At 59.0% G+C, this 57671-nt stretch carries 43 protein-coding genes, 5 pseudogenes and 1 other annotated feature (1 of these 49 cut by a window edge); of the genes and pseudogenes, 24 read left to right on the forward strand and 24 right to left on the reverse strand.

Translation table 11 applies throughout. From position 1 onward, the window contains the following. Both AB8Z38_RS34245 and AB8Z38_RS34250 read right to left on the reverse strand, forming a co-directional pair. On the reverse strand, positions 1 to 2843 hold the 5' portion of the coding sequence (locus AB8Z38_RS34245) for a heparin lyase I family protein (RefSeq protein WP_369721955.1). The gene continues 1006 nt to the left of window position 1, outside the view; 2843 of the gene's 3849 nt are visible here — the first part of the coding sequence; its start codon is at positions 2841 to 2843; its stop codon lies beyond the left edge, outside the window. 562 nt (positions 2844 to 3405) lie between these two features. Next, positions 3406 to 4604, reverse strand: a pseudogene (locus AB8Z38_RS34250) (IS256 family transposase). Between the two features lie 548 nt (positions 4605 to 5152). Between AB8Z38_RS34250 and ltrA the strand changes: the two are divergent. After that, the gene (gene ltrA / locus AB8Z38_RS34255) at positions 5153 to 6562 is read left to right on the forward strand and encodes a group II intron reverse transcriptase/maturase (RefSeq protein ID WP_369721956.1); all 1410 of its coding nucleotides are present in this window, start codon (positions 5153 to 5155) and stop codon (positions 6560 to 6562) included. Between the two features lie 634 nt (positions 6563 to 7196). Here ltrA and AB8Z38_RS34260 read toward each other — a convergent pair. The 9 genes from AB8Z38_RS34260 to AB8Z38_RS34300 all read right to left on the reverse strand — a co-directional run bounded on the left by AB8Z38_RS34260 (position 7197) and on the right by AB8Z38_RS34300 (position 16999). Further along, on the reverse strand, positions 7197 to 8351 hold the full coding sequence (locus tag AB8Z38_RS34260; RefSeq protein WP_369721957.1) for a glycosyltransferase: 1155 nt from the start codon (positions 8349 to 8351) through the stop codon (positions 7197 to 7199). A 63-nt stretch (positions 8352 to 8414) separates the two neighbouring features. After that, a complete protein-coding gene (locus tag AB8Z38_RS34265; RefSeq protein ID WP_369721958.1) occupies positions 8415 to 9452 on the reverse strand; it encodes a polysaccharide deacetylase family protein in 1038 nt (345 codons plus the stop codon). A gap of 79 nt (positions 9453 to 9531) precedes the next feature. After that, the gene (locus AB8Z38_RS34270) at positions 9532 to 10449 is read right to left on the reverse strand and encodes a glycosyltransferase (RefSeq protein ID WP_369721959.1); all 918 of its coding nucleotides are present in this window, start codon (positions 10447 to 10449) and stop codon (positions 9532 to 9534) included. A gap of 104 nt (positions 10450 to 10553) precedes the next feature. Beyond that, a complete protein-coding gene (locus tag AB8Z38_RS34275) occupies positions 10554 to 11249 on the reverse strand; it encodes a hypothetical protein (RefSeq protein ID WP_369721960.1) in 696 nt (231 codons plus the stop codon). Between the two features lie 50 nt (positions 11250 to 11299). Beyond that, on the reverse strand, positions 11300 to 12481 hold the full coding sequence (locus AB8Z38_RS34280; protein WP_369721961.1) for a DegT/DnrJ/EryC1/StrS family aminotransferase: 1182 nt from the start codon (positions 12479 to 12481) through the stop codon (positions 11300 to 11302). Between the two features lie 41 nt (positions 12482 to 12522). Next, the gene (locus tag AB8Z38_RS34285) at positions 12523 to 13182 is read right to left on the reverse strand and encodes a sugar transferase (protein WP_369721962.1); all 660 of its coding nucleotides are present in this window, start codon (positions 13180 to 13182) and stop codon (positions 12523 to 12525) included. Further along, complete coding sequence (locus AB8Z38_RS34290) at positions 13169 to 14293, reverse strand: Gfo/Idh/MocA family protein (protein WP_369721963.1); 1125 nt, start codon at positions 14291 to 14293, stop codon at positions 13169 to 13171. Before AB8Z38_RS34290 ends, AB8Z38_RS34285 begins: the two co-directional genes overlap by 14 nt. Positions 14294 to 14583: 290 nt before the next feature. Further along, positions 14584 to 14796, reverse strand: coding sequence for a hypothetical protein (locus tag AB8Z38_RS34295; protein WP_369721964.1), 213 nt, complete (start codon positions 14794 to 14796; stop codon positions 14584 to 14586). 937 nt (positions 14797 to 15733) lie between these two features. Continuing rightward, positions 15734 to 16999, reverse strand: a complete 1266-nt coding sequence (locus AB8Z38_RS34300) for a glycosyltransferase family 4 protein (RefSeq protein WP_369721965.1) — start codon at positions 16997 to 16999, stop codon at positions 15734 to 15736. Between the two features lie 103 nt (positions 17000 to 17102). On the opposite strand from AB8Z38_RS34300, the gene AB8Z38_RS34305 reads away from it, so the two are divergent. Next, on the forward strand, positions 17103 to 18884 hold the full coding sequence (locus tag AB8Z38_RS34305) for a hypothetical protein (protein WP_369721966.1): 1782 nt from the start codon (positions 17103 to 17105) through the stop codon (positions 18882 to 18884). A gap of 398 nt (positions 18885 to 19282) precedes the next feature. Continuing rightward, entirely contained in the window at positions 19283 to 19441 is a 159-nt protein-coding gene (locus AB8Z38_RS34310) for a hypothetical protein (RefSeq protein ID WP_369721967.1), read from the forward strand. Between the two features lie 644 nt (positions 19442 to 20085). On the opposite strand, the gene AB8Z38_RS34315 is transcribed toward AB8Z38_RS34310, so the two are convergent. The 3 genes and pseudogenes from AB8Z38_RS34315 to AB8Z38_RS34325 all read right to left on the reverse strand — a co-directional run. Next, the gene (locus AB8Z38_RS34315; RefSeq protein WP_369721968.1) at positions 20086 to 20346 is read right to left on the reverse strand and encodes a hypothetical protein; all 261 of its coding nucleotides are present in this window, start codon (positions 20344 to 20346) and stop codon (positions 20086 to 20088) included. A gap of 408 nt (positions 20347 to 20754) precedes the next feature. Continuing rightward, positions 20755 to 21741, reverse strand: coding sequence for a heparin lyase I family protein (locus AB8Z38_RS34320; protein ID WP_369721969.1), 987 nt, complete (start codon positions 21739 to 21741; stop codon positions 20755 to 20757). 276 nt (positions 21742 to 22017) lie between these two features. Then, positions 22018 to 22174: pseudogene (locus AB8Z38_RS34325) on the reverse strand (transposase); the annotation flags it as partial. 420 nt (positions 22175 to 22594) lie between these two features. On the opposite strand from AB8Z38_RS34325, the gene AB8Z38_RS34330 reads away from it, so the two are divergent. The 10 genes from AB8Z38_RS34330 (at position 22595) to AB8Z38_RS34375 (ending at position 33733) form a co-directional block, all read left to right on the forward strand. Then, positions 22595 to 22960, forward strand: coding sequence for a hypothetical protein (locus AB8Z38_RS34330; RefSeq protein ID WP_369721970.1), 366 nt, complete (start codon positions 22595 to 22597; stop codon positions 22958 to 22960). 12 nt (positions 22961 to 22972) lie between these two features. Further along, positions 22973 to 24592: a murein biosynthesis integral membrane protein MurJ gene (gene murJ / locus AB8Z38_RS34335; RefSeq protein WP_369721971.1), complete on the forward strand. Its 1620-nt coding sequence runs from the start codon at positions 22973 to 22975 to the stop codon at positions 24590 to 24592. Positions 24593 to 24718: 126 nt separating this feature from the next. Next, entirely contained in the window at positions 24719 to 25501 is a 783-nt protein-coding gene (locus tag AB8Z38_RS34340; RefSeq protein WP_369721972.1) for an FkbM family methyltransferase, read from the forward strand. A 408-nt stretch (positions 25502 to 25909) separates the two neighbouring features. After that, positions 25910 to 27322, forward strand: a complete 1413-nt coding sequence (gene asnB, locus AB8Z38_RS34345; protein WP_369721973.1) for an asparagine synthase (glutamine-hydrolyzing) — start codon at positions 25910 to 25912, stop codon at positions 27320 to 27322. A 101-nt stretch (positions 27323 to 27423) separates the two neighbouring features. Next, positions 27424 to 27894, forward strand: a complete 471-nt coding sequence (locus tag AB8Z38_RS34350) for an asparagine synthase-related protein (RefSeq protein ID WP_369721974.1) — start codon at positions 27424 to 27426, stop codon at positions 27892 to 27894. Positions 27895 to 27933: 39 nt separating this feature from the next. Continuing rightward, a complete protein-coding gene (locus AB8Z38_RS34355; protein WP_369721975.1) occupies positions 27934 to 29112 on the forward strand; it encodes a glycosyltransferase family 4 protein in 1179 nt (392 codons plus the stop codon). Positions 29113 to 29296: 184 nt separating this feature from the next. Then, a complete protein-coding gene (locus AB8Z38_RS34360; protein ID WP_369721976.1) occupies positions 29297 to 30706 on the forward strand; it encodes an O-antigen ligase family protein in 1410 nt (469 codons plus the stop codon). A 387-nt stretch (positions 30707 to 31093) separates the two neighbouring features. Continuing rightward, complete coding sequence (locus AB8Z38_RS34365; RefSeq protein ID WP_369721977.1) at positions 31094 to 31762, forward strand: hypothetical protein; 669 nt, start codon at positions 31094 to 31096, stop codon at positions 31760 to 31762. Between the two features lie 8 nt (positions 31763 to 31770). Beyond that, positions 31771 to 32679, forward strand: a complete 909-nt coding sequence (locus AB8Z38_RS34370; RefSeq protein WP_369721978.1) for a hypothetical protein — start codon at positions 31771 to 31773, stop codon at positions 32677 to 32679. 235 nt (positions 32680 to 32914) lie between these two features. Beyond that, on the forward strand, positions 32915 to 33733 hold the full coding sequence (locus AB8Z38_RS34375) for a class I SAM-dependent methyltransferase (protein WP_369721979.1): 819 nt from the start codon (positions 32915 to 32917) through the stop codon (positions 33731 to 33733). Between the two features lie 337 nt (positions 33734 to 34070). Here AB8Z38_RS34375 and AB8Z38_RS34380 read toward each other — a convergent pair whose 3' ends face one another. Next, positions 34071 to 34988, reverse strand: a complete 918-nt coding sequence (locus AB8Z38_RS34380) for a glycosyltransferase family 2 protein (protein ID WP_369721980.1) — start codon at positions 34986 to 34988, stop codon at positions 34071 to 34073. A 441-nt stretch (positions 34989 to 35429) separates the two neighbouring features. Here AB8Z38_RS34380 and AB8Z38_RS34385 point away from each other — a divergent pair, with 441 nt between their 5' ends. From AB8Z38_RS34385 to AB8Z38_RS34395, 3 genes and pseudogenes are all read left to right on the forward strand, one after another. Then, positions 35430 to 36029 carry a hypothetical protein gene (locus tag AB8Z38_RS34385; protein WP_369721981.1) on the forward strand — a complete coding sequence of 200 codons (600 nt, stop codon included), beginning with the start codon at positions 35430 to 35432 and terminating at the stop codon, positions 36027 to 36029. A gap of 95 nt (positions 36030 to 36124) precedes the next feature. After that, a pseudogene (locus tag AB8Z38_RS34390) lies at positions 36125 to 37342 on the forward strand (IS3 family transposase). After that, positions 36395 to 36511, forward strand: a sequence feature (AL1L pseudoknot). (Overlaps the previous pseudogene by 117 nt.) A gap of 99 nt (positions 37343 to 37441) precedes the next feature. Beyond that, positions 37442 to 37937 (forward strand): annotated as a pseudogene (locus tag AB8Z38_RS34395) (hypothetical protein); the annotation flags it as partial. A gap of 64 nt (positions 37938 to 38001) precedes the next feature. Here the strand turns inward: AB8Z38_RS34395 and AB8Z38_RS34400 are convergent. Both AB8Z38_RS34400 and AB8Z38_RS34405 read right to left on the reverse strand, forming a co-directional pair. Then, positions 38002 to 39108 (reverse strand): hypothetical protein, encoded by a 1107-nt coding sequence (locus AB8Z38_RS34400; RefSeq protein WP_369721982.1) that lies wholly within the window; start codon positions 39106 to 39108, stop codon positions 38002 to 38004. A 1066-nt stretch (positions 39109 to 40174) separates the two neighbouring features. Then, positions 40175 to 41068, reverse strand: coding sequence for a LuxR C-terminal-related transcriptional regulator (locus AB8Z38_RS34405; protein ID WP_369721983.1), 894 nt, complete (start codon positions 41066 to 41068; stop codon positions 40175 to 40177). A gap of 742 nt (positions 41069 to 41810) precedes the next feature. Between AB8Z38_RS34405 and AB8Z38_RS34410 the strand changes: the two genes are divergently transcribed. Next, entirely contained in the window at positions 41811 to 42389 is a 579-nt protein-coding gene (locus tag AB8Z38_RS34410) for a LuxR C-terminal-related transcriptional regulator (RefSeq protein ID WP_369721984.1), read from the forward strand. An 833-nt stretch (positions 42390 to 43222) separates the two neighbouring features. On the opposite strand, the gene AB8Z38_RS34415 is transcribed toward AB8Z38_RS34410, so the two are convergent. The 5 genes from AB8Z38_RS34415 to AB8Z38_RS34435 all read right to left on the reverse strand — a co-directional run bounded on the left by AB8Z38_RS34415 (position 43223) and on the right by AB8Z38_RS34435 (position 47818). Continuing rightward, positions 43223 to 43948, reverse strand: a complete 726-nt coding sequence (locus AB8Z38_RS34415) for an SDR family NAD(P)-dependent oxidoreductase (protein ID WP_369721985.1) — start codon at positions 43946 to 43948, stop codon at positions 43223 to 43225. After that, positions 43941 to 45326 (reverse strand): class I adenylate-forming enzyme family protein, encoded by a 1386-nt coding sequence (locus AB8Z38_RS34420; protein ID WP_369721986.1) that lies wholly within the window; start codon positions 45324 to 45326, stop codon positions 43941 to 43943. Before AB8Z38_RS34420 ends, AB8Z38_RS34415 begins: the two co-directional genes overlap by 8 nt. Further along, positions 45313 to 45558, reverse strand: a complete 246-nt coding sequence (locus AB8Z38_RS34425) for an acyl carrier protein (protein WP_369721987.1) — start codon at positions 45556 to 45558, stop codon at positions 45313 to 45315. Before AB8Z38_RS34425 ends, AB8Z38_RS34420 begins: the two co-directional genes overlap by 14 nt. Before the next feature lie 34 nt (positions 45559 to 45592). After that, positions 45593 to 47410, reverse strand: a complete 1818-nt coding sequence (locus AB8Z38_RS34430) for a long-chain-acyl-CoA synthetase (protein ID WP_369726677.1) — start codon at positions 47408 to 47410, stop codon at positions 45593 to 45595. 138 nt (positions 47411 to 47548) lie between these two features. Then, positions 47549 to 47818 carry an acyl carrier protein gene (locus AB8Z38_RS34435; RefSeq protein ID WP_369721988.1) on the reverse strand — a complete coding sequence of 90 codons (270 nt, stop codon included), beginning with the start codon at positions 47816 to 47818 and terminating at the stop codon, positions 47549 to 47551. Positions 47819 to 48052: 234 nt separating this feature from the next. On the opposite strand from AB8Z38_RS34435, the gene AB8Z38_RS34440 reads away from it, so the two are divergent. The 7 genes and pseudogenes from AB8Z38_RS34440 to AB8Z38_RS34470 all read left to right on the forward strand — a co-directional run bounded on the left by AB8Z38_RS34440 (position 48053) and on the right by AB8Z38_RS34470 (position 55513). Continuing rightward, positions 48053 to 49270 (forward strand): acyl-CoA dehydrogenase family protein, encoded by a 1218-nt coding sequence (locus AB8Z38_RS34440; RefSeq protein WP_369721989.1) that lies wholly within the window; start codon positions 48053 to 48055, stop codon positions 49268 to 49270. Between the two features lie 25 nt (positions 49271 to 49295). Beyond that, positions 49296 to 50300: an amino acid--[acyl-carrier-protein] ligase gene (locus AB8Z38_RS34445; RefSeq protein WP_369721990.1), complete on the forward strand. Its 1005-nt coding sequence runs from the start codon at positions 49296 to 49298 to the stop codon at positions 50298 to 50300. A gap of 39 nt (positions 50301 to 50339) precedes the next feature. After that, positions 50340 to 51605, forward strand: a pseudogene (locus AB8Z38_RS34450) (O-acetylhomoserine aminocarboxypropyltransferase/cysteine synthase family protein); the annotation flags it as partial. Positions 51606 to 51632: 27 nt separating this feature from the next. After that, a complete protein-coding gene (locus AB8Z38_RS34455) occupies positions 51633 to 52739 on the forward strand; it encodes a homoserine O-succinyltransferase (RefSeq protein WP_369721991.1) in 1107 nt (368 codons plus the stop codon). Between the two features lie 43 nt (positions 52740 to 52782). Continuing rightward, positions 52783 to 53637: an acyl-CoA acyltransferase gene (locus AB8Z38_RS34460; protein ID WP_369721992.1), complete on the forward strand. Its 855-nt coding sequence runs from the start codon at positions 52783 to 52785 to the stop codon at positions 53635 to 53637. Between the two features lie 28 nt (positions 53638 to 53665). Then, positions 53666 to 54553 (forward strand): branched-chain amino acid aminotransferase, encoded by an 888-nt coding sequence (locus tag AB8Z38_RS34465; protein WP_369721993.1) that lies wholly within the window; start codon positions 53666 to 53668, stop codon positions 54551 to 54553. Between the two features lie 702 nt (positions 54554 to 55255). Continuing rightward, positions 55256 to 55513, forward strand: coding sequence for a hypothetical protein (locus AB8Z38_RS34470; protein ID WP_369721994.1), 258 nt, complete (start codon positions 55256 to 55258; stop codon positions 55511 to 55513). Between the two features lie 735 nt (positions 55514 to 56248). Here AB8Z38_RS34470 and AB8Z38_RS34475 read toward each other — a convergent pair. Beyond that, on the reverse strand, positions 56249 to 56425 hold the full coding sequence (locus AB8Z38_RS34475; protein WP_369721995.1) for a hypothetical protein: 177 nt from the start codon (positions 56423 to 56425) through the stop codon (positions 56249 to 56251). A gap of 192 nt (positions 56426 to 56617) precedes the next feature. Next, positions 56618 to 57037, reverse strand: coding sequence for a hypothetical protein (locus AB8Z38_RS34480; RefSeq protein ID WP_369721996.1), 420 nt, complete (start codon positions 57035 to 57037; stop codon positions 56618 to 56620). Between the last annotated feature and the right edge of the window lie 634 nt (positions 57038 to 57671).

Genomic DNA, 57671 nt, shown 5'->3' on the forward strand with positions numbered 1-57671 from the left:
CTCGGGAGACCTGTGATGTTTACCGTCACCCGATCGTTGTGGTCGGTCGTTGTCACCCTGGTTCCCAAGCCGACCTTGCCGCCTCCGCCGGTCACCGAGAGCGTGTGATCCGCGACAGTGAGGACAGGCGTGGTCACGTACGATGCCGGATCAGTCACGGTGATGGTCTGTGGCGCGGCTTTCTTTACGGCGCCGGTGACCGGGTCCTTCGCGTTTGCGGTCAGCGTGAGTTTTGCGCCCGGATGACCCTTGCCACTGTAGTGCGAGTGCAGGATCAGTCCGCTGTCGACCTGCGCAGCCGTCAAGGTGATGTTCTGCCCCCTGAACGTGTGACCATCGCGCTTGTCGGTGATCGTCTCGTAGCTCGGGAGACCTGTGATGTTTACCGTCACCCGATCGTTGTGGTCGGTCGTTGTCACCCTGGTTCCCAAGCCGACCTTGCCGCCTCCGCCGGTCACCGAGAGCGTGTGATCCGCGACAGTGAGGACAGGCGTGGTCACGTACGATGCCGGATCAGTCACGGTGATGGTCTGTGGCGCGGCTTTCTTTACGGCGCCGGTGACCGGGTCCTTCGCGTTTGCGGTCAGCGTGAGTTTTGCGCCCGGATGACCCTTGCCACTGTAGTGCGAGTGCAGTTCCAGTCCGCTGTCGACCTGCGCAGCCGTCAACGTGATGTTCTGCCCCCTGAACGTGTGACCATCGCGCTTGTCGGTGATCGTCTCGTAGCTCGGGAGACCTGTGATGTTTACCGTCACCCGATCGTTGTGGTCGGTCGTTGTCACCTTGGTCCCCAGGTCGACAGTACCGCCTTTCCCGGCTACCGAGAGCGAGTGATCCGCGATGTTCAGTACAGGCTTGGTCGCGGTCGGCGTCGACGGCGTCGTTGTGGTCGTGGCCGGTCGAGGATCCGTCACGGCGATGGTCTGCGGCGAGGCCGTCGAAACCGCACCAGAGGTCGGGTCCTTCGCACTTGCAGTCAGCGTGAGCGTTGCGACCGGATGACTGTTGCCCTTGTAGTTCGATTGCAACGTCAATCCGCTGTCGACCTGTGCAGCCGTCAGGGTAATGTTCTTTCCACTGAAAGTACGACCATCGAGCTTGTCGGTGATCCTCTCATAGTTTGGCAGCCCAGCGATGTTCACGGTCACGACGTCGTTGGTGTCGGTTGTCGTCACCGTGGTCCCCAAGTCGACAGTACCGCCTTTCCCGGCCACCGAGAGCGAGTTATCCGCGATCGTCAGGACAGGCTTGGTCGCCGTCGATCCAGGCGGAGTCGAGGTCGCAGTCGAACCAGTCGAGGTCGAGCCAGTCGAGGTCGAGCCAGTCGATGTCGATCCGCTCGAGGTAGGGTCGATCTGGAGACCGGAGAACGTCTTCACCGCGCCTGATAGGTTCGCGGCGACGCCGCCCGCGTCCCTGATGCTCGCACCGCTCGGAAGGTTCACTCCCGTGATGGCGAGCGCCGAGGTGCTGGTGTTGGTCGACGCGACGGTCGTTTTGAAGGTGAGCGTGCCCGTGCCCGAGCCGCCCACATAGCTAGCCGTTCCGCCGTCATTGAGTGATAGCGTCGGCGTACCCGACACCGTCACCGCTTCATTGAAGCCTAGTGTCAGCGTGATCGCATCAGCGACGTGCTCGGTGCCAGTGCCCGGAGAGGCTGAGGCCCGCGTCACCGCCGGCAAGACTGGATCGATCTGAAATCCGGTGAACGTCTTCACCGCGCCCGACAGGTTCGCCGAGACACCGGAAGCATCCTTGATGCTCGAACCGCTGGGAAGATTGACGCCGGTGATGGCGAGTGCCGAGGTGTTGGTGTCGGTCGCCGCGACAGTCGTTTTGAAGGTGAGCGTGCTCGTGCCTGAACCGCCCACATAGGTGGCCTTGCCGCCGTCGTTGAGCGTGAGCGTGGGCGTGCCCGTCACCGTCACGGCCTCGTTGAAGGCGAGCGACAGGGTGATGGTATCGCCGGCATGCTCGATGCCGGTTCCCGGAGAAGCGGAGGCCTGCGTCACTGCCGGCGTGACCGTTGGGCTGGTGGGCGTGGTGGGTTGTGTCGGTGCCGTGGCGCCCGCACCCGTCCAACCGGCCGCCTGCGACCCGGTGACCAGCGTCATGTTGCGATAATCGACGGCGGCTGTCTCGGTCGCCCTCGAGCGATAGACGCCGTATTCCCAATAGGTGCCCTGCCCATAGCCCAACGGACCCTGGTAGTTCACAACCTGCTTGCCGTTGATCGAGACCTGCAGGTACCCGCCGCCGCTGTTGGAAAAATTGGCTTGGACCTTGATGTCGTTGTAGACACCGGTCTGGATCGGATTCGGGTCGGTCCAGAGCGTGAGCATATGGAGAGCGGATGAGGAATTGCTGGGATTCCCACCGGGCTGAACATAGCGGGCGACAATTTGCAGATGGTCGCCGTCCATCTGGAACGCGAACGGCGGTGAGGTCCCCACACCGCTCGCAATGTCGTCATTGTGCATTTGACCGACGACAAAAAAACCGTTGTTGTGGTTTTGAGTGTTTACAAATGACCCATTGGGCCCATTGGCCTCCACCATGAACTGATAGTCCATGCCAATCGGAGTACCGGCCGGAATCACTGCACCCCAGCTGGTCTTGACACTCGTCGTGTCATTTTGCATTTCGGAGCGATCAACGCCAGAGCCGTCACCACCTCCTGCCCAATTGTCGCCCTGCTGGACCTGGAACCGGAGCGTCTGCGAGTCTGGGTTGGTGATATTGTAGCTCTTACCCGCCGTCTCGACCTCGTAAACGTCGCTTCCGACGTCAAGCAGGCTTCCGGGCGTGGTTTTGAAATTCGTGATTGTGCCAGTCGTACTCAATTTCGAGCCTCCATTGACAAGGAAATTCCACTGCCGCGCACGCGATGGCGCGCGACATACCGCGTGCTCGCAAGCGCTTCGCATTGCGAGCCGACATAACAGCAGTGGGATTTGAAGCGCCCCCCGACTGCTCGGCCGGTGGGTTAATGAGCGAGTATGGCGAAAAAATAAACGAGTAAGGCGAAAACGCGAAACTTCAAATGCGGCTCGCTTGTGGCACTTACCACATGTCCCTGCAACTACAGCCGAATTCGGTAACGCCGCCTCGGGGGCAGCAACCTAAGTATCCACTAATATACCGACGTATGACGTATCCGCTCGCCGTCGATCTGGTGTTCTCGGTCTGAGCATCTCGCCGGCGATGCTGGTAAAACTTACGGATTGTACTCGTCGCGGGCCGCCGGGCGAGGCTTTTCGTGCTCGCCAGGGCAATCCGCAAGCGATCGTCAAGCCGGTGAGGCGCCGATCGCGGGCCTGGTCTCGATGAGCGTGTAGGATCGTGTCCCGTGGCGTGGTGTAGCTGGCGGTGGATCACCGCGTTCGCCGGCGAGAGCCGGGCTGGTCAGCTGGCGATAGCCGTGAGGCTGACACTCGGATCATCGCTCAACGGCGCGATTGTTTCCAGCGTCATGTAACGGGCGCGCTGGACGGCCCATTCATCGTTCTGTTCGAGCAGGATCGCGCCGATGAGGCGAACGATGGCGTCCTCGTTGGGAAGATGCCGACCACCTCGGTGCGCCGCTTGATCTCGCCGTTGAGGCGCTCGATCGGGTTGGTCGAGTGCAGCTTGGTCCGGTGCTGCGGCGGGAACGTCATGTAGGCCAGCACGTCGGTCTCGGCTTCGTCCAGGAAGCCGGCAAGCTTCGGCAGCTTTGGCCGGAGCTGGTCGGCGACCTTGCGCCACTGGGTTCGCGCGGGCTCGGCATCGTCCTGTGCGAATGCTGTGGCAATGAAGGCAGAGACGACGCGCCGGCCGCTCTTACCGGCATGCGCCAACGCGTTGCGCATGAAGTGGACGCGGCAGCGCTGCCAGCTGGCGTTGAGCACCTTGGCGACGGTGGCCTTGATGCCTTCGTGGGCATCGGAGACGACCAGCTTGACGCCGCGCAGGCCGCGGCGGGCGAGCTTGCGCAAGAACGCCGTCCAGAACGTCTCGGCCTCGGAGGGGCCAATATCCATGCCCAGAACCTCGCGCCGGCCGTCACTGTTGACGCCGACCGCAACAATCACCGCGACCGAGACGATGCGGCCATCCTGGCGCACCTTCACGTAGGTGGCGTCGATCCACAGATACGGCCAGTCGCCCTCGATCGGACGGGCGAGGAACGCCTTCACCTTGTCGTCGATCTCGCCGCACAGCCGGCTGACCTGGCTCTTGGAGATGCCGGTCATGCCCATCGCCTGCACCAGATCGTCCACCGAGCGGGTCGAGACGCCCTGCACGTAGGCTTCCTGCACCACGGCCGTGAGCGCCTTCTCGGCCATCCGGCGCGGCTCCAAAAAGCCCGGGAAGTAGGAGCCCTTGCGCAGCTTGGGAATGCGTAGTTCGACCGCGCCGGCACGGGTCTCCCAGGTCCGGTCGCGGTAGCCGTTGCGCTGGGCCAGACGCTCGGGGCTCTTCTCGCCGTAGGCTGCCCCGGTCTGGCCTTCGACTTCCAGCTCCATCAGCCTTTGGGCGGCAAAGCCGATCATCTCGCGCAACAGATCGGCGTCAGGGGTCTTCTCCACGAGCGTGCGCAGGTCCATCATATCATCGGTCATCGGTGGTTCCTCGGTTGCGTTGGCGTGTCGCAACCCGATCCTACCGGAGAACTGCCGGTGACCACCGCAAAGCCGCCCGCCCGCTACGGCGCTATTTGGAGGCGCGCGTCCGGGCGGCTTTGCTCTACCGAGCTACACCACTACCGGGGAGTACGTCATGCCAAGCTGATGAATGCTTGTGGGTGCAAGTCCCATCCGGCCAAAGCCGAAGCAGGCAGACCGGGACCGAGTCTTGCGGGCGTCGCGGCAACGCGGGGTTCGAAGTGTAGACAGGAGCCATGCGGGGTGCGGGAATGAGCCTCGAAAGGTGGATGTTCGCGGAGGCCGAGTGTGTTCCCTAAACACGAAGGCAGCATGAGCATCGTCGTTATGCGAGACGATGCCGCTCCGTCGGGGTCGATGGCCGGATCACGCATGGAAGGTAATCATCGGAACATGAGAGGCCCGACCGGGTCCGTTGGATTGGTCTCCAACGGGGGGCAGCGGCAAGGCAGTGCCAGAGCCGCGGTCCGAGCTGAGGTCGGGAGTCGGACTGGTCCATAGTACCTGTGAAGTCGTCGAAGGAAACGAGACGCATGGAGGGAAGGGGTCAGCCCGAGGGGAGCCCGCGCGAGAAGGCCAGGGTCCGGACACAGAGCCGGGTTGCCTTGCCGCCGAACCTCGAACGGGTGAACACGGCAGCCAAGCAGGCTGCTCAAACCCGGTTCACGGCCTTGCTGCACCACGTCAACGAGGACGCTCTGCGTCGGGCGTTTCGACGACAAAAGCGGCAGGCCAGCGCGGGGGTCGACGGGATAACGGTGGCGAAGTACGAAGAGAGGCTCACGGATAACCTCCGGGAGCTCTGCGGACGCGTCCACACGGGTCGCTACCGGCCACAGCCGGTGCGACGAGTCTACATCCCCAAAGCCGATGGCGGTAAGCGGCCTCTCGGTGTGCCGGCGCTAGAGGACAAGATTGTCCAAAGCGCGGTAGCCGAGGTGCTGAGCTCCGTCTACGAGGTCGACTTCCTCGGGTTCTCCTACGGCTTCCGGCCGGGGCGGAATCCTCATATGGCGCTTGACGCCTTGCACACGGCGATCATGAGCCAGCGCGTCAACTGGGTGCTCGATGCCGACATACGCAACTTCTTCGACTCGGTCGACCACGAGTGGCTGCTGCGGATGGTGGCGCACAGGATCGCCGATCCTCGCATATTGCGGCTCATAGAGCTGTGGCTGCGGGCCGGCATTCTTGAGAGCGGCGAGAAGCAAGAAACGGACAGGGGTACCCCGCAGGGGGCGGGCATCAGTCCGCTCCTCGCCAACATCTTTCTGCACTACATCCTCGATCTCTGGGTCCACCAATGGCGCCGTCGCCGCGCACGCGGTCGCGTTGTGGCCGTTCGCTATGCGGACGACTTCGTCATGGGCTTCGAGAGCAAGGTGGATGCGCAGGAGATGCTCTTGGCCCTCAAGGCGCGGCTGGCCAGCTTTGGCCTGATGCTTCATGAGGGCAAGACGCGGTTGATCGAGTTCGGTCGATTTGCGGCCCTCTCGCGTCAGCGGCGCGGCGAGCGGCGACCCGAGACCTTCGCCTTCCTCGGCTTCACCCACTACTGCGGGCGGACCCGGGACGGCCGGTTTATCGTGAAGCACAAGACGGAAGGGAAACGCCTGACGCGTAAGCTGACGGCGTTGCGCCAGGAAGCCTGGCGGTTCATGCACGCGCCACTGGCCATGCAACACGAATGGCTCACCGCCGTTCTGCGTGGACACTACGGCTACTATGGCAGACCGCACAACTATCCGGCGCTCAACGGCTTCTACCGGGAGGTGCGTCGGACCTGGCGGCGCTGTCTGAGACGGCGTAGTCAGAAAAGCCGGCGCATGGGCTGGCCGGAGTTCGAGACCCTGACGGCTCGCTTCCGTCTGCCCGTTCCACGCATCACTCGCACTTGGGCGCAGGCGCGGATATGACGCGGGTTACCCTCGGGAAGAGCCGGGTGCGGGAAAGCCGCCTGCCCGGATCTGTGAGGGCGAAAGCCAAATGGCTGAGCTACTCGACCACGACCAGCGTGTAGCGCCGTCCTGTTAGGAAAGGTTTGTCACGCGACGGGGAGGCGAGCCGATCTCTCAACGGCTGCGGCATGCCATGGTCTGCATGGAGCGACCGGCGCCCCGGACCGTTCTCACAATCTGAACCTTGGCATAGAGGTTCCCATCAAATCGCGGAGTTGGTCGCGCCCGGCCCGAGCCACGACGTTGACCGTCCTATTTCGGCATGCTTCCGCTTCGCCGGTCTTCGCCGGTGCGTACGTATTTCGCTCCACGACGCGACGAAACGGTGCAGATGCAGGTCAGGCGATGGACACCAGCAGCATGATCGCGACTGTCGATCTGGAAAACTGTGATGCGGTATCGGCTCGATCGAAGCGATTTGGCGAGCGCTATGGCGGGCACGCTCGCTCACCATTTGGCAGCGCACTTGCGCTTGGGTTGGAATCGATCGATGCGCTTCTATTCTCAACTCACTTGCGTACACTTGCACGACACTTGCGTCGAAATGAGAGGTTGCTCCTACCGCAAGCTTTGGATCTTCGATATCACCAAATTAATCATCGGGCGTTTCTCTAGCAATAGCTGCTTCCCATGTCGAGCGCGCAGTCCCATACGCCACCCTCCGATAGAGGCAGAGATATGCGTTGCACATCGCATCGAGGGAGAAGGCCGTTTCAACACGACGACGCCCCGCGATACCGAACTGACTAGCAAGCGCTCCGTCATTGAGGAGTCTGAGCACACGATCAGTCAAGACCGCCGCGTCGTTACTCGGCACAAGAAATCCCGTCTGGCCCTCCAGGACCAATTCAGGAGTGCCCCCATCGTTTGTTGCTACGATTGGCTTACCCAATGCCATGCATTCGGTGATTGCGTTAGAGATGCCTTCCCCGTGTAGACGGCTGTTGGTGGCAAGAACTCCCACAGTGAAGAGGTTTGCGATGCTTTCTATATCTTTTCGCTGCCCCAGAAACTTTATGCGCGGCGAATGTTCTGGTAGAACGCTATCGCGCACCCGCGGCAACAGTTCACCGGTGCCGACAGCCAGAAAAGTTACATCATCTCTAAGACGACAAATGCGGCACGCCATTTCAACAAAGCTTGCATAATCTTTTCCGGGCCTGAAGTTAGCAACCATCCCCACAATGTGGGGGGTCGTGATGCCGACCATCCTACGAAGCTCCGACTCATCTCTTAAATTAAGGACTCTCGCGGGATTAAAGCCATTGTAGATCGACAGACCTTTGCGCTCGGGAATATGGTAGGCAGCGAGGCCCGCTCGCGAATTGGCGACGATAACGTCTGAAAATGGGATAGTCAGCTTGCTCATCAGATAGTTTTTATTCCACGGCGTCATATGCGACGGCGCATCTCGTACAAAGCCATTGACGAAAGCCGCGCCGCACAATTTCGCAACCGGAGCTGCATAAATAGAGCATATCGAGCCCCAGGAGTGGACGATATCAATTTTCAAACTAGAGGTTAGATCGTACAAGCTCTTGAAAAGGCGCAAATCCCCCCTGCCTTTCCGAATGAGCGGAATATATTGCGCATGTTCACTGTCAATTTCGAATTGATCATCCTCCTCGTAGGTAACCGCGACGAATGACTCTATGTCGCGGTGAGGGGAAAGCCCGCCCAAAAGTTCGACGAGTTGCCGTTCTTTTCCTCCCCGGCCTATGCATTCGGTGAAGTGTAGTATACGCATCTCAGCGATCTCCCACGTGGACTGATTCAGTCCACGTTACAACGAACCGGTTCAGCACGAATTTCAACGCTCAACCCCGCTCGATGTAATGCTTCTCATTTGCAGCATGTGCGCTGCCGCCGATTGGATGCCGCTCATGCGAACCTCGAACCTGGTCCTCGAATCGAAAGGCCCCCCAACCCCAACACGAGGAAGTGCAAAATGATTTGATTTGCCGTCGGATACCTGCCCACTTCGCGTCGTTACTGCGGTCGAAAAGCCAATTTCCTTCGCGAGATGTTCTTCGCGCTGACCGCATGCTTTGGAGTCGCCGTAAGGATAAGCGAAGTGCCGAACCGAAAGCTGCAGCAATTGCTCCAAATAGCGGCGGTTGTCCGCCATTTCGGCCCGTGCGGAAGGAACATCCAGGGCCGACAGGGCCGCATGCGAAACGGTGTGCCCGCCAATCGACGCGAGAGGATGCCGCGCCAGTTTTTGAAGCTCGCGTTCATTCAGGAAATATGCCTCATTCAAGGCCGTTAGCGATATGCCAGCTTTTTCGAACGTGGAGGTGAGTGTTGCAGCCCGGTGATAGTCTTGGTGAACCCACTCAATGACCCTGTATAGGCCCAAAACCTTTTCTTGAAACTCGGGACAGTGGAACCGCATGCCCATTGCGTCGATCGTAACCGCGTCTCTAATGCGGAACATTTCGCGCAAACCCAGCCACCACGATTGTAGCGTTCGTGTTAGGGCGCCGGTGGGGACGTACATCATGAATGGGGCCTGGTTTCGCTCGAGGATTGGAAGCGCGGTCGTGACATTGTCTCGGTAGCCGTCATCAAAGGTAAGCACCGCATAGCGGCACGGCCCGGGATCCGTGGCCAATCGCTTGAGACATGTTTCGAAACTGACGATCTCCCATCCTTCTTGCCGTAGCCACTTGAGTGAGTATTCGAAAAGGGCAGCTGACGTCCCGGTCGTCAATTCCGAGCGATGATCTTGTTGAATTTCATGGAACATCAGGATGGCTGCTCGGCCCGCAAAAACCCTGCGGAAGGTTGGCATTAGTCCAGATCGATGAGCCAAGTGGATGATGCTGTCCTTGAGAACCTTCTTCACGGCTAACCCTCCATTGGTCTGCGCTATATGCTTCTTCGAGGCTACGCTGGTTGGTGAAGGTCCAGCCGTTGCATTGTCGTCATCCACTCCGCAGCAAACGCCTGCCTTCCGCCTTTGCCCTGAAGTTGGAGAGAACGTCCTCATATACGCCGACGATCTTTTCAACTGTGAGCGACTGATCGTATCTGGCCATTGCCGCCCGACCCCGGAACGCGCTGCTGCGCGAACATTCAAACGTCTCTCGAAGGCTGCGGGCAATCGTGCCGGCGTCCTGCGGACAGATCCGCGTCCCCGCGATGCCGTTTAACAGCTCGCCAACGTCGCCGACCTCCGTCGACACGACCGGACGATTGCACGCGAGAGCTTCCTTGATAGAGGTCGGCGACCCCTCATAATCCGAGCAGAGAAGCAGGGCGTCGGCTGCGCTGTAGCACCACGGCATTTCGCCGTTTGGCACATTGACGACCGTCATCAGCTCCGTGTCGACGCCCTCCTGCACGAGTCGCTCGACCGACGCTCTTGCCAGATCGTATCTCTTCTCAGGCCGCGTCGGATCAAAGGGAAACAGAACGATATGCTTGTCTTTCGGCCACCCCAGCCGCGCTCGCGCTTGGTCGCGATCGTACGGCTTGAATACGCCGAGGTCGACCCCGCAGGGAATCACGATTCCCGGAATCCGTCTCCGCATCCCCTCCGAAACGACTATGACGGCATCGGCGAAATGCGACACAGCGCGGGTGCACAGCCTTTCAAAGATGCTTTTTCCAAGCACGTCGGTCCCGTGCAGCGTGATGACGAGCGGAGCCTGCGACCGAAACATCGCAGGATACGCCGAATAACCGTAATGCGCATGAACGATGTCGTATGCCACCGCACTCGTCATTCGCATGACATCTATAATGCACTTCAGATAGTTCATCTTGGACTGGAATCCGAGAATATTGATGACGTCGACCGTGTGGCCGAACCGGCGCAGTTGCTCGACCTGCTGGAACACAAAGGCTCCGGAGCCCGGTCTCTGCGGACTCGGGTACATGTTGGTGACACAGAGAATCCTCACGATTAGTATTCCCTCGAATCTTGGCACGAACTACCAGCGAGTTACTCGTCTGCGCCGTCAGTCCCTTTGAGCCGTCGTCGGATCCGCGCTGGGACGCCCATCACGAGCGCGCCGTCGGGCACGTCCTTCGTCACCACGGCGCCGGCGCCGACGACGGCGCCAACGCCGATTTTGACACCTGGCAGTAGGTTGGCTCCCAGGCCGATCGCCGCGCCGCGCGCGATATGGGGCCCGAGCATGGGCGAACCGTCGTAGCCGTTGCGACCGATCGCATTGTCGTTCGACGTGCCGACGCAGCCCGAGATGAATACGTCGTCTTCGATCGTCATATTGCCCGCCAGCCAGGTGTGATCCTGTACCCGGACGCGATCGCCGATTTGCGTGTTGTAATTGACCGTGACGTAACGTCCGACGACGGTCTTCGAGCCGATCCGCGATTGTTCACGGATCGAGGCGCCGTCACCGATCAGGGTTCCTGCGCCGACCGAGACGTCGTAGAAAATTACCGCGTGCGGTCCGATAGAACAGTTGGCGCCGATATCGACCCACGCCTCGAAATGTGGCGCGCGCGACAACGCGCCTGCCCCCTTGGGCGCCTTGCCGATATAGGCTCCCGGAAAGATTTCGACGTTGTCCCCAATTCTTGCGCCGCTCTCAATCACGACATGCGGGTGAATGACTACCCCGTTGCCAATTGTAACGTTAGGCCGCACTACAGCGAACTCGGCGATCTTCACGGCAGCACCGATCGCTTCGGTCTCAACCACCGTCCATGCACTGATTCGATTCATCGCAACTCTTTCCCCTCATCGGCGCGCAGCGCGGCGGGCGCATACGTTGACTTCCGCCACAGTGTCTTGTGACCGTCGCGTTCAGCCGCGTTGCCTACAATCGCGCCGATATGGCGCACCTGATCGCGCGTGAGTTCGGGGAACATGGGGAGGGACAATGATCGCGCGGCCATTGCTTCGCAGCACGGCAAGTCGCCATGCCTGTAGCCGAGATGGGCGAAGGCAGGCTGTAGATGGAGCGGCAACGGATAGTGGATCCCAGTCGCCACGCCGGCCTGGTCGAGCTTGATCCGCATTGCGTCACGCTCGTTCGTGGTAATCACATACAAATGGTAGACGTGCGTCGACCCCTTTCGAACGAACGGCGTCTTGATTCCCGACTGCCCCAACTCAGTGGCGTACCAGTCTGCAGCGCGCCGCCGATTCGTGTTCCATTCATCCAGACGCCGGAGCTTGACCTGCAAGACTGCCGCCTGGAGCGCGTCTAGCCGACTGTTAAACCCGACCTCGGCATGGCTATAGTGGGTGGTTCGACCATGGTCACGCAGTCGTTCGATCCGCTCGGCGATCGCCGCATTGTTGGTGGTGACCGCTCCGCCGTCGCCATAAGCGCCGAGATTCTTCGCTGGATAAAACGAGAAACACGCGACATCGCCGAGCGCCCCGGTTCGGACCCCATGATATTCCGCCCCATGCGCCTGGGCGGCGTCTTCTACCACATAGAGCGCGCGCCGCCGTGCGATGTCCGTGATTGGAGCCATGTCAGCCGGCTGCCCGAAGAGGTGGACTGCGATGATCGCTCTTGTACGATCCGTGACGGCGCGCTCGATCATCTTGGGATCGATCGTGTAGGTGTCCGGATCGATATCGACGAACACAGGCCGCGCTCCCGTCGCAACGATGGCGGCTGCAGTGGCGATGAAGGTATGGGCGGTTGTAATCACCTCGTCGCCATGACCAATACCCAAGGCCCGCAGTGCCAGATGAAGCGCGTCCGTACCGTTCGCCACACCGCGCGCATAGCGCACCTGGCAATACGCGGCGAAATTTCTTTCGAACGAGGCAAGCGCCTCGCCGCCTACGTACTGCGCGGAGTCGAGAACGCCTCGAATTGCTTCGGCCACTTCATCTTTTAGCGTCTCGTATTGCGCTTTGAGATCGACAAACGGAACGTGCATTTTTCGAACCTCACTAGAATCCAGCTTGTTTCTAGAGAACGTCATCGAGCACCGTGCCCCCGCAGCACCGCGGGAAATGTCAAGGCAATCAACTTCAGATCGGTCCATAAGGTCCAGTTCATTGCATAGTCGACGTCCATCTCGAGCATCACCTCGGGGCTGACACGACCCCGACCGCGCACCTGGCAAATTCCGGTTATTCCGGGCTTCACAACGTGACGCTTATGGTGCCAGTCGCGGAAGTGTTCGAGCTCATAAGGAATCGCCGGCCGTGGACCGACGATGCTCATTTCGCCGCGCAACACATTGAGGAACTGAGGCAGCTCGTCGAGGCTGGTTCTCCGCAGCCACCGTCCCACGCGCGTCACGCGAGGATCGTCTGTCAGCTTGTACGGGGCGGCGGGGTCGTTCGAAAGGGGCTCCTTTGCCCAAGCCCTCCGGATTGCCTCACGATGGATGCTTTCGTCGGCGTTGTAGTGGAGTGTCCGGAATTTGAAGCAGTTGAACGGCTTCTCGTCTCGCCCGATGCGACGTTGGCGAAACACCGCTGGTCCGGGACTGTCGAGATGGATTGCTATCCACACCACCACGAAGACGAGGGCCAGCAACACGATCCCGAGAACGCTGATCGCGACGTCGAGCGCCCGCTTGCCAAACTCCCGCGGGGTCGCCTTCCGTCGCGTGTCTTCATGCGACGGCAATTTCGGGACCTCCCGCCGGCATGTTCCGCCGCCGAAAAATCCGTTCATCCTTGCCATTGCTACGGTGCTTGTGCTTCAGCCGTAGACACGCCGATGCCGCCTCGAGCGCTTCGACAACGCGCAGCCCGTGCAGTCCGTCCGCGCGCGGCCGTTCCCCGGTCACGATCGCATTGACAAAGTCGAGTATCTCGAGCTTGAGCGGTTCGCTGCTGGATATCGCGGGGATATGCACGTCGCCATGATGGTAGGCCGACTGGAAGTCGGCGTAGGAGTCGCCGTTGATCTGCGGCCTGAATCGCTTCTGGTAAACGCGCACCTTTTCGGACGGCTGCACGTCGTCGAACACCAGCATCGCATCGCTTCCGACGATCGTGATCTGGCGCACCTTGACCGGGTCCAACCAGGAAACGTGCACGTGGGCGGTCGGGCCGCTCTTAAAGCCCATCTTGGCGTAAACAACGTCCTCGACATTGGGCAGAACGTGCGCGCACCCCCAGGCCCCGATGGTTTGCGGTACCTCCTCCAGCAAGGAGAAGATGATCGAGAGGTCGTGCGGCGCCAAATCCCAAAGGACATTGGCGTCCTGTCGGTAGAGACCGAGATTAAGACGCCGCGAATCAATGTAGTAAAGCTCGCCGAGAGAGCCGCTCTTGATCATCTGGCGCATGACACCGACCGCCGGATGATACTCGAATGTATGTCCGACCATCAGCACGCTCTTGCGCTGTTCGGCGATCGCATTCAACTCGCGGCATTGCGCGCTCGTCATGGCCATCGGCTTCTCGACGAGCGCGTGCTTTCCGGCCTGGAGCACCGCTCGCGCCAATTCAAAGTGCGTCTCCACAGGGGTGGCGATAATGACACCGTCTATAGAAGGGTTATTCAGTACCGCGCTGATATCACGCGAAACAGCGACAGAAGGATATTGTGAACGGATGTATTCCAACCTGTCGAGACGCGGATCCACGGCCATCGACAACCTTGCACCGCGTATATCGCAGCTGACGCGGATATGTTTCGAGCCCCAGTAGCCGCAACCGATGACCGCGAGCGACGGGCCTCCGGTCGCGATCTGAGCTTTCACGTCCTGACGGTCACGGGTATTCGCCATGTTGGCTCCTTATTCGCGTGCGTTGATTCAAGATAGCCGATCGAGTGTGCGCGCTGCGGAAGAACACGGGTTACGATCTGCGCTCTTTCGGGGTACACAGGTCGGAATACCCCCCCGTGCTTGCGCGGGCTGTGGCCTTGACAAGGCGAGGCCTGGCGACGCAGCCGCGGGCTGCGGGGTAGACCCCAACATGTCTTTTTGCCATCAAATTGCGCCGGGATCGGTCCACGCGCCGCAGCATCGAAATCAGGCTGCTATCCTTGCGGCGGGTCTGACGAACTGGGACCTGCCTAGCCTGCCGCTTCGCGCAAGAATGGGATCAGCGTGCGGCCGTTCGACTGCCATCCGGTCGAGGTCAGAAAAAGGCGCTGAAGACCGACCTTGTTCGTTGCTTCGCGCACAAAATCGTCCGTCTTGGCAATTGCGGCGAGCGAATTGATCTGCAGGTTCGCTGATGCAATGTGATCCCAGGCGCCGAGGGCCGGCAGAAAGACGACAACCATCACGATTTTGCATTATGCAGTACTCCAACCAATTGTCGTGGCAAGCAGCAGCTGCAACTCCGTTCTCTCCACGGTCGCGGCTCGCATTCCTCAGCAGTCGTTCGGCTTCGGCGGACATCGTGGCGCTTCGACAGGCATGGAGCGTCTCGCCGGCGAGAAGCTCCTGGGCCACTTTTTAGCATGATTGGCGTTTTGCCGATTACCCACAAATGGGTACTCAATCAGCCCGGTACGCTATGCGTAGGGTCATGATTGCATTCAGCTACGCCATTCAGACGAAGATCGGATGGAGAGTTGACTGTTCGGGCGATTACGAAACATCGGGATGGAAATCACATGCGGGACTTGTGTGCCGGGAGCATCGCAGATGCACTGAATGCATGGAAGGAGGCACCAGTCATTCTGGAGACATGCGAACCAATGTCGTTCTTGATCACGTCGAATTACCTCTGGCAACAAGCGATCCAGTGCGCCATCGACAACCATGCCTCTCAGTTTAACGACAAGAATGGCGCGGTCCCTGGGGTAATTCACCCCGCCGTGAGGACATGATTACATAGCTCCGCCACCCTTCGTGCTCACTCGCGCGGTTTCCAAAATCGGTAGGCGGTCAGCGCGAGCTTTGAGCTCAATTGAATTGGATGAAAAAGGGAATGCTCCGACGTATTTCGATCGACCAAGTACGGATCGGCACCCGAGCCTTCGAATCCGCAATTTCCATTAAACGCGTTCTTCCCAGACGCGCACGAGGTCACAACGATTGACACGCGAGGTCTGGCTGCTGACGCGCAACCGTGCAGAGCGGTCTCGCCGCGGCCGGGAGCCAAGATCTGGACATTACGTTCGCGCTCCAAGGGGCTGGTTTTTGGCACGCTCCCGGCGACCTCGCGATCAGTGGCAGCAGTTCACGCGCTCCACTGCATGGTTGCTTCCGCTCTCAGCGAGCATCCGTATCAGCCGCTGACCCTGCATTCCGCGCGCGCCTCGGCACCAACGTCGCATAGGCGGCGAGAAGCGAGCGCTTTTCGATCTCCCATTGGAATTCGCCGTAGGCGCGCTCCCTGCCGTAGTTCCGCATACGCTCTCGCCCGGCCTCGTCCTCAAGCAGCGCCACGATTCCTTCGCCAAGGGCCTGCGCCGTCGGTTTCCCCACCACCACGGCGGCGTCGCCTGCATCACGCCTCGCTTGCGGCAAGTCGAACAGGACGAACGGCAGCCCGATGGCCATGTATTCAAAGACCTTGATCATCGACATAACGACGTTGCAGGCATTGGGCGGATCCGGAACGACGCCGATATCGCAAGCCGCCAGCATGGCGGGAAGCGGATCGCCCGAAATGTATCCGGCAAATTCGACATTGTCGGTGATCCCGAGTTCGCCCGTGAGAGTCCTAAGCCGACCTGCCTCCGGCCCGTCGCCGATAATCAGGCAGGCGATATCTGTTCGATGAAGGTGCTTAACGATGTGTTCCATCGCCTTGACCAGGAGGTCTACACCATCCTGCTCGGCAATCATTCCCACATAGCCCACGAGATATCGAAAGGTCCGTCTGACCGACAGCTCGGGCTTTGCCTGCGTGAAGCGCCCAAGATCGGGGACGCTTCTGACGATCCAGACCCTGTCTGGGGGCATTCCGCCTCGCTTCACGGCTTGCTGCTTCAGCGTAAGGTTTGTCGCGAGGCCACCGTCGGCCGATCGAAACGTCCAGCGTTCAAGCAGGAGCAGGAGACTGTAAAAGAAATCCTGGCGGCCGAACTTGACCTCATAAAGCTCGGGCGCGGGATCATGCTGATCAAATAGAAATTTCTTGCCAAAAAAGAACTTGTAAAAAATTCCGATCAAAAAGATAAGGTCCGGCGGATTGCACGCATGAAGAACATCGAATCCATGGCGATACGCCACCTTCAACGAGAGAACGAACTCCCAAAAGAGAGCGACGGCATATTCGAAAAGATAAGTTACGGCGCTCGAGCCTTCCACACCCCGTCGATGGCGGTAGATATGCACGCCGTCGATCTGCTCGTATGCCTTGTCATATCCCTTCCCTTTCGGACAAATGACCGAAACGGTGTAACCAGCCTGGTGCAGCGCTGTGGCCTCCTGCCAAACCCGGCGATCGGCCGGCACCGGCAGGTTTTCAACGATGATAAGGACCGCGCCGGTCGCATCACCTACCGCAGATATGTTGTCCGACAAATCCATTGCGCCTACGTCCGTCAGTTGAAACCCGGCGACCTTTCGTATAGGACCTCAAGGAGGAGCACAATCTCGAGGTCGCGGACGATCCGCAGGATGCCCGGAGGCCTTGCCCGACAACCTGAGGAGGGAACGTCGACGCCATGGACACGGGCTCTTCGATTGCGCTCCTGCTTCGCAGCGGCACTCCATTACCCGACGATTGCAACCTGGGAGAATCCTCGAGTTTTTCGGAATTCCCTGGACGGCGCTGACAGTCAGCGAAGCGAACGAGGGTAATGTAGCCTCGCTGATGGCAACTCATCCGCGGTTCTCCGTCCTGACTTCCGCGCCCTGTCTCGCCGAAACCCTGCGGCCCTGCAAGGCCGGAACTTTTCCGGCCTGGTTGGCGGCAGCCACTTCCGTGTTCGTCTATGGATTTCAACCTGCGGATCGCTGCAGGGCTCTGCTGCGCCAGATCACTGGAGACTCGGAGGCGGACATCCTCGGCATTGATGCGCGGCCGATAACCGTGTCCGTGACTGATGCTTTTCCAGACATGTGCGGCCCAATGTCGGCCCTGCGGATCCAACTCGAGCCAGGCGCCGCGGATGCGGCGCTGGTCATCCGGGATGATGGCGAATTGCAGAGCATCCTTGGGGCACACGAGGGGCACCTGTTCGCCGGATTTGCTTGTTCCGGCGTGCGCTTTTTTGCCGATGCGTCACTGGCGATGGTGGACATTCGCGAACGCACTGCGACCTCTTACGATGTGAAGAAGCGTTTTGCCGGTGCGGTCCCAGTCGTGATGTATCTGAAGTGGTCGTTCCGCGACGTCTGCTGGACCACCCCCGAAACAAACGCGTGCCTGATCATCGACGATCCACCTCTGTGGCCACGGTATGGCTTTCTCGATTTTGGCGAACTATTGCAATTGGCCGACAAGCAGATGTTCGCGACGACTATCGCCTTCATTCCGTGGAACTGGCAACGAACAAATCGCGACACCGTTGCCACCTTTCGGCAAAATAGCGGAAAACTTTCTGTCTGTGTGCACGGCTGTGATCACACCCGCGGCGAATTTGCAGCCCGTTTGGCCGACCTGCTCGACAGAAAGCTGAAGATCGCCAGGAGTCGGATGCAATCCCTTCTCAATAAGTCCGCACTGGATTATGAAAACGTGATGGTTTTCCCGCAAGGGGCATTCTCACCCGAGGCCGCGTCCGCTCTCAAGCGAAATGGCTTCTTAGCGGCAGTAAACACGGAAGTCGCACCAGCCGATGATGCATCGAACGAAACGACACTCGCAGATCTGTGGAGTGTCGCCATCGTCCGGTATGGCGGATTCTCGATTTATACTCGGCGGTACATCGACCACGGCATAGAAAACTTCGCATTTGACGGAATCCTGGGCAAGCCGTGCTTCATTGCCGGGCATCACGATATTTTCCGAAACCACGGTAGCGAACTGGCGAAGTTCCTCCAACGCCTGGCATCCTTGCGATGGAAACTCTGTTGGCGCGCTCTCGGGAGCGCCGTTTGCCGCAGCTACAGCATTAGACCGGACGGTGGAACCATCACCGTAAAGATGTTTGCTGAACAACTTCGCATCGAAAACGTGGAGGCGATTCCGCGACGGATCCGAGTTGTGAAGCAAGAATCGCAGGTCGTCTCCTTGAAAAATGTTACAGTCAACCAAGAGATCGTTGCGCACGAATGCATGGATGGATGTCTTCGAGTGATCGTCGATATCCCGCCCGGCGCAACGGCTGATATATGCTGCGTTTATCACGAACAGCCGGGTGCTTTTTCGGATTCAGAATCGGTCTCATACCGATTTGGAGTAGCGATTCGGCGATATCTGTCCGAACTTCGTGACAATTACGGGCACCTCTTTCGTTTTGGCGCTTAGCCGGGGGGACCGCAACGATTGCGGTCATGTTGTTTCGGCTCAGGCGCGAGGCTCCTAGCAAGGTCAGGCTGGTTCGCTACCACTCGCGGACAAGAGCTTCACGTTCAGCCAAGACGTAGGTCTTTTCCCCGCGCGGAGGGTGTGACTGCTGCCGTGGCGAGCTTCGAACCGGGCATTCGCGCGCAGATCGCTTTGCCGATGATTAAAAAAGTCTCAGGTGTCCCTTCGCCACAACCGGAATAGCTAACTCAGAAAAGAAAGCTCAGGGCGGATGAAAGAATACGCTCGGGTACCGGGCTTCAAGTCCTGATGATTAGGATCCGATCCTGAGAAAAACACGACGCGTTTTTGCGGATGGAGTTGGAGACGGGTGAAAACGTCTTCGGGCGCCGATCGGCATGTTATCCCCCAATAAAGGCGTCGATCTTGCAGTCAAACTCAAGAGTGACCGCCGGCATTATGGCATTTTATGCGGCAAAAGCGGTGCCGTGGATCGGCACTTGCAAAAAGAAGGCAAGATGGTGCTCATCGAAACCAGCGTCGACGTCCAGAACTAGGTCCTGCTTCAACGCCGCGACCGCAAAGCGGCGGTTAATGGCGCGGCCCCCGCCGCGCTTTGAGCGACATCGTTCGCGAAGTGGAAGGCATCGTTCGCGCCGATTGTCGCAAACGACTCTGTGCCGCACGCCGCAGCGGCCACGGGAGAATGGTTCAGACGCCCTTATCGTTATTTCGTTCAGGAAATGCTGGTGATCGAAAGATTAACCGCCTCAGAAGTGGCTGTTCGCTTCGCGCACCCTGTATGCCTTGCGCTCGCCTCTCGAACCAGCGACGGCGATTCCCGGTTGCGAAAGTTGACGCGCGGATGTTAGTTCGTGAGCTCGATTGCACCCGAGATGTCGAACCTGAACTTGCCGGCGATTAGGGAAAATTCGTTGGCGAGAGCGATGTTGACCTCGCGGAAAGAGTTTTCCAGAGCTTAGGCGCACTCCGCGGTCACGGGGTTGTCTTGTGAGTCACCCTTGGTGAACGTCGAATAGAGGAGTTCCGCTCTCTGTGCAGCTTCCGGCGACGTGGCGCCGACGATGCGATCGTTGTGCACGATTTCATGCAAGGTATTGCCGGAATGGCGCGCTCCGGGCAATGCGCGACGTCGATTTTCAGATGTTTCGATTGGAGGATTGGAAGTACTAAGATGTTTTCACAGGTCTTCGGCTTGATCGTAGAGTCGATGATGAGGGAAGCAGGCTATTCGCGGCCGAAAGAACAAAGGACAAATCGCATTTTTGTTTTCGTGCGGAGTCGGTACGGCCATAGCGAAAACGTCCTCTGGGCGCAGGCCCGTCTGAGCCTTGAAACGTCCAGTCTTCAAGGCTGCAGTCAGCAATTCCGCAATGCCTTTTTCTTCAAACGGGCAGTGGCAGCTGTTAATCTCATTTGCTTTTGTTCTCGTTGAGATCAAACCCAGTAACCGTTACGCCCGCGTTCGCAAATAAGAGCGAAGTCGAAAGTCTTAGATAGCCAAAGCCTGCAACGCAAACGGTGTCCTGCATTCGCGGGACGGCTGCACATGTTGGCCCGTGACGATGTCGAGAATTCTTTCGGCCGCCTCCAAATGGATTTGTCCAAGGGGTTATCGGGCGATTGAGAGCCGCGACCATCGCCTCCGCGTCTCGCGTACTAAAGCATTTGCGACGACATCGACGGTTTCGTGCCGTCCGCGCAATCAACGTTCCACTCCGCCGATCGTCCGTTGCTGCACCCGCGCCAGTTGATGAAAGTTCAGTGGCAGGTCATTGTTGTTCTAGCGTGATCGGATCTAGCGCGCGCTAGCGTGGTCGTGTTGCCAGCGAAGCTGCACACCCGTCAGTCAGGGTCGTCGTGACGAGACGGGCGTCGACGAGTCGATTGTTAACATCAAAGTGCGGTAACGGACGGCACTCGTCTCGGCCGCTCTCGAGCGATAGATGCCATATTCCCAATAGGTGCCCTGCCCAAAGCCCAAAGCACCCTGATAATTCGCAACCTGCTTGCCGTTGATCCAGACATTCAGGTACCCGTTGCCACTGTTAGAAAAATTCGCTCGAACGCGAATGTCGTTGTAGACGCCTGTCTGAATCGGATTCGGGTCGGTCCAGAGCGTGAGCATATGGAGAGCGGATGAGGAATTGCGGGGATTGCCACCGGGCAGAACATAGCGGGCAACAATTTGCAGACGTTCGCCGTCCATCTGGACGGCGAACGGCGGTGAGGTCGGTACGCCGCTCGCAATGTCGTCATTGTGCATCTGCCCGACGACAAAAAAGCCGTTCGAATGGTTCTGCGTGTTGACGAAGGTCCCGTTGGAGTTGGCCTCCACCATGAACTGGTAGTCCAAGCCAATCGGGGTACCGGCCGGGATCACAGCACCCCAGCTGGTCGCGACGCCCGTCGAGTCATTTTGAATTTCAGAGCGATCGACCCCAGAACCATCACCCCCTGCTGCCCAATTATCGCCCCTGTGTACCTCGAACCGCAGAGTCTGCGGGTCGGGGCTGGCTATACTATAGCTCTTAGCCGCTGTCTCAATTTGGTAGACGTCGCCACCAATAAGAAGTGTTTGCGACTCAGCCGAAAACGACGCAATCGACGGAGCAGCTGTTCTAGTTCTATCTACAGGCTGCGATGCGGCGCTCGTATTGTCTGCCGTATTGCTGTGGGCACCAGCAGAGCTGTGAGTATCGTCTGACAGGCTCTGGGCCCGCAGGTAGCACGAACCACCTGCGCCCGCTATCTTCGCATCGAGGGATGTCGATCCATCAGAGATGTTCGCGACGCTGCCAGCCAGCGCGAGGATAAGGGGTATCGATATTGTCACTGCTATCCCTTTTGTCTGTTCGACTTGTAGCCTGAGCAAGATTACAGCAGCGCTCTATCGTGAAATCTGATCAGCCTCCTGCCGCATGAATTCTTGGCCCTTGTGACAATAGCTCATTCAAATCCCGATACAATTTTGGACTGATCCAATCGAAGGAAAATAAGAACTACCACCAGGTCACTAGGTCGAGGAATGCATGATGGATTGTATGGTGATGTGCAGAATGCGAGGGAACACGTGCGCACCGGGAGCATCACGCCGTGTGGCCGGACCCGAAAGAGCCGCGCCTGCGTCATCAAGCGCCTTCAGCCGCTTAGCGTCGGAAACCGCCAGCCCGCCTTACTTGGCCTTCCACTTGTAGAACGTCGGGCTCGAAATCCCGTGCTTGCGGCAGACAATCAGCGGTCGCCGCACCCGTCTGCTGCTCCCGCAAGAGACCGCACCTCGTAGGTAACCCCTATTATCCGCCAAAACGGCTTCTTAATCCGCCAAAACGGCTTCTGGAGTGCTGAACACCTGATATGCATTTGGCTATGCTCGCTTTTGATCGGCTACGAGCCTTATGACTTCGCGGGGGAAGAAATGACGTGCGTCGAGCAAATTGCTACGGCCCATATTTACGCGGCTGATTTATCGCCGCTTCTTCAATGTCGGTGATCGGATCCATTACGCAACAAAGCCCATGTGGGAATCCCGCGGTATCAGGCTTGACCTTGGAAGATGCGATCGTCAGCGCGTTCGCGGGCACTCTATTCTTTCGCTTCACTATGCAGGAGGTACAAAAGCTTGCTGGAGGAAGCCGCACGCAGGAGGCGCGCGCGGAGATCGCGGATTCGGCAGCCAGTTGGCCCGCATGCAATTGAAGCAGTCGCCGCCCTTTGCGATGCTCAGCGGGTTTTTCGCCTTGCGCGCGCAGGCTGGTCAATGGGGCGTGGCAGCGAAGTTTCCGAACTCGGCCTTTGCGCTCTTCTCGATTGCATCAGCGGTCATGGCTATCGGTACGTTGACCGGCCAGCCTCTGGGCAATTCGTTTCTGCCCAATATCAGTTCTCTGGTGGGCGAGGGTAACTTTGACGGCGCCCGCAAGCTGATATCGGAAGCGTATCTGCTGTTAGCGCCGTGTTGTGGCCAAAACGGAGCATCTGCCGAAGGGCGCCGATCCACGCTTCAACGTGACCTCGCTCGCACGCGAGGCCATTGCAGCACAGAAGCTTTATGAGACAAATTGAGCATGAGTACATTCACAAACCTTGAGGAAACGGCTCCCCCGCGCGATGGCGCGCTCAAAAGCCGGGGGACCGTGATTCACGTTGGCCGCGCCATCTCGGTGGTCTTCTATGTCACCGTCGCCGCCCGGCTGCTTAGCATCGTCAGCCAGGTGCTGACGGCTTCGGCCTTTGGCGCTGGCCCAATCATGGACGCCTATACGGTGGCGCTGATCGTGCCCACAACCATTTCTGGCATCTTGACCGCGGCGGTAGGCGCGGCATTGATTCCGGTCTTTGTGGACTACCGCGAAAACAAAGGCGAGGCGGAGTCCATTCGCCTGCTCTCGGCAGCGATGACGCTGGGCACGCTGATTACGCTGGTGGTGACGGTGGCGCTGGCCGCGGGCGCGCCGCTGGTGGTGACGGTCTTCGCCCGGCAGATGGATGCCCCGACGCAGACGATGGCGGTCATCCTCGTGCGCTTGCTGATGCCCGTGCTCTTGCTGCAAGTGCTGGTGACGCTCATTGGCTCCGTTCTGAATGCCTATGGGCGGTTTGCTGTGCCATCTCTGGCTCCCGTCACGATCACGCTGAGCACCATAGCGTTTCTGCTGTTTGCGCGTTCCTGGGGCATCTATGCCCTGGGCTTGGCCACGATTGTGGGTTATTCGCTGAATTTCTTGCTGCTCGTCGTTGCCTATCTGCGCATGGGGCTGCGCTTTCATTTTGCGTGTTCCTGGCGGCATCCGGGCATTCAGCGCATTGCCGCGCTTTCCGCGCCCATGCTGATCGGGGCGCTGCTGGTCAACGGCAATAATCTGGTCGATCAGTTTATGGCTTCGCTCTTGCCGCCCGGCAGCATTGCCTCGCTTAGTTACGCGATCAGGCTGGTGGAGACGCCCTCGGGGATCTTTTATACGGCGCTCTCCACGGTGCTTTTGCCGATCTTCGCGCTGCAAGTGGCCCGCCGCGAATTCACACTCCTAACCACCACCTTCCGCCAGGTGGTCATTTTTTCCGCAATCATCCTGATGCCCGCTGGCGCGCTGCTGAGTTCGTTGTCGCGCCCGGTGGTGGAGATTTTCTATCACCATGGCAATTTCAACGCGCAGGCCACGGATGTGGTGGCGTCCGCCGTGATGTTTCTCGCGCCGAATATGTTTATCGTGACCTACGGCTTTATCAACGGACGGACCTACAACGCCCTGCAAGATAATCGCACGCTGCGCAACGTTGCCGTGCTTTCGCTGGTGCTCAACGCCGTCCTTGACTATCTGCTGATGCAAATCTGGGGCGTGGCAGGTATAGCGTTCTCTACCACGCTGACTTATCTCATCGGCGCGCTGACGCTGCTGCTCATTCTTAACAAGCGGCTGCAAGGGCTGCGGCTTCCGCAGCTTGGCCTTTCGCTAGGCAAATCCGCGGTGGCGGCGACGTTCCTGTGGCTGACATGCTCGCTGCTGGTGATGCTGCCCCAGGTGGCCGCGCTGCCGCTGCTGGTACAGATCGCCTCGCTGACTGCCGCGGGCTTGGTGATCTATGCTGCGCTGCTGCTGGCCTTGCGCGTGCCAGAGGTCAGCGAGCTCTGGGCCATATTGTGCAGCCGGCTGCCCTGGGGCCGCGTGCGGCCAAAACCCGCATAGGCCGCAGATGAGCGTGACGATGTTTGGGTCCTTCGCGAGCAAGGAAGAACTTCCATGAGTGTACAAGCGGCTAGCTCCCGGCCCAAAAGCCTTAGCCTGGCAGACCTAGTCAGGCAGGCGCGTGGTATGGTCCATGTCATCAGACGAACACGCTCGTGGACCTGCCTGCGCCTCTTCTGGTTGGGCGAGCGCAAGCCTCGCCGCGTCCCCGGCGCGTTTCGCTTTCCCTTCGGGCCGGTGCGCTATATGGACGCCCGGGTGATGCTGTCGCTCTATCGTGAGATTTTTCTGGACGGTGGCTATGAGGTCGACGGATTAGGCGACGCGCCCGTGATCCTTGATTGCGGGGGGAACATTGGCATGAGTGTGATCTGGTTCAAGCAGCGCTATCCGCGTGCCCGCATCACCGTCTTTGAGGCCGACCCGCAAACCGCCGACCTTCTGGAAGAGAATGTGCTCGCACTGGGCCTCACCTCGGTCACGGTGGTTCGCGCCGCCGTCAGCGATGCCGCTGGCAAGGTATCGTTTGTACCTGAGGGATCCCTGGGCGGTCATGTCGGGGATGGGGCAGGGGTGGTGGTGGACGCGGTGCGTTTAAGTGACCTGATTACCGAGCCGGTGGATTATCTCAAGGTCGACATTGAGGGCAGCGAATTTGGCGTGCTCAAAGATCTGTGTGCCACAGGCAAAATAGGATTGGTCAAATATCTTGCGTGCGAATTGCACGGCACTCCTGCTGTGCAAGACCAGGTTGCGGAACTGTGGACGGCGCTTTCAAAAGCGGGCTTCCGCATCACGGTTAGAGAGGCGAGGGTGTGTGAAGATCTGCCAGGGCCACCCATGCCAACGCCGTTTTTGGCGGCGCCGAGCGCCAAATATCTCGTCTGGCTCTATGCCTGGCCTGTGTAGGGATTCGGACCGCATCTTGCCGTGAGCGAAGAGGACGTCGTTCAGCTTCATCGGGATGGTGACACGTGACTGCAACCCCTCTAGTGAACTCGCCGAACTGCTCAACCGCGCTTCACGTCTTAGGAACTTTGAAAATGCCGACGCTGGACACGAACTCAGCCGCCTGGTCGACACAGATCCGTCCAGGCGGAGAACCAGTTCCCTCGCTCGGCGGATCCAGAGCTCTCCATGCCTTCCCGGCTTAGCGTTTTCCCCACTTTTGCGATCTGCTGGTCTGGGCTTTTCCTGTGATCGAGAATGGGTAATCCGAAAGGGTCGAGCCCGGACCGGTTCAAAATACTAGACTGCTAAGGTCTGACTTTGGATGCCGTGCGTTGACGTCCGCTCATCAGGGAGCCCTTTTCAAGCATGTGCGGAATTTCCGGTATTTGGGAGCGCAGTGGTTGCTCCCTGCAAGATCTGAAAAGGCGGGCGTCTGCAATGACGCAAACCTTGAGTCACCGCGGGCCGGACGACAGCGGAGTGTGGTTGAGTGAGCAAGCCGGAATTGCCTTCGGGCAGCGTCGCCTGGCAATTATCGACTTGTCCTCGATGGGACATCAACCAATGGTCTCGGCCAACGGCCGTTATACAATTACGTTCAACGGTGAAGTATATAATTTCCGAGAACTGAAGGCCGAATTGGAGCGTTGCGGAGTTCAGTTTCGTGGGCATTCAGATACCGAAGTTATTGTCGAAGGATTCGCTCAATGGGGCGTCAAATCGACCATCGCCCGCTTGAACGGGATGTTCGCAATTGCAGCGTGGGACGCCGGAGAGCGTCAACTGTTCCTAGCTCGTGATCGAATGGGCGAAAAGCCGCTTTATTGGGCGGTTTTCGATGGACTAGTTTTGTTCGGATCAGAATTGAAGGCGCTGCGCGCTCATCCCGGTTGGAAACCAAGTCTCAATCGTGGAGCGATCGCCGCCTTTCTTCGGCACGGTTATGTGCCAGGTCCATTCACGATCTATGAGGGTGTCTACAAAGTGCCGCCCGCCGGGCTCGTCAAAATTGCGAGCGGCGGCGGTCCCGATCTGGGCGCGTACTGGGATCTGGCCGGTGTTGTTTCGCAGGGGCAACGCAATACATTGCGAGCCGACGAAGAGGGACTGGTCGATGAGCTTGAGGCGTTGCTGCATGATGCCGTATCGCGCCGCATGATAGCGGACGTTCCGCTTGGCGCCTTTCTGTCGGGCGGCTACGACTCGTCAACTGTCGTCGCACTGATGCAGAAAGCGTCTCCTACACCGGTCAGGACGTTTACCATCAGCTTTGAGAACCCGGAATTTGACGAAGCGAAATACGCCGAGGCTGTCGCGCGACATCTTGGGACCGACCACACAACGTTTCCCGTTAGCGGCGCTGACGCTCTCGATGTGGTGCCGAAGCTGGCCGAGATGTATGATGAGCCATTCGCCGACCCTTCCGAGATCCCGACCCATATTGTATCCGCTTTGACGAGAAAACGCGTCAAAGTGGCTCTGTCGGGAGATGGTGGAGACGAATTGTTTTCCGGGTACAACCGGTATCAATGGACGCAGAACGTTTGGCGACAAAGTGCGAAGATGCCGCTTGCGTTTCGCCGCCTCGCGTCTTCAAGCATTCGCGCAGTGCCGCCTAGCGCCTTCGATAGGATAGCGCGATGTGTACCATACTTTCGGCGCGTGCCACGGGTCGGCCAAAAGGCGCATCGGTTGGCGCAGATCCTTTCATTGCCATCGATCGATTCCTGTACCATCAAGTTATTGCCTCGCACCACCCGACCCCAGACAGTCTTGTAAAGGGGGCACAAGAGGTGCGGACGGCCTGCTGGGGTCAAAACCTCGAGGCCCTCTTGCCAAATCCGGTGGACCGTATGCGCTACCTGGATATGTGCACGTACTTGCCCGATGACATCCTGACCAAGGTTGATCGAGCCTCTATGGCTGTCGCTCTTGAGGTGCGTGTTCCGCTTCTCGACCATCGCGTGGTTGAATGGGTCTGGAAGCTGCCGGCGTCTCAGAACGCGCGTGCCCGGCGCCCCAAACATTTGCTCCGGCGTGTTCTTGCCCGCCATGTGCCCGATCATTTGGTCGAGCGCCCGAAAATGGGGTTTGGGGTTCCGCTCGCGGATTGGTTGCGCGGTCCGTTACGGAATTGGGCGGAAGACCTGATGAGCGAGGCTTGCCTGAGCGCCGGTGATATTTTTGACGTCGAGGGCATTCGCTCGCTCTGGACCGAATTCTTGAGCGGAGACAGCGAGCGGCAGTTCCTCATTTGGAATGTTCTAATGTTTCAGGCGTGGCATCGTCGGTGGGGCGAGGCGCCGGTGGCGGACACCGCAACAAGACGCGTGGCTCCGCTTTTGAATTGAAGATTTGGCGATGCGGTCCCACTAGGCTCGGGGTGTCAGGTGCGTATTCTCTCGATAGATTTTTCCATTCCCTATCTATTGAAGGATGACAGCTATCCAATCGGTGGCTGGGCCGTCCAACTTTCAATATGGCTTCGCGCGCTTGAAAAGGCCGGTCACGAAGCCGCTCTTCTTACCTGGAAGGGTGCTTCGGCTCATGTAGGTTCGAGCCAGCAAATCAAGCTCATTGAAACCTATGATCCCGCGCACGGGGTGCGGGTCGCGAAGTATTTCTACTCATATGTCCCAAAAGTATTGGCGGCCGCCCGCGCCTATCATCCAGATGTTATGATCCAAGGCGCAAGTGCGGTCCATACCGCCATTATGGCTTTCGTCGCCGGCCGATTAGGGATTCCGTTCGTTCACCGCATTGTCAACGACGTAAACGTCGATGAACGATGGAAAACTGGTCTTCGATCTTATGAATGGCTCGCTTATTCCTGGGCTCGGCATCGAACAGCCGCGTTTCTCTGTCAAAACGAGTATCAACGCGCAAAGTTGGCAGCGCTTTTTCCAGGTAAGCCCATACACGTCATTCATAACGCCGTTGTCGTAGCAGAAGACGCGCCCCCTCCTTTGCCGCGCGCAGAACGACGATATGTCGGCTGGCTCGGTGTCTTCCGCAATGGAAAGAACCTGCCATTGTTGTTGCGAATCGCCCAGGAATTTCCGGCCATCAAATTCCGCGTGGCGGGGATGCCGGAGCGAGATGCTGATCAACCCTCGCTGGACGCCGTGAATGGCCTGCGCCATCTGCCAAACGTGGAAATGGTTGGCCATGTCCGGCGGGCAGACGTTCAAAAATTGCTATCAGAAGCGACGATGCTTCTCTGCACATCGGATTTCGAGGGCTTCTCGAACGTGTTCCTGGAGGCTCTCGCCGTGGGCACACCTGTCGTGACGCGTCGGCAAGTCGATCCGGATCTGATCGTCGCGCGTCATTCCCTTGGCGCGTCGGCTGAGGACGAGTCGGCGCTTTCAAAATCCGTGAAGGCATTCTGGGACATGGACGAGAATGAATACGACGTGGTCGCCCGACGATGTCAGATCTATGTTAAGGCCAATCACTCGCCGACGGCAAAGGCTCGCGAGTTAATTGCGGCCTTGACGCCTCTTGTCCCTAAGTCAAAACGCACAGGGCAACCACTTTGTGACCCACTCGAAGTGGACGCCATTTGAACGAAATGTTCCCACGAGCAACGAAGAATGTCCTTCAGCACGCCAACCGACTTCGACAACAGCGTATTGCAGCCGTGATGCTCCAACAACGACATGCAGACGGGAGGACAAGAATGGTGATGGTTCTGCGCCGGCGAGACGAGATGTCGAGAGTTCATTCGACTGTGAGATCCGTAGGCCCACAATGAGCGCATCTTTGACCCATAACGGACGGGCGCCTTATCATCTCACGTTGCCGCGTTCGGTCGCGCAAGCTGGAACATTTTTCTTTCTGTTGTTTGTGTTCATGTGGCCCTTCCAACGCGCACCATTTCTGGCGGACAATTTGTTCGGCATCCAAGGGTTTAAACCCTTCAACTTGTTGTCAGCCGTAGTCTTGGCTTATCTGCTGTTCGACACTGCGCTCCTACACGCGACCGACAAGATCGAACAAACATCCATCAGAATTTTTTTCCTGTACTTCGCAACTCTTGCCATTGCCCTCATTAGATCAATTCCAAACGCTCCACTTTTGCATAGCCGCGGCCCTGAGTCATTTCCAGAGCCCTACGTTGACTATGTACTATCGTGTTGCATTGTGCCGACGTTTTATATTCTATCCTTCCTGTTTATCCTTAAACGTATGTGCTCCTTTCGGGAGCTCGAGAAGATAACGACGGTGATCTGCCTTTCGATACTATTGCTATCAATCGCCTTTGTCGCGCTCGTGCTGACGAATCCGTCAGTTCTGCTTTCAGGTCACGCGAACGGAATAGCTGATAGCGACCGGGACGAAATGGCCCAGTTGTGCATAGTGTATTTTGGAGCCCATTATAATGTGATTGGAAGCTTGTTCATTTGTACCGTGCCCTTGTTGCTCTACCGAGCTCTCGCGCGCGGCGGTCTTTGGATCGCACCCCTGTGTCTGTCGCTCCTGGCGGTTCTTCTCCTCGAGTCACGAACCGCGCTTCTCACAGTAGCAGCTTCGTGTTCCCTATTTCTGATCTTGCGGCGCAGCTTTGTCATCTTAGTTCTTGGTGCTGCGGCGGCTGGGCTCACATCGCTCATCTGGATCGGACCAACCGTTCAAGCTCTTCTTTCGATCGGGTTTGATAGTAGTTCCGGCGTTTCGGCCGATGCCTTGTTCACGGGGCGTGTTGATTCCATTTGGGCTCCGCTGCTGGAGGAATGGACGAGCGATACCCGCCTGTTCCTGTTTGGCGCTGGTCGCTACGGAATACAGACGAGCCAACTTTGGGACTCTGGAGCCATGATAAGAGTCGGCCATGCGCACAATGCAATTATCAACTTCTTTCTCGACTGCGGGGTGATTCTAACCGGTGTGCTTCTAGTTTTTCTTTGCGTTGGAGCAGCTACCGCCTGGCGAGTTGGGCGAAGGTTGAATAGTGACCTTTATTGGGCTCTGTTCGCGAGCATGGTTGGTTGTGGGATTAGTATGGCGACTGGGCGTGACATCCTTCCAACAATTGAAAACATGTATGTATTTCCGATCATTGCGATGATGATCAACGTGGCGCGGCTGCGCTATCGGAACGCCTATTCACACTCGGTCCAGTCCGACAAAATTGTCCGACGTGACGCTTCAAAAGCCTAAAGAAATCGTTGCGAAGCAAGCATGCACTCACGCAGGATAGTGTTCGAGCTGGTCATTTGCCCCAGTGTACCGCTCCAGCGAAAGCGGCGCCACCGCTTACGTTCCAGTGAAGGCCGCCTTGCGGAGTGTGACGTTGAGTGAAGACATGGGCCTATGACTGACCACGCGCCTATGGCGACTCGCCCGCCACGGCTTCAAACCGGCAAATTTGACGGTCGCCAGCGGACACTCGATCCTTGCGGGAAAAAGCGTGGCAGAGACCTTTGTGGAGAGAATCTGAGGTATCTCTGAAGGGCAATGGCGAGCAGCGAAGCGAGAGCCCATACTGGGAGTACTGCCAACGGCTGCCCACCCTACAGCTTTGGTTCGATGTGAGGAGCAGTCTAGATGTTGTCTAGTCGCTTGGCACCCCCTTCAGATCTTGGCAAGCAGTCCATTCTTTGGCTTGCTGGACTAGCTGCTGCGCTCGTTTACTTGAACTTACATCCGGTGTCCCTGCTTATGCCCGACTCGCCGGGTTACATCTATTTTGATGCAAGCCGGCCGGTCGGTTATCCTTTCTTTCTTGCCGTTAATAAACTTTTTGCTGGTAGCTACGAATTCGTCGGCCCAGTACAGATTGTCATGCTGGCCCTGAGTTCGGCTCTGGTCGGTTCGGTCGTTGCTCACACGACCCAGCGTTGGACCATAGCCGTCGTTCTTGAAATCGGATTGCTGGCCTATCCGGCGCTCTTCAAGTCGGCCAGTGCGATCGGTTCCGATCCCCTCTCGATATGTCTCTATCTATGGTTCATCGCTTCGCTGTTCTGGTTCGGTGCTCGCCCGTCGTTACGTCGATATTTGCCACTTTGCCTGATCGTCTTCCTCGGTATCACGGTCCGGCCGGTCAGCATTGCAATGGTTCCGGGCGCGCTCGCAGCGGGACTCTATTTTCTTGGCCTCAAATCAGCAATCCGGTCCTCGGGGCCGATTCTCGCGGCGGCCATCCTGGGCATCTGCATTACCCCAGCAGCGAACTTTTTTTACACGGGAGCACTAGGTCCTCCACGCCGCTAGTGCAGGGCTTGTTTGGCAAAGCAATTTTGGGCACGCCACCGGAGCCATCGGTAGCGGATGATGCCGAATTGACCTTTGTTACACAGTCCGTCTTGCCGCTCTACAATTATATTGAAAATGCGCCGCCAGAATTTCGTGATCTTTTGCGGATGAGTATTGACGCAGTTTTGCGCTTCGGTGTGATCTTCCCTACTCTGGTCGAGCGACATCGGCTTCAGCGTGGCGACGAGCTTGATCCTATTCTACTGAGATATACCCGCGTGCATATTAGACGCCATCCTCTATATTTTCTCAGACAGATCGCTCGGGACTACTTCAATTTAGCGAGGAATTATACGTTTTTAACTCGTTATCAGCGTGATAAATATCAGGAATTCCTGGAACACAACCCTCCGCCGCTTCCAGCGCTGGTTCCCGATCCAACGGACTATAATAAGCGCCTTCTCCCAACGGCTATCGCGGAGATGCGTAGCAACAGCTCATACTTTCCCGGCGACGCTGAGAAGATGAAAATCGAGGCACCCGAGGCTCGACCCATGGTGCTGATTTTGGCGATCGATGCCATCCAGGTCTTGGCGGTAGCTATTTCCTTGGGAAGCTTGCTTTTGCTGCCGATTCTGGCGTTCAAAAAGCGGGTCGAGTCAGTGTGGGCGATTATCGGAATCGCCTCGGTGACGATCCAGATCAACATGTTGGCCGTTGCGCTGTGCCAATTCGCTGAGCCACGATACATGTACCCGATTTGGCCGCTGCTGTGGCTGGTGCTTGTCTTAACTGGTTGGAAGCTTTGGTCGATCGCCACCAGTTCGCGAATCGCCAGTGGTTCGACGTTTGACGAGCTTTTCGTGTTCGGATCCCGAGCGGGACATGCAGTTCCGGAGTTAAGGCATGCTGCGGCGGCCACTGCTATAGATTGAATTAGAGCGGCGAAAGCGATGCACTCTGCGAGGGAAGGGCGCAAGGTCTGAACAGACTTCTGGGTGACTTGCCCCTGGCAGTTACTTCGTCACTCACGGGAGCAACCGCGGTTACAACCTCTCTTGCTTGAGCGCTCGAGCGCTCCGTGGGGGTACGCCTTAATGGCAGTAGCCCGATCTGTCGTTGTTCGCGAGCATGGGCATCATGAGGCGCCGAACGCCGGGAGGCTAGACCATGGCCCATGACCACCTTCTCGGTAACGGCGTGTTTGACGAATTAGCAGACAGGTTGCGTCGGACGCGCCTATTCACGGCTTGCATCAACATTGCGCGCCGGACCTTGCCGGCGCCGATCCTGACCTGGGTGCGTTCGCAGATGGTCCGCAATCTGCGTGGCGGACCGCGCGAGGTCTTTACCGAAATCCACCGGCGCAATATCTGGGGCTATCAGGAGACGGTCTCTGGCGGCTCGTCGACGCTGCACTACACCCACAAGCTGCGCCAGCGCCTGCCTGGACTGATCGGCGATCTCAAGATCCGCACCCTGCTCGATCTGCCCTGCGGCGACTTCCATTGGATGTCCGAGATCGAGCTTCCCGTTGCTCACTACATCGGGGGCGACATCGTTCCGCGCCTGGTGCAGAACACGCGGATCCAGTATGGCCGGCCCGATCGCGAGTTTCGCACGGTCGACCTCTGCAACGATCGACTGCCGGACGCCGACCTGCTGCTGTGCCGCGACTGCTTCATCCACCTCTCCGAGGAGATGATCTTTCTTGCGATCGACAACATCCTCCGCTCGAAGATCAGATATCTCCTGACCACCACCTATCCCGACGGGCGCAACCGCGTCATCCACGTTGGTGACTTCTTCACCGTGAATTTGTGCGCGCCACCCTACAATTTCCCGTCGCCGCTCCGGGTGCTCGACGACTGGGTGCCGCCGTTCGACCGGCGGCAGCTCGGGCTGTGGCAGATCGAAAGCCTGCGCCAGCATCGCCCGAATGCGGCGCTGGTCCGGCAGCCGACGGCCACGGTGAGCGCCGGCGCTTGACTGCTATTGGTCTCTCGGGCTGCTAGTCGGCGAGAGGCAACTACCGAAATGCGGATCGAGTGGATCGAAGCGCGAGTTCTGCCGGATCTCGAGCAGTGCAGCGCAATTCAGCGATGACACTCAGCTGCGTTACGATCATGCCGGTGGCGACACAGAACTCGGCCTCCGGGCCATTCTCTTTCTCGAGCCAATCAAGAGCTCGAGCAGTGCAGCGTCGCTGGAATGCCCGCATCCGCCAGTAACGAATTTGCTTTCGCCCCCATGCCCCCGTCGTGTAGAGGTCAACGACGTACGATGCCGTAGTCACGGCAATGGCCTTAACGCAGCGCCCTTCGGTTCACCGCTTCTTCCAAACCGGAACAAAGCTAAGATAGGCAAGCCGTTTTGCCTCCTGCCGCGCCGTTGCTATGACGTCCAGAATTAGCCCTGCAAACCAACTTAGCAGTCCTACGATGACCATTCCGACCACGAGTACCGCCGTCGGAATACGCGGCACCAAGCCGGTTTCGATGTACGTCTCGACCAGAGGAACCGACAGCAAAACCGCAGAAATGATCAAGCCAAATCCGACAGCGCCGAAAAACTGAAGAGGATGCTCGTTTTTTACCAGTGTGGCGATCAACAGTAAAATTCGAAATCCATCTCGGTAGGTACTTAGTTTGCTTGTAGACCCCGCGGCTCGCTCTCTGTAAGCCGCTACTTCTTCCGCGCATGGCATGCGAAGCTCAAGGGCATGGACCGTTAGCTCGGTTTCGATCTCGAACCCTCGCGACATTGCTGGAAAGGATTTCACAAACCGTCGCGAGAACACTTTGTAGCCGGATAGCATGTCTCGAAACTGGCGACCAAAAATACTCTCGACAAGACCACTCAGTATTCTGTTGCCGAGCCGGTGCCCTCGTCGGTAAGCCTCGATTTCCTCAGATGCTCGCGCGACGTTCAAGAAATCCAGTTCTTCATCAATGAGACGCTTGATCAGTCTCGGAGCGGCTTCCGCATCATAGGTAGCATCTCCATCAACTAGCACGTAGACGTCAGCATCTACGTCTGCGAACATGCGCCGGACGACATTCCCTTTACCCTGGCGGCTCTCCTGCTTAACCACCGCCCCGGCCGCTGCTGCAACCTCTCTCGTATTATCGACTGAGTTGTTATCGTATACATAGATTTTGGCGCTTGGAATCGCACTTCGAAACATTTCTACTGTCGCGCCAACGGATACCTCTTCATTGTAGCACGGGATGAGAACAGCCAACCGGAGTTCATGAAGTTCATCAAGGCTCTGCGAACGGTCCAAGTTCAGGACTGGTCGAACGATATCCGGGCGCTCGCCTCGCAGACTGGGATTACCTTGCCGAAGCGGGAGAGACTGAAGATCCATTCGATTGCTCATCAGGAGACACTCGGTTGCGCTTGCGTCGCAATCGGTAAATTCTAGCGCAATTGACGCGGAATGGCCTCCTTCCAAACGGAGTAATCCCTCCGGCAATTAGATTGGGCTGACTGTTGCAGGTTACGATTGCAACAACTTGGAGTAACTGACAGCTGCATCCGGAAAACGCTTCGCTCCGGCGACGCGGGGCGCCTTGGCTCACTCCAGTTCATTGCCTTTAACGTAATCGCGTGCGAGCATGCCCCGCCTGAAAAACCCTGGGCCGAGGCGCAGAAGATGCGACCTGGATCTGAAGAATGGTGGATGGGCACGGCGTTTGGAGCCAATCTGTTTTTGGCGGCCATCATACTTGCGACTAATGGCTTCGGCGTTCACGGCACTTCAGTGGGGCTCGACGCCACGGCGCGCGTAGCTTTTCTTCTGTTCTGGTCGGCTTATTCCGGAGGGGCGTTGACGACCCTTTTTGGTGCGGCTTTTCTACCGCTGAAGCAACACGGGCGGGAGCTTGGCCTCGCTTTCGCGGCCGCGCTCCTGGTTCATCTCGCTCTAGTCAGCTGGCTTTGCTGGATCGGCTCGGCCCCGTCAATTGGCGTATTCCTCTTTTTCGGACCTGTCGCGGCCCTCACATACAGTCTCGCACTCTTATCGTTTGGAAACCTACACACCGTCCTTGGCCCGAAGCTGTGGCAGGCGTTACGGACGATCGGGATGAATGTCATCCTCTATGCTTTTCTCAAGGATCTCATGCAAAATCCGTTGCATCGCGGGATCTGGCATCTGGTTGAGTATCTGCCCTTTACCACAATGGCTATCGCAGCTCCTTTGCTGAAGCTCGCCGCATGGAGCTTGCGCCGGCGAGAAACAAGATTCAACTTGCATTCAGGGCATTGCGATCCTCGTTAAGCTTAAAACGCAGCACGCAACAAGAACTCGTCTGCCGAAGCATAGTGAACCGCCCCGGGTTTGCCGGAGGCTCCAACTCCTGAGAGGATGGAGCCATGACGAGCAAGACGACGAACAAGTTTTCACCCGAGGTCCGGACCCGAGCGGTTCGGATGGTTCTGGATCACGCCAGCGAGCACCCGTCGCGCTGGGGCAGTGACGTCGATCGCGGCCAAGATCGGCTGCACGCCGCAGACGCTGCATGACTGGGTCAAGAAGGCCGAGGTCGACAGCGGGCAGCGGGCTGGCGTTCCGACCGACACGGCCGCGCTCGAACGAGAGAACCGCGAGCTTCGGCAGGCCAATGAGATCCTGCGCAAGGCAAGCGCCTATTTTGCGATAGCGGAGCTCGACCGCCGGTCCAAGCCATGATCGCCTTTATCGACGATCATCGTGGGGCGCATGGGGTCGAGCCGATCTGCAAGGTCTTGCCGATCGCCCCCTCGACCTACCACGCCCATGTGGCCAAGCGGCGCGATCCCGCCAAGCGGTCGGCGCGCGCCAGGCAGGCCGCCGCGCTGAAGATCGAGGTTCGGCGCGTCTTCGATCAGAACTTCTCCGTCTATGGCGTGCGCAAGGTCTGGCGCCAGCTCAAGCGCGAAGGCTTCGATGTTGCCGGTTGCACGGTGTCGCGACTGATGCGGGACATGGGCTTGCAAGGGGTAATCCGCGGCAAACCCATCAAGACCACGATCAGCGACAAGGCCGCGCCATGCCCGCTGGATCACGTCAACCGCCAGTTCAAGGCGCCAAGGCCGAACGTTCTCTGGCTCTCCGACTTCACCTATGTCGCGACCTGGACCGGCTTCGTCTACGTCGCCTTCGTCATCGACGCCTATGCCCGCAGGATCGTGGGCTGGCGGGCCTCGCGCACGGCGGATGCAGGCTTCGTGCTCGATGCGCTGGAGCAGGCATTACACAATCGGCGGCCGGTCCGTCGTGGCGGGCTCGTGCACCACAGCGACAGGGGCAGCCAATACGTATCCATTAAGTACACCGAGCGCCTGGCTGAAGCTGGCGTGGAGCCTTCTGTCGGCAGCGTCAGAGATTCCTACGACAACGCTCTCGCCGAAACCATCAACGGCCTCTACAAGGCTGAGGTGATCCATCGGCGCGGGCCATGGCGAAACTTCGAGGCCGTCGAGTTCGCGACCCTGGAATGGGTCGACTGGTTCAACAACCGGCGGCTCCTGGTGCCCATCGGCAACATCCCGCCGGCCGAAGCTGAGCAACGCTACTACGCCATGCTGGAATACCCCGCCATGGCGGCTTAACTTAAACCAAATGGCCTCCGGCAAACCCGGGGCGGTTCATAATGGCATTGCAGCACTTGGTGTAGATCAAGCACCGAAAACCCAACTACTCCGTCTCGCATAACTCTCAATGCGCAAGACACACACAAAGAGCTTCCGACCGATATTCGACGCGCTGCAGGTGCTGGTAGCCGCGACGCGCGCGGCGCGCGACGCTGCGATCGTAAGGTGCGGCGCTGCGATCGCCGCGCGCGACCATGCGCTGTCGCAGATGGATCGGTTGCGCCACCTCTTGCGGCACTGCAAAGCGCAGTTCAGCCGCTGCTCGGAGAAGCTCGATCGGAACGACTCCTGTTGGCGATCGAGGACATCGAGCAGACCCTTGCGGGAACCACGCGACTGGACAGGAAGGATCCTGGGGCATCGGCTGCTCTATCGGCAGGCCCGGATACCCGTGCAGGGCATCGACATCGAGCGCCGGTGCTTGCGTTCTGGGTCGGATTTGCAGCCGCAGAGCGTCATCCCTCTGCTGCGGCTACGCGAGATCATCCTGATCGCGGGCAAGATCGTGGTCGACAAGATCAGGACACCGGTGCTGGATCCCGCACCAAGAAGGGCTTCTTTTTGAGCGATCATGTGGCGGCGCGGCGGAGGCCGATCGTCGGTGAAGAGGGCTGTCTTCACCCCGAACTCGGGAGGCGCACTGGCTTTGTCCTTGCCGATGCGTCAAATTGATGATCAGGTCGAATCCCGTCCGGAAGAGGTCGCTCGATCCTGCCATCCTCCGCGCTTGGACCGGCTTTCTGTCCAATGGTGCGGAAACGTTCAGATAGATCGCGCAGCATTCCTGCAGCAAGTCCAAGAAGCAGGCTTCCAACGATCGCTATACCAAGCACGATTCTAGGTTTTGGCCAGCTTGCCCTCAAAGGGGACGACGCCCCGGTGACGAGACTCGCGTCAAACACCGGCGAGGATTGTTGTTGCGTCGCTTCTGCCTTACGCACCACGTGGCGAAAACTATCATAAGCGGTTTTTGATGATTCAGCAGCAGCGGCCAATTTATCTCGAGTATCAGCGGCATCAGCTGTATCTTTCGTCTTGTTCCTATCGTAGTCCTTCAAGGCTGTTTCCGCGGCCAATGCTTGAGTGTTCAACTCGTTCAGTCGATCCGCAACCCATTTCTCGTCTTGTAGGCTTGTCTTGTCCAATTGATGAGTAATGTATTTTTCCGCAACGGCGTTCAGGATCTGCGCCGCCCGTTCCGGATTTCTGGAGTCGAAGGTAATCTCGACAAGATATGTAGGCCCGACACGCTTGGCCGAAAGCTTACGTTCGAACGGTTCAACGGCATAGCGCGCGGCGTTAGCTTCCGTCTTCGGCTTACTCCAGCCGAGCAGTCGGGAAATCATGCCGCTACCTTGGCCAGTTGCAAATTCCGGGTCTTGAGCAAGGCCGAGCTTCTCAATCACGGCATTGGCGATGCTCTCAGACTTTATGATTGCGATCTGACTTTCCACGACCGTCGACACCGCCGCAGCGTCCGCTAAGGTCATTTTCGAGTTTACGATGAGTTCCGCCTTGGCGGTGAACGTCGGTACTACGGCGATGAGGAACAGGACGGCAATGCCAAGACCCGCAACACACGTCACCAGCATGATGGGTAGATGTCGTCGCATGAAGGCCAACACGGCCAGCACTTCTGCTAGCGAGATGACCGGCCCCGGGCGAAAGTCGGGCGGCATATTGTCACGACCTACCCAATCATCTGTGCTGTTGGTCTGGAGCATTTTAGCATTTCATCGCGGTTTGGAATGGCGTGCGGGCGAATGGTGAGTCGAACTGTAACCTCGCGGCGGTGCGGCTCAATGGACCATCATAGTTACCTATTTTTTGCCGGGCTCAGACTGCGATGGATTTGCAGTTCTCACACGGTCGGCGATTTCGGAAGTCGTCAACGCGGAAATGGAATTATCTAAAACCATGCAGAGTGACTATCAGCAGGAAATGCGTTCCTCCAGAGCGGTATCCGAATTGGCGCGTAAGTAAGGCTCATGCTGCCATTGATTTGGCGCGCGTACGGCGCCCAACGTTGCGTCTTGAACCGCGATGTCGTTGCCGAGCGAGGTGAAGTTATAGATCTGACCGTCAAAGCGAATAATCCTGGGGCCCCCGCCGATGCAGACGCGCTGATGGCGCGCGCAGCGTCACAGCTCGCCACTCACTGTGGGAGGCGTGGTGACAGCGGCCAACCATCATGGTTCCAAGCGAGAGCCGGCTCGAGAGATCGAGGCCATGGTCTCAAGCCGCGACGTCGGCTTTGTATTCCGACAGAAGGCGGAGTTGGAGATCGATACGTTCAACTTCACCCCGCTATGGCCTCGATGCGCTAGCGCCGCGCGACGCCATTTACGGTGAACAGGCCACGACGAATCGACCGCAGATCGCGCGCGGGAAGTCAGCAGCGAGCCGAAGGACAGGAGCTGGAACATGCTGCGCACATTCGCTCGAGCGCATGCACATGCACATGCAAGGGAGGACAAGTGAAGCTCGGCCCGGGTATGGCGGTGACGGCCGAGGTCAAGATCGCCGTCAGATCATCGACTACCTTCTCTCATCGCTGGCGAGATACAGGCAGGAATCGCTACGGGACCGATAAAATCCCGCTCCCCAGGCATCAGCGCTCCGCGTCCTCCTCCCGGGGAGTGTCCGCGCGATCTCTAATCGACACTCATGCAGGAGCAGCAGGGAACATGCTGCCGTCCACCTGGACGTCGCGGAGGTAACGAAAGCGTCGCCGCTCTACTCCGCAATCTGACCGTTCGAGCGACGGCAGCCGTTTCCGAATCCCAGCGTCTACTTGTAGAGCCGTGCCGCCGCGCGAGTCCCTCGGTCCACGCTCTTGCGGAATAGGCCGTCGTTAGGGGGTACCACGACGTGACTAGAGTGGGGAACCAGTGGAGCAGGCTCGTTGAGCTGCCCCATTTCGGAGATCACCTCGAGAGGCTTCGAGATCCCTCTTCCTGCATCGACGACTGTGGGCGCGCGGTCGTTCGCCGCGCGCACCAGCGATCCATGGTTCATTCCCCAGATTGCTGCCTGAGTCCGGTTCTGAACTCGGATCTTGCGCAGGATCGCCTTTACGTGGACCTTCACGGTCGCCTCGGCGATCTTGATCTTTCGGGCAATGCACTTGTTGGAATCGCCTTCGATAAGGCAGGACAGAATTGCCTTTTCTCGCGGAGAGAGCTGCGGCGAGATCGCGTCCTCTGTAGCGGCGAGGATTGCCTGTTCGCATTCGCTGGGATCCGCAGTTTCGCGTTCGCGATTGGCATCAAGGGCGAATGACAGGAATGCAGGCGGGAAGACGGTCTCGCCCATCGTCACGAGCTCGACGGATTTGATGAATGCGTCGCACGAATTAACGTTCACGAAGTAGCCGTTGGCGCCGGCACGAAACGCAGATGCAAGATCAACCGGCCGGTAATTGTCGCATACGATCGCAATGCGCGCGTCCGGATAACGATCCTTCACAAATCCGATTTGCGCTATCGCGAGATTGAAGCCTTCGCCCGAATGGACGATGAGGAACATCAGTTTGTCGGCTTGAAGTGAACTCGGCAATTCCTCGGGGCTCGACGCCGAAACCGGGATATGAAAATTTGCCGCGTGCAGAATTTTAGCGATGCCTTCTCTAATTAAGACGTTCTTTCCAATAAGAACGGTCTCGCAAGACTGCCGCCTCCTCATTTAACCCTCCAGCCAACTACGCAGTGACACAACAGCGATGCAGTTAAACTTATTGGTTTATAATTTCCCGCCGGACGAACGAGCCCGTGTTCGTTTGGTCGTTCTCCGTCGGTTTCTGGTCTTCAGAACTATCGAGGTACCTCGATCGAGATCCTTCTTTCTTGTCTTGCCTATCCTTTCGCTGTGGATTTCGGGAAATCCATGTTGCTTAAGCTTTTATAAATGGTAGACGCGAATTTTAGATTGCCCTATATATCGTTCGTTATAGGAGGTCGCACTGCGTAAGAGCCGTGCCAGACGGTTTCGGCACAATCTGTACGTGAACTAAATGAGCGTGTTCATTTGATGTTGAAAAAATTCAACGTAGTTCGTTACATGAGCAACGTGTGCTCGAACACAGGCGCCTAGGCGAGCCATCGTTGCCTCTATTTTAGGTTGAGTGGCGCTGCTGTTTACCGCGTCCGTCAGCAAGCATTCGCCCAGCGCAGTCTGAGCGCGTGATTCTATTCGTGATTCTATTGAAGTGCAGATTGCTGGCTGACAGTTGGGACGCGAACTGCGTCGGGCGCCGACCATGCTTGTATTAGGAGAAATTTCGGATGATTCTTCTTCAGCAGCTGAAATAGCAGAAGGTGCACGGAGTTTATGGTTGGGGGAGCGACTGGCTTAGGAGCGCCCGATGCGACCTACTAGAGTAGTCATTGCAGACCGGCATCCGGTGGTCTTGCAGGGACTGAGTGACATGCTCGGTGCCGCGGCCGATTTCAATATAGTTGCATCTTGTAGCGACGCCACGAGTTGCATCGAAGCGATCCGGAACTTGGCGCCCGATATCGCGATTGTCGATCCCGCGATGCCTGAGCTTGCCGCCGCGAGAATTCTTTCGGCCGTCCATTCAGAAAATGGATCGACCCATTTGGTGTTTTTCGCCGCGAGTGAACATTGCGAACTGGTACTCGCGGCAACGGCCGTGACCTATAGTATCATCCTGAGAGACACCGATATCAGGTCGCTGGTGCAGTCGTTGCGGCATATCGCCGATAGTCACAGGCTGCTGCCCTCGGCCCCATCCGAGCCGATCGTGTCGCACGAGCAGGGCTCCAACTCGGGGAATGGGCTGACAGCGCTGACCGAACGCGAGCGTCAGATCATGCGTCTGGTTTCGGAAGGATTGTCGAACAAGGAAATCGGGCGGCGCTTGAACATTGTCGACGGCACCATCAAGGTGCACCTTCACAACATCTTTCAAAAGCTTGAAATCAGCAATCGGACGGCCCTCGCAGCTCTCGCCATTTCGCAACAAGATCGCGTGGAACGCTGAGAAGATCTTCACGCACCGCCATTTTTCGTCTTCGCGGGGTAGATGGCGTGAAATTGGAGCCTCGGCTCGGGCCGAAGGCGCTGTCTCAGTCACGATGCGGCAGGGGCACGCCGACACGATTGATCCGAGCAACCTATTTAAGCACCAAAGATGATTTCAAGCGCGGCTCGATCGACGTGGTCGATGCTCGGAAGCTTATTGGGTAGCCCCCCAGGGCTGGGAGTTGATCCAAAATCGCAGCCAAGCCGGCGGGAGGGCTGTGTAATTATTCGTCATCTGCAGCTCTGGGTCGACCGCAGTTTGTCCGTTGTCAGGTAACGAAGTCGCGGGCAACAGATCGGCTCCAGATGCGGTCGCAGAGGTGTGCCGACTGAATTTCGGCAGATCTAGAGCAGCGGCCCTGACCCTTCCTGCCCTGCCCCCAAAAGTGGTCAGGGCCGTCCTCTGGCGTTGCCCTGGCAACAGGACTCAAAAGCGTGTGGTTGAACTGAAAGCGTGTGCGGCCGCATCTTGATGTCCCTTCAGTTTCATCGTGCCGTGGAGGACATGGAAATTTGGAGCGCGACCGGCGACGGTTCTCCTTTGTGATCACGTATGAGACCCCCACCGGTGCCGGCTTGGCTATGTCGCTTCGTGCCGGCCCCTTTACCGGGGTAACGGCGCGGCGTTTGCGAGTTTCGCGGAGGCGCACGAGGCCTGCGACCTGATGCTTGAGCATCTGAAGGGGCTGTCGCTGAATGAAGCGTCCAGCTTGCGGTCAGGCTAAGGTCGACATTCGAGTACTTTGGATCCGACAGAACAGGCCGCGACGGCGGATGTCCGATTCTCGGCGGTCAGGCGGTGCTACCGGCGTCGACCGTTACTACGGTACCGGTGATGTTCCGGCCGCCTTCGCCGAGAAGATATTCGACCATGGAAGCGACGTCGTCGGCTTCGGGCAGGTGGCGCAATGCGCTGCGGCTGGCAATGCGTCGACGGCCTTCTTGGTCCAAGGAGCTGGTCAATTCCGTGTCGATGAAGCCGGGCGCGATCGCGTTCACGGTGATGCCGACCCTGCCGACTTCTCGGGCCAGCGAACGGGTGAAGCCGGCAACGGCGGCTTTGGACGCGGCATACACAGACAGGCCGCTGTAGCCTGTCGAGGCGATGATAGAGGAAATGTTGACGATCCGCCCCGCGCCGTCGGCCATCATATGGCGCGCCACGTATTTGGTCAGGATAATCGGCGACAGTACGTTCAGGCGGATCAAGGCCTCAATCTCGGAATTGTGCATGGTGGCCAGCAGCCCGTCGGTACCAATCCCGGCATTGTTGACGAGGCCGTAGATCGGGCCGAATTCGTCGCGCACTGATTTCGCGAAGCCCGAGATCGTTTCAGTGACCCCAAGGTCACAGGCGCGGAAATGCAGACGCCGTTGTGCTTCGCCGGCTGCAGCTGCAAGCTGTTCGCTCTCGCGGCGGGCCACCGCGACTACATTGTAGTCGCCGGATGCGGCGAGCCGGTGCGCGATGGCAAGACCAATACCGCGGCTGCCGCCGGTGACGAGGACGTTACGCATCGGTGCGCGCCAGTTTGCCCGCTGCCGTGACGTCGAGCCGCTCGACGAACCGGATCACCGCCGGCACCTTCCATGCTGCCAGGCAATCTTTGCAGCGCCCGAGGATCTCAGCGCGAATCGTGTCGTGGCGCTCCGCATCGGTGCAGTTGGCGAGGACGACGTCCGCGACCACAATGGCGCCGGTGATCGGGCTCCTGCGCGATCGCGCGCGCGACATCTGGACGGAGGCATGTCGGTTGATCACGGCTTCCACTTCCTCCGGATGCACCTTTAACCCGCCGATGTTGATGATGCCGCCTCGCCGGCCGATGAAGTGGTATCGCTCGCCGCGCAGCTCGACCATATCGCCGGTATCGACGAAGCCCTCGGCGTCGGCGAGCGGCGGCGCGTCGGCGCCGACATAGGAGCGCGCGGTACGATGGGAGCGGATCCGCAGCGAGCCGTCGACCACCTTCATTTCAACGCCGGCATGATTCTGCCCGATCAAGTGGGCAGGAAAACCCTCGCGCCCATCGTCCACGCTGAAACCGACGCCGGCCTCGGTCGAGGCATAGGCGTGCCCGATTGACGCATGCGGAAATGCCCTGGCCAGGCCGTCCAGCACCGGCTGGTCGGCGATTTCGCCGGACAGACGGACATAGTCCGGCGAGAAGTTGGCGGACGCGCCGCTCATCAGGAGCTTGCGCCAGTGCGACGGGGTCCCGGAGATGTGGGTGACGCCGCCCGCGCGCAGCCGCGCCACATAGGCAGCGACGGCTTCCCCGGGTTCCGACAGCACCATCGATCCGCCGCCGATCACGGCCCGCAGGAAAATTTGCAGGCCGCCGTAGCGGCGGATGTCGTAGAACGTCGCCCAGGTTGCGTTCCGGTGGCGCGCAGGCACGTCGGCGATGATCGCGCCAGCGAGCCCATCGAGCGTATGTCGGACAATCTTCGGCAGCCCTGATGTGCCTGACGTCAGCATGAGCCACTCGGTCGCGCGATCGACCTCCGATCCCATGGCCCTCCGTTGCGGCAGGTCGACGCCGATAACGATGTACTTGCCAGCCCGGCTTCGGTGGAACGGCCGATCGGTGACGATCGTGTCGATATCGGCCTGTTCGAGCAGGACCTCCAGGCGATCCCAATCGAGGTCAGGCGGGCATAGAAGCACGCGGCGGGCAACGCCGTCGAGCTCGATCATCGCTAGTGCGGAGAGCAGCTGTCCCGACGTCGCAAGCAGCACCGAGCGGCCGGACAGCTCGCAGGATCTACCGCTCAGGCAGCTGTGCTGGATGATGTCGGTCAGCGATACAACGTGCAGGCCATCGGAAATCGTGCGGCTCTTCAGCTCTGGGCCGAGGTATTGGCGCAGCGCGATGATATCAGGCGGGGACATTCTCGTAGGCTCTGACAAACTCGCCGAGGGTAGACGGGAAGGCTGCGTCCTCGGCGACAGTGAAGGGATCGACACCGAGCTCGTCCTCCAGCCGCGCTACCAGGATGGCGAATGCCAGCGAATCGAACCCGGTTTCATTCAGTGACAGATCGTCCTCAAGCGGCGGAAGCGTGACCTTCTGTTCCTCGGCAATTTGTATCATCGCGGAGAAAATTTTCGATTTGACCGACATAGTACACCTCACATCTCGGCTTTCCGAGCCGATGTTAGAGCCTGATTTCACCCGCGACAATGCGGCCGTAGACCGCGCGGTCCATCGAAACATAGTCGCCGGTCGTTGGATCACGCAGGAACAGCGGATCGTCCACGGCCGAAGGATCAAATCCCTCGCGGATCAGCCGCTGCTTCTTCTGCTTAAATGTGTCGGTCGCTTCGAGCGCCTGGCACAACCTGACGAAGGCTGGAACTGCATAGCGCGGAAGCCGATACGAGACATGTTCTCTGAATATCCCGAAATCGAAACGTCGGTCCACGACCAAGGCCACCATGCCGGCGCGACCATCGGCCCCGGACACCGCAACCCCATAGGTCGAGGCGTCGAGAACACCGGGGCAGTCCCTGATTGCATCGTTTACTTCGCTCGTCGAGACGTTCTCGCCCTTCCAGCGGAAGGTGTCGCCCACGCGATCGACAAAGTGTAAGTAGCCCTGCTCATCGCGCAGCATCAGATCACCGGTGCGGAACCACGCGTCGCCCTCGGTAAAGGCGTTGCGCAAGATCTTTTTCTCGGTCTCGGCCGGATCCGTGTAGCCCTCGAAAGGTACGCCGTCGCGATCGGCGCTGCCGATGCGCCCAATAGCTTCACCCGTCTCGCCAGGGGCGCAAGCGATGCAGAGCCCAGCCTCGCTGCGGAGTGGGCCGCCGCTGTCAGCATCGACCTTGATGATCGAGGCGGGAAAGCGATGCGCCAGCACCGGTGGGATCCGGCCGATCGACCCGGGTTTTCCTTCGACATTGAACAACGAAAGATTGCCTTCCGTTGCGGCGTAGAATTCGAGGATCTGCGGAATCGCGAATCGGCTCGCGAACACCTCCCAGATGTCGCCGCGCAATCCGTTGCCGACAGCCAGTCGCAGCCGGTGTCGGGCCTCTGGCTCGGACGACTGCGCCTTCAGCAGATAGCGGCAGAGCTCGCCAATATATTGGAAGATGGTGCAGTCGAAACGCACGATGTCGTGCCAGAATCTGCTCGCAGAGAATTTCTCCGCAATCACCACCGATGCGCCGGCGCAGAGCATGCTGCAGGGGGCCGCGACACCGCCCACCGAGTGATGGAGCGGCAGGCAATCGTAGAGACGATCATCGATGGAGGCGTCCGTCACTCCGGCAAACCATCCGCCCCAGGTGAGAATGCGGCGATGACTGATGTTCGCTGCCTTCGGTAGTCCCGTAGTGCCCGAGGTATAGATTAGGAGCGCGCGTTGATCAATAGTGACGTCGCCGCGTTCGGCGGAGGACAGCGGACTTGGCTCGAACGCGGCGAGCGCCGCATCCAGATCGCCGCTTGCGTCATCGGTGCCAAGGATCCAACTTTGCGGCACGCGGCGCAGGTGGGGACGGGCGCTCTCAAACGCGTCCACGCAATCCGCAGCGAGGATGAGGTGATCCGCATCCGCGAGGTCGATGCAATGGGCGAGAGATCGGCCGACCAGCTTGGTATTGATCAGTGCCACTGTCGCGCCGACGTTGCTGATGCCGAGCCAGCAGGCGAGGTAGTCCGGCTGGTTGGGCATCAGCAGACAGACGGTGCGGCCGGCTTGGAGGCCGAGGCCCCGCGCCCAGCGCGCATACCGGTTGATGCGGGCGGTGAGTTCGCCATAGGTGAACGATTGGCGGTCCGAGAGCAAGGCAGGTCGTTCGGGCTGATGCTGTGCCCATTCTTGCACAATGTCGGCGAGCAACCGCCGCGGTTGGGCTTCGACCCGCGCCGTTTGTGCAATTGCCTGGAGCCAGGTCTTAGCGGCGGAGCGTCTGCGCCGCGGACCGCCGGGTTTGGTCGCGCGCCGGATCGCGGCTGTTTTCACGGACTGTTCTTGCAGTAGGGTTGGACCGACATCGGGGCGCACCTGCTCGCTGGTTGGCGAGTCACGGCCGGAGCGACGTTGCAATCACTCTCGACCGGCTCGCGAGCTTGTCGAAGTAGAATCTCTTTTCGGCCGACGTTATCCCGATCCAGGTCCGAGCTGGTTAAGGATCATTCGCTGAACGGTCTTCACCGACTGGAAATTTTCTGGCGTGATCTCGAGTTGAGGAAGGACGAGATCGAATTCGGCTTCAACCTTGAGCATCAGCTCGACCATACCCACCGAGCTCAGCCCGATATCCACCAGCCGTGACTCTGGGTGGAGATCGGCAGTGATGGCGTTCTGCTGGAGGACGCTCCTGACGACGGATAGAACACGGTTTTGAACGTTGACGACAATGTCGTGCATTTCACTGGCCCCCTTGGCGCAGTAGGGAGTGATCACAATCGGGGAGGACGATACCCAACTGCTCCTCGGCTCAATAGCTCTGCTTCGGAGGTACCTCGCCTGGGAGTGGAACTAGCCTGACACCCTCTTCTGCGCCAACGACGCAGCAACGGAAGTAGGCTAGCTGTTCATTTTGAGCGGAATTCATTTCGAGCTGGTCGCGTCGTTCAAATATAAAAACAGGAGGCTTTGGCCATGAGTGTGCAGGAGGTCAAGCTCCGCAACTTCGCTTTGGAAGTCGGCCGAGCGGGTTATGGTTCCTCATTTCGGCAGCGGATGGCAAATGTCGCCGAGGTCGCTGCGACGGAGGCTGAGGCGGTCGATCGCGAGGCGCGCTTCCCGCAGAAAGCGATCGACGCTGCGCGCGAGGAGAGACTTTTGGGCGCTCAGATTCCGATCGAGCTCGGTGGGGACGGCGCGTCTATCTCCGAGGTGACCGATATGTGTTACGGGCTCGGCCGCGCTTGCGCCTCCGCCGGAATGATCTTCGCGATGCATCAGACCAAGATCGCGTGTCTGGTCCGCCACGGCGCGGGCAGCGATTGGCACGAAAGTCTCATGCGCCGCGTGGCCGCCGAACAGTTGCTGCTTGCATCCTCGACGACGGAAGGTCAGAACGGCGGAAACATACGCTTCAGCTCGGCCGCAGTAGAACGCGCTGATAACGAGATTTCGCTCGTGCGCGACGCGACGGTGATTTCGTACGGTGCCGAGGCGGACGGCATCGTCACTGTCGCCCGCCGCTCTGACTCTTCCGCTGGATCGGATCAGGTGCTGCTCGCCATCACCCGCGACGATTATACGCTGGAGCCCACTCTCGCGTGGGAAACGCTTGGCATGCGAGGGACCTGCAGCGCGGGGTTCAAGTTGAACTTCAGGGGCACCGCGGACCAGATATTCCCTGTGCCATACGAAAAGATCCATGCGCAGACGATGACGCCCGTCGCCCACTTGTGCTGGTCCTCGGTCTGGGCTGGGATCGCGGCTGCGGCGGTGGACCGCGCGCAGCTCTTCATCCGCAAGGCCGCCCGCGGGTCGGGCGGCAATATGCCTCCCGGCGCTGCGCATTTCACCGCTGCCAAAATGACGCTGACGAAATTGCGCGCCATCATCGCCGCAGATCTCCAGCTCTACGAGGTTCGCGAACGGGACGAGCGTGCGCTGTCGTCCGTCGACTTCCAGTCCTCGATCAATCTTCTGAAGGTGGAGGCCTCCGAGCTCGCGGTCACGGCCGTCATGCACGCGATGCGCGCCTGCGGCCTATCAGGTTATCGCAACGACACCGACGTAAGTATCGGCCGCCATCTGCGCGACGTGCTTTCCGCTCCGATAATGATCAACAATGACCGGATCCTCGCCAGTGTCGGTAGCGCCACGCTGATGAGCACCGTCCCAGAGTCCCTGCGCGATTGATTTTTCCCCAGAAGGAATAGGCTTGATGAACGTGGCCATTGTTGAAGCACCCGGGGATGCCACTCCGACTCCGGTCGATCCGTTAGACCATCTCGCCGATGCGCTGTTTCACGAGATGGGCTCTCCCGGGATCTATGGCCGCACCGCCCTCTATGAAGGCGTCGTGGAGCGAATTGGGACGGTGATCTCACGGAATCGCGAAACGAATACTGAGGTGATGCGCTTCCCGCCCGTGATGAACCGTGCCCAGCTTGAGAAGTCAGGCTATCTGAAGAGCTTTCCCAACCTCCTCGGCTGCGTCTGTGGCCTGCACGGCACGGAAAGCGAGATTGACGCGGCGGTCAGCCGTTTCGATGCCGGCGGTGACTGGACCGCGTCGCTATCGCCGGCTGATCTCGTTCTGTCGCCGGCCGCCTGCTATCCGGTCTATCCGATCGCGGCGAGCCGAGGTCCGGTGCCGGCAGGCGGCTGGAGCTTCGACGTGGCCGCCGATTGTTTCCGTCGTGAGCCCTCGCGCCATCTCGACCGGCTGCAGTCCTTCAGGATGCGCGAATTCGTTTGCATCGGTAGTCCCGATCACGTCTCGGCGTTCCGCGAGCGCTGGATCATGCGCGCCCAGAAGATGGCGCGAGATCTGGGGCTAACCTTCAGGGTCGACTATGCCAACGACCCGTTCTTCGGCCGGGTCGGTCAGATGATGGCGGTGAGCCAAAAGCAGCAGTCACTGAAGTTCGAACTGCTGGTGCCTCTGCGCTCCGAGGAGCGACCGACCGCCTGCATGAGCTTCAACTACCACCGGGATCATTTCGGCACCGCCTGGGGCATCGTCGATGCGGCCTCTGAGCCGGCCCACACCGCCTGCGTCGCCTTCGGAATGGACCGTCTCGCCGTCGCCATGTTCCATACCCACGGCAAAGACGTCGCACTGTGGCCGATCGCGGTGCGGGAGCTGCTGGGCTTCGCGCAGACCGATTATGGGACGCCGCCAGTGTTCGAGGAGTTCCGATGCGCCAGGGAAGTCGCGAGCTAGCCCGGGATCGAAAGGCCGCGGGGCCAGCCTCCATGAGGAGAGACTCTCGCGGTCCACGGCGGCTTCGAGTGCGATCCGGCAACCAAGGCCGTTGCCGTACCTATCTACCAGACCGCCTCGTATGCATTCGACAGCGCCGACCATGGAGCTGCGCTCTTCAACCTCGAAGTAGACGGCTTCCGCTACACCCGGATTGGCAATCCGACCAACGCCGTGCTGGAGAAGCGCGTCGCCGCCCTTGAAGGAGGCATCGAGGCACTCAGCGTAGCCTGTGGTCAGGCCGCGGTGAATTATGCGGTGGTCAACATCGCGGAGATGGGCACCAACATCGTCTCGGTTCCGCAACTTTACGGCACCACGCATACGCTGTTCGCGCACATCCTGCCGAGGCAGGGCATCACCGTCCGGTTTTCGGAAGACGACCGGCCGGAGAACGTGGAAAGACTGATCGACGACGATACGAGAGCGGTGTTCTGCGAGAGCGTCGGAAATCCGGCTGGAAACGTCTGCGACATCGAAGCGATGGCTGACGTCGCGCACAGGCACGGCGTTCCGCTCATCGTCGACAACACGGTACCGACACCGATCCTGCTCAGGCCGATCGAATACGGCGCAGACATCGTCGTGGAGTCGCTAACGAAATTCATGGGCGGGCATGGCACCACACTCGGCGGAATTATCATCGACAGCGGCAGGTTCCCGTGGGCGGAGCATCGCCGGCGCTTCCCAATGATGAACGAGCCGGAGAATTCCTACCACGGTCTGGTCTTCACCGAGCGGTACGGAGCTGCCGCCTACATTGCCCGTTGCCGCGCCGTCTCCCAGAGGACCATCGGCGCCGTCCTGGCGCCGATGAACGCTTTCCTGCTGCTCCAGGGCATTGAGACCGTCGCGCTCCGGATCGAGCGGCACGTCGAAAATGGCGCCAAGGTCGCGCGGTTCTTGCGCGATGACCCCCGTGTCGGGTGGGTGAATTATGCGGGCTTTCACGACAGCCGCTATTTCGCGCTGACACAGAAGTATTTAGGTGGCCGGGGCTGTTCGCTGCTGACGTTTGGCGTGGCTGGTGGCTTCGAGGCGGGCAAGCGGTTTTACGACGCGCTGAAGCTGTGCAAGCGGCTGGTCAATATTGGCGACGCGAAATCGCTCGCCTGCCACCCTGCATCGACAACGCACCGCCAAATGTCGCCTGAAGAACAGGACAAAGCCGGCGTGCGGCCCGAGATGATCAGGCTGAGCGTCGGAATCGAGCACATCGACGACATCATCGCGGATCTCGATCAGGCCCTCAGTGCCGCGAACTGATGTTTCGTCAACCATGAAGGCATTCGGATGACTGTCTTGATCGACATAGATCCGCAAGAACACCACCTCTTCTCGAGAGCGCGGATTGGAGGCGCTGATGCCACGGCGTCAATTGAAAACCAGGCGGAGTGCCTTGACATCGCGATTATCAACAATATGTCGGATGCTGCCTTGATGTCGACCGAGCGCCAACTGTTCGACCTACTCGATGCGGCGGCCGGACGACTTTGCGTCAGGCTGCATTTCTATACGATGGCGGCGACACCCCGTTCGGAATGGGGGCACGATTACGTCGGTCGATATTACCGTGGCATCGACGATCTGTTGAACAGGCGTCTGGATGGGGTGATCGTGACCGGCGCCGAACCCAAGGCCGCCAGTCTGACGGAAGAGCCATATTGGAACACTTTCGCAGAGATCGTCGACTGGGCCGGGGAAAATACCGTGTCGTCGGTGTTTTCCTGTCTGGCTGTCCATGGGGCCGTCCTCCACACGGACGGCGTTCCGCGCCACAAGCTGCCTACCAAGTGCTTCGGTGTCTTTGCTCAAACAAAGACGCGACGTCATCCCTTGATGCAAGATGTGCCCAAGACCTTCAGAATACCGCACGCCAGGTGGAACGAGGTGGAGGAGGGGAATCTCGCGAGCTGCGGATACTCGGTTCTCACCTGGTCGGCCGAGGCCGGCGTCGATTGCTTCGTCAAGCAGCGGAAGAAGAGCCTGTTCGTCCATTTCCAGGGCCACCCGGAATACGAAACGCAGAGCCTGCTCGGCGAATACAGGCGAGATATGGGTCGCTTCCTCCGGGGAGAGAACGAAGTCTGTCCGACGCTACCGAAGGGCTACTTCGGCGAGGAGGCGGAAGCGATCCAGGTCGCTTTCCGACAGAAAGCCCTTTCCGACAGGCACCCTGGGCTTTTCGCCGACTTTCCAGCCGATCAAATAGCGAAGGACCTGAACAACGTCTGGCATCTGCCGGCCAAGCGCATCTATCGCAACTGGTTGCTGTACCTGGCGTCGCAGCGAGTTGGACGCTCAAAGCCGCTCGGGACGCGAGAGGCGGCTCTGTCCGTAGCCGGAATTTCGGCACCTCGCCATGTTGCCGCTCGATCCGCTCGCGCTCGCCAAGCCTGATGACCAAGACGCGGCTCGGATTTTATGAGTGAGAATTCGGACCATGATCCGTTGCCGCGAGATGGGCATAGCTGATCTTGACGCCATCGCCGATCTTCTCGCAAGCGGTTTTCCGATGCGATCGCGCGACTACTGGGTCGACGGACTCCGGCGCATGTCAGTGCGTGAGGTACCCGAGGGCTTCCCGCGCTTCGGCTACCTGCTTGACCATGATGGAACGCCCGTCGGCGCTCTGCTGTTGATCCACTCGGCACGGAACGATGACGGCTGTACCTCGATCCGCTGCAATCTCTCCAGCTGGTATGTGGAACCTGCCTTTCGCAGCTACGCTCCGATGCTGGCCAGGGTCGCGCAGCGTCACAAGGACGTCACCTACATCAATATCAGTGCGGCGCAATGGACTTGGCGAGCCATCGAAGCTCAGGGATTCCGCCGCTATTGCGGCGGCATGTTCTTCTCATTTCCAGCGGTGTCGCGTCCCGCCAAGGCTATGCGTGTCGAAGTCGTCGGGCAAGACGCGCAGGCGGTCGCCGGCTTGTCCGAAGCTGACGCCACGCTGCTTGCACGTCACGCAGCCTACGGCTGCCTCAGCTTGGTATGCCGCGCCGCCGATGGCCGCGCCTTTCCGTTCGTCCTGCAGCCGATGCGAATCCGCAGGATCGCACCTCTCGCCATGCAGCTGATCTATTGCGCCCATGTGGCTGACTACGTCGCGTGCGCCGGCGCGATCGGCCGCTTCCTGCTCTGGCGTGGCCGAATCTCCGTCGCTTTGGAGGCCAACGGCCGCATGGAGAACCTGGTCGGGCTCTACAGGGAACGTCGCAAATACTTCAAGGGTCCGCATCGCCCCCGGCTTGCCGATCTGTCGGATTCCGAGCTGGTGATCTACGGACCATAACTCCGTCGTCCCGGAATGGAGGTTCGCCATGGTTTCCAACACGAGGTCCGTCAGCCATTCGCGGACATGGACATTCTTCCACGGCCAATGGCACGACGGCAATGTGCCGATCATGGGGCCGCGTACCCATGGGCTGTGGCTCGGTTCGACCATCTTTGATGGCGGACGTGCCTTTGAAGGCGTTACACCTGACCTCGATCGTCATTGCGCCCGCGTCAACCAATCTGCGGTCAACTTTGGGCTGAAACCGGTCGTTGATCTCGACATGTGGCTGGGATTGGCGCGTGAGGGTATCGCCCGTTTCCCGACCAATGCTGAACTCTACATTCGCCCGATGTACTGGCCGCAGAGCGGCATCGGCGGCGGCGTGCTTTTCGATCCGGAGACAACGGACTGGTGCCTTTGCATCTACGAATCGCCGATCCCGGAGCCTAAGGGCAGCGCGATCACGCTGTCGCCGTTCCGCAGGCCGACCACCGAATGCGCGCCCGCCGATGCCAAAGCATCATGTCTTTACCCGAACAGTTCCCGTGCGCTCGTGGAGGCCGCATCGCGGGGCTTCCAGAATTGCTTAATGTTGGACATGCTCGGCAACGTGGCGGAGTTCGGCAATTCCAACGTGTTCATGGCGAAAGAGGGCGTTGTCTATACGCCGGCGCCGAATGGCACGTTCCTGAACGGAATCACGCGGCAACGGGTGATCGAACTTTTGCGCGGTGACGGCAGCACGGTGCTCGAGACAACGCTGCGCTATGCCGATTTCGTCGCCGCGGACGAGATCTTTTCGACCGGAAATTTCGCCAAGGTTGCGCCCGTGATCCGGATTGATGATCGGCAACTCTTGCCCGGGCGCTTTTATGCGCGTGCACGAAAGCTGTATTGGGATTTCGCACACGGGATGAAGCTTGTGGCGTGAGAGGGGCTCGTCGCCCCCGAACTGGCACGGATGTTCTGTTAGCGGCTGGTCTTTTGATGGCGCGTCCAATTTGCGAGCCTTTTCGCTCAGGATAAGCGCGGTACGGTAACCGATCCCAAACCAGAAGACGATGCGCGCAGCACGTGCCAATCGCTGGGCGTGCGCCGAAGTTCTAGGTGAGACATCAGGATCTCTTATGCGCGCAATGTTCTTTGCCGCGTTCACGCTACGAAGACAATAAACCGGGGGCCATCGGCTGCTCTCCTGAAAGAAACCGTCCTTTCCGCGTTGAGGCCCCAAAGGATTCCGCACCGAGCCGGTCACCAGGAAGGAGGATCTATGTCAGTTCTCGTCGGGCGGATATTCTGCCAAGTACCCGTCTGGCATTGCGGGAAGGTCGTTTGGATCGGAGAGATCTGTCTGGTTGCATGTCAGACAGAGCATGCCGGCGCCTCCACAGGTTGGAGCGCGGTCACCTAGCCATGGACGCTTCGGTTGGTTCTCGCAAGCCCAACAGACTTCTGCAGCGTGGGCAAACTTCATGCCCATTCTACGTTCTGCGGCCGAAAAGGCTTCCCGTACGCCCGCCTTGCATCTCGAAAGGCGGGAAAATTTGGCGAATTCGCCGTCGACGTGTTACCTTTTTCCCTCTGAGGCTGTGGGGTCGGGGGTCGCGTTATGAGTGGTGATTGGAAAGCTCAGTTGGATGCGTTGGTCACTGAAACTAAGGCGCACACCGAGGCGCTGAATGGGGAAGCCGGGCGACCGCGTGCTCAGCCTCGCGAGGCAGTCGAATGGATTGGCCTCAATCCCCTCGACTACGGCGGCAGCGAACGCGATGAAATTAGAAAACGCGTGGAGAACTTCAGGAAGCACCAGGAGCGGTTCTCGCGTGAGCGCGAGGAGTACGCTTCCTCGATCCTGCGGATATTGCGGACCATCAGTCCGGTTGCGAAGTGACGTCACCAAGGTGGTATTTCGGGCCGGTAGCGTCCGTCACAGCTCACGCTTCATGACTGGTGCGGGAGTCCAGCGCGTTGAACTGGGAGCTGCCATCGACCGTAGATTACCGCTCCGATGCTTCTGCCGGTTCTTCACCACAGCCGGGGGGTCCAGGCCTAGCGCTTGGAAAAGGAGCCGCACGCGCTCGTTGTCCCGGATGAACGGCCGTGGCCGTCGTGCTTCACCTCATGCCCGGTCTCGAGCGACCGGCCGGCAGGCGCCAGGCAGAGCTCGTACGGCATACGCATAACATTCGATATAGGCGTCGGCTCGCGAATATGCGAGTCTTGCCGCATTTCATGGCGTGTCGGAACCAGGGAGGGAGCCGATGTGCACAGTATTGCCTTACGTGGGAATTGGCGTCTGCGTGTCTCTTACGGCGTGGTTGGCGTTGGGGCTGGTGTTCGGAGCGTGGGGACGCTCGAAGTGGCATGCATCTGTGAAGGAACGCGCCATGAATGGACCGCGGGAGAACGTGTGGTCGTTTGCGATGCGGGCGGGACCGCGTCTCAGCGGCAAGCAAGGAGTCGTTCTCGGGTTCGGCGCTACGCGGAGCAGGCTCGCGTCTTGCTCGGCGGTTCGAAGGGGCCGATCACGCTGCACGTGACCTTCGTCAACCAAGCGACGCAGCTCGATGGAGCGTCAGAACGATGCGAGGGTAGCGGCGGCGCGCGGCTGCCTGTTGGGGGGTGACTATGCCTTGTTCTTTGATTTAGGGTTGATGAGCGGCAAAGCCGGCAAATCGATCGGCTCGTCTGGCGGTGGATCGATCTCGTCCGCTTTCCTTCTGCTGACAAGGACACCAATAGAGCCGGCCCCCACCAGCAGGGCCCCTGCAATCGTCAGCCAGCGGTATTCCAATAATGCCATCGTTGAGTACGCTGTTGAGCAAGTTCAAAACGCACCCGCGTCAAACTGGTCGACTTTGCCCAGTCTCTGGCATGGAAGCTGGTAGGCGGCTTACATGTTTCATGACCCACTCCACTTCATGACGGCTTGCCGGACTCGTGCGACAACATTTGGGCAATTCTGGCTCGACTCCTTCAGCGCGCAGTTCAAGCATTATCTGGAATAATCTATTGTTTCGCTGCCTGTCCCGAGAGTTTCTCTTCTTGGGGCCGACCATAGCGATGCAAGTAAATAGCGTTGGACTTCTGCGATATCTCTTCCGCAAATGCGCTCTTCCATCTCGTCCGTCTCGTCGTCGGAGTCGTGCCATGAATCCAATCGATAGCCATTTTGAAGCGCGCGGCGATTGAACACGAGTACAGCTCCCTCGTCCTCGTCATTATCCCTCTCGATTGAGGCGACATAGGCGGCCACCTCAGGCGAGCGGGTGAAAGATATTTGTTTTTCCCCGGGGTACGAGCAGAAGAGTGTGTTCACCCGAAGCACGGAGCGGAGGTGTCTTGTCCCGTGGTAGAGGACCTCCCTACGCCCCGCGATCGTCCGTGCCTCCTTCAAGCACTCATCCTGGTACATCAGCTCTCCTCCTGTGGGCGGCTGTATTCGGGTGCAGTGAGCTGCTGCCGGTTTGATGGACACCCGGTTAAGCTAATCCCACCTTGCGCTCGAACTCAACTGGAGTGACTGAGCTGCGAGTGCGGTCGCGTAACCGCACCGGGACCTTACGGGCTTTCGCTCCACCATAATGCCTCATTAGGCATGATCATCATACTTGAACGCGTTTTCATCGAGCGCTTCTGGGAGGCCATGTGTCACCGAACAACAATTCATCCTTTAAGCCGGAAGCCCACTCATGTTCAGCATGTGGCAGCTCCATGACCCATCTAGCTGACCTGCCCGCCATGGCTCTCCACGACTGCCTACGGGTGTTCCGCTGTATCGGCTGCAGCAATGTTACAACCGCACGAATAGGCGCGCCGATGTTGTTGAGAAAGGATGCGGCACTCGCCCCCTAAGCTGCACCATGTGTCCACAGTGTCGGCACCAAGAACAACCGCGCGCTTGGATCGCCGAAATGTCCATTCCTTCACCAACCGGCAGGGAGATTTTGATGGCAAGGCAGTTCGGCTTGAAGCCGCTTTCCCCAACCCGCCTCTCTCGCTCAGAGGTGGCCTCGAAATCGTCTCTCGCCGGTCTCAAGCAAGCAACT

This window comes from Bradyrhizobium sp. LLZ17, assembly GCF_041200145.1.
Lineage (GTDB): Bacteria > Pseudomonadota > Alphaproteobacteria > Rhizobiales > Xanthobacteraceae > Bradyrhizobium.

Bases quoted from the DNA above. Each gene is read 5' to 3' on its own strand.
- AB8Z38_RS34260 (WP_369721957.1), bottom strand. From the start codon at position 8,351: ATGCGTATACTACACTTCACCGAATGCATAGGCCGGGGAGGAAAAGAA.
- AB8Z38_RS34280 (WP_369721961.1), bottom strand. From the start codon at position 12,481: ATGCACGTTCCGTTTGTCGATCTCAAAGCGCAATACGAGACGCTAAAA.
- AB8Z38_RS34290 (WP_369721963.1), bottom strand. From the start codon at position 14,293: ATGGCGAATACCCGTGACCGTCAGGACGTGAAAGCTCAGATCGCGACC.
- AB8Z38_RS34295 (WP_369721964.1), bottom strand. From the start codon at position 14,796: ATGGTTGTCGTCTTTCTGCCGGCCCTCGGCGCCTGGGATCACATTGCA.
- AB8Z38_RS34300 (WP_369721965.1), bottom strand. From the start codon at position 16,999: ATGGATTTGTCGGACAACATATCTGCGGTAGGTGATGCGACCGGCGCG.
- AB8Z38_RS34310 (WP_369721967.1), top strand. From the start codon at position 19,283: ATGTTATCCCCCAATAAAGGCGTCGATCTTGCAGTCAAACTCAAGAGT.
- AB8Z38_RS34330 (WP_369721970.1), top strand. From the start codon at position 22,595: ATGCAATTGAAGCAGTCGCCGCCCTTTGCGATGCTCAGCGGGTTTTTC.
- murJ (WP_369721971.1), top strand. From the start codon at position 22,973: ATGAGTACATTCACAAACCTTGAGGAAACGGCTCCCCCGCGCGATGGC.
- AB8Z38_RS34340 (WP_369721972.1), top strand. From the start codon at position 24,719: ATGGTCCATGTCATCAGACGAACACGCTCGTGGACCTGCCTGCGCCTC.
- asnB (WP_369721973.1), top strand. From the start codon at position 25,910: ATGTGCGGAATTTCCGGTATTTGGGAGCGCAGTGGTTGCTCCCTGCAA.
- AB8Z38_RS34360 (WP_369721976.1), top strand. From the start codon at position 29,297: ATGAGCGCATCTTTGACCCATAACGGACGGGCGCCTTATCATCTCACG.
- AB8Z38_RS34365 (WP_369721977.1), top strand. From the start codon at position 31,094: ATGTTGTCTAGTCGCTTGGCACCCCCTTCAGATCTTGGCAAGCAGTCC.
- AB8Z38_RS34375 (WP_369721979.1), top strand. From the start codon at position 32,915: ATGGCCCATGACCACCTTCTCGGTAACGGCGTGTTTGACGAATTAGCA.
- AB8Z38_RS34385 (WP_369721981.1), top strand. From the start codon at position 35,430: ATGGGCACGGCGTTTGGAGCCAATCTGTTTTTGGCGGCCATCATACTT.
- AB8Z38_RS34400 (WP_369721982.1), bottom strand. From the start codon at position 39,108: ATGCTCCAGACCAACAGCACAGATGATTGGGTAGGTCGTGACAATATG.
- AB8Z38_RS34405 (WP_369721983.1), bottom strand. From the start codon at position 41,068: ATGAGGAGGCGGCAGTCTTGCGAGACCGTTCTTATTGGAAAGAACGTC.
- AB8Z38_RS34410 (WP_369721984.1), top strand. From the start codon at position 41,811: ATGCTCGGTGCCGCGGCCGATTTCAATATAGTTGCATCTTGTAGCGAC.
- AB8Z38_RS34415 (WP_369721985.1), bottom strand. From the start codon at position 43,948: ATGCGTAACGTCCTCGTCACCGGCGGCAGCCGCGGTATTGGTCTTGCC.
- AB8Z38_RS34420 (WP_369721986.1), bottom strand. From the start codon at position 45,326: ATGTCCCCGCCTGATATCATCGCGCTGCGCCAATACCTCGGCCCAGAG.
- AB8Z38_RS34425 (WP_369721987.1), bottom strand. From the start codon at position 45,558: ATGTCGGTCAAATCGAAAATTTTCTCCGCGATGATACAAATTGCCGAG.
- AB8Z38_RS34435 (WP_369721988.1), bottom strand. From the start codon at position 47,818: ATGCACGACATTGTCGTCAACGTTCAAAACCGTGTTCTATCCGTCGTC.
- AB8Z38_RS34440 (WP_369721989.1), top strand. From the start codon at position 48,053: ATGAGTGTGCAGGAGGTCAAGCTCCGCAACTTCGCTTTGGAAGTCGGC.
- AB8Z38_RS34445 (WP_369721990.1), top strand. From the start codon at position 49,296: ATGAACGTGGCCATTGTTGAAGCACCCGGGGATGCCACTCCGACTCCG.
- AB8Z38_RS34455 (WP_369721991.1), top strand. From the start codon at position 51,633: ATGACTGTCTTGATCGACATAGATCCGCAAGAACACCACCTCTTCTCG.
- AB8Z38_RS34460 (WP_369721992.1), top strand. From the start codon at position 52,783: ATGATCCGTTGCCGCGAGATGGGCATAGCTGATCTTGACGCCATCGCC.
- AB8Z38_RS34465 (WP_369721993.1), top strand. From the start codon at position 53,666: ATGGTTTCCAACACGAGGTCCGTCAGCCATTCGCGGACATGGACATTC.
- AB8Z38_RS34475 (WP_369721995.1), bottom strand. From the start codon at position 56,425: ATGGCATTATTGGAATACCGCTGGCTGACGATTGCAGGGGCCCTGCTG.
- AB8Z38_RS34480 (WP_369721996.1), bottom strand. From the start codon at position 57,037: ATGTACCAGGATGAGTGCTTGAAGGAGGCACGGACGATCGCGGGGCGT.